Source organism: Shewanella sp. 4_MG-2023 (assembly GCF_030548015.1).
Lineage (GTDB): Bacteria > Pseudomonadota > Gammaproteobacteria > Enterobacterales > Shewanellaceae > Shewanella.
In genome coordinates this window covers 1-57,671 of sequence record NZ_JAUORL010000007.1, presented here as the reverse complement: position 1 = coordinate 57,671, position 57,671 = coordinate 1, and the positions used below count along the sequence as shown (strand labels likewise).

Genomic DNA, 57,671 nt, shown 5'->3' with positions numbered 1-57,671 from the left:
TGAGTACGGCTCAGTTGCCAGTTGATTACTCTTCATAACAATAATAAAAGTAAGGACACATAGAACATGTACCAGAATAAACAAGCTATCGCATTAGGAACTCTAGTATTTATGACCTTCACAGGGGTCATCATATTGATCTTAGCCTTGTGGGCTTGGCCAAAATACAACGTCTACAAAATGGAACTCAATGGACAGGCAGCGTTAAAAGAAGCCCAATGGTCAAAACAGATCCTTATTGAAGAATCCAAAGCCAGAGAACAAGCAGCTTTAATGCAAGCTAAAGCGAGAGTCACACTTGCCGAAGCAGAAGGTAAGGCGCTAATTGTTCGAGCAAAATCTGAGGGCGCAGCTGATATCGAACTTGCCAAGGCTGCAGCAGAAGCCAACAAGATCATTGGTGAATCATTAAAAGATAATGAAGCTTACTTACGTTATATCTGGATAAAAGGCTTACAAGACGGCAGTGGCGAGCGGATTTATATTCCTACCGAAGCGGGAATGCCAATTTTAGAAGCTGGCAAAGCTGGAAGCTAAATAATTTGCTGTAATTTCAGTGTTCAATATACTCAAGAGAAAACAAAAAAGAGGATTATTAATCCTCTTTTTTAGGTTTAGATGCTAGCCCAAGTCTGAGCTAGTACAGTTAATTAGCCTTCGGCGCTAAAGCCTCTGAATTTTTACTACCATTTGCTGTTACTGGAGGCATATTACTTTGCTTAATTGCGCTGCGAGTTGTATCAGTTAAGAAGTTTTCACCACTCACTAAGTCATTTAACGTGCCAGATTTTGAGTCTACCAACCCAAGCTCTTGCAGCATTGAGTCTACCAGTGGTGCATTGGCACGATAATTAAGCGCTGCCGAGGTAATTTGCTCCGCCATACCTGACGTTCCTGTTGCTACGCTAGCATCGTTACCAGGCCCAGCACCATGGTAGCCTTGAAGAATCTTAATACCATCTATATTTTCTAAAGGTTTAACGGCATTAGCCACGATTTCAGGCAGCACTTTTAATATCGCGAGGGCTTTTTGCAGCTCAATTTGCTCATCTTTCAAGGTGTTTTCAGCTTCATACAAAGCTTGTTTACCAGCAGCTTCTACAGCAAACACTTTTTCATCTGCTTCTGCTCGCAGTTTCTTTGAATCTGAATCTGCTCTTGCTTCAGTTAATATCGCAATGGCTCTATCTTCAGCAGCTTGTTTCTCTGCCGCAGCTTGAACTGTCACCCCGACAGCTTCTCGCTCAGCTTCTTTCTTAGCGTCAATCACTTCAATTTCTTTACGACGGTTTGCTTCAGCAACCTGTCTTGCAGTAATAACCGCTTCTTCTTTTTCCACTTTGTCTTTTTCAGCACCTGCAGCTTTGGTTCTTGCTGCTGACTCTTCTTCTGACTTCACTGCGACAGCAATTTGCTTATCTTGTTCAGACACTTCAATGTCGCGCTGTTGTTGAATTTGCGCCTGAGCAAGAGCCCTTTTCTTATCAATTTGACGAGTTTCAATGTCTTTTGATTTCTCAATTTCAGCGGCTTCAATGGCTTGTTCTTTTGCAATTTCAGCTTCACGCTCTTCACGCTCATTACTCTCACGGGTTTTGGCAATTTCAGCTTTTTGATCCGCACGTTTAAAAGCAATTATTTGCTCTTGGTTTAGACGTGCTTCCTCTTCTTCTTTCTTAATTTCTAGAGATTGGCGCTCAGCTTCTAAGTTTCTGCGCTGGATTTTTACGCGGTTTTCTTGTTCAATATCATTGGTTTCTTTACGTTTTTCTTCAATGATTTTAGCCAGTCTTGCGCGACCTTCAGCATCAAAGGCATTATTTTCATTAAAGAATTGCAGGTCAGTTTGGTCAAATCCTGTTAGTGATACTGACTCCAGTTCTAAACCATTTTTCTCTAGATCATTAGCAACACTTTGTTGTACTTTTTGCACAAAGTCAGTTCGTTGTTCATGCATTTCGGTCATGGTCATTTCAGCAGCAACAGCGCGTAATACATCAACGAACTTTGACTCCATTAGCTTCTTAAGCTCTTCCACACGCATGGTTCTTGTACCCAGCGTTTGCGCTGCCATAGAAATGCCTTCTTGGCTTGGGGCCACACGCAAATAAAAATCTGCTTTAACGTCCACTCGCATTCTGTCTTTGGTGATCAACGCATCTTTTTGGGTTTTCTCGACTTCAATACGTAAGGTATTCATATTGACTGGAATGGTTTCATGCAACACAGGTAGGCAAATAGTACCGCCGTCTTTTACGACTTTTTCGCCACCAAAACCGGTACGTACAAAGGCAATTTCTTTTGAGGCGCGAATGTATAATTTAGCGAAGATTAATCCGATGGTGATAAAAGCAAGGACTGCTATACCGGCCATGATTAAGATAAACATGGTATTTGAACTTGAAGATATTTCTAGGGCGTCCATTTCTATTCCTTTAATAATTACAAATGATGGTTCTATCCGTGATTTAATTTTTGAAGCTTATTGATATTTCAGTGTTGAAACTTATTGCTTAAAACGGCTCAAGCCTAGCGACTAGCCAAATACTGCCAGACTTACGTAGCAATACGACCTGTTCATTTTGACTAAAGCTTTCTTCTGCGAATTCTGGCGCCACCATCACATAATGTTTCTGAGAATGTTGATCTACCAGTACCGCTTCTGCAGGACTATTTAGTTTGGCGGTGCCGACTGTAATTTTGGCTGACAGACCACTAAAACTGTCTGTAGATACCGCTAGTGACTCATTTTTAGGGAGAATTCTTGCCAAAGGTCGCCCAAGTATTGAGGTACTAAAAAGACTCGCGATCAGCACTATAGGCGTACTGATTATTGGGGAGGTTAAGTGGCCAGCATAAACGTAGCTCAAGAAATTTAAACTGTAGCCTAGGAGCGTAAAGCTGGTTAACAACAGCACTAACCAAATAAGTAATGGCAACTTATTAAGGCAAAGCCAACCCAGTAACGGCGTTAACCCTGTTTGAGCAACATCAATGCCTGCATCAAAATCTAAATCGATTGGGGATATGTGATCTAACAGGCTGGAAATACTGAAACCAATGACTAAGCCAACTCCCTCTAAAACAGCTAGGGTCAGCACTAAAGTCAATGCTATCGCATAGGGTGTATTGGCATTGATTAATAAAAATTCGAGCATAACTGTATTCCTTTACAGCAAACACCAAGCATCTAAATAGCGAATAGATGGTGTTAAATGAGGGTTTAAAGTCGTTTTGCATTAAAACGCTATTAACTCTCCAAAATTCAAGATTAACAACAATATCAGAACAAAAGTATCAGAACAAAAGTATTTGTAAACAGTCACCTAATTGATTTATCACTCAAGTGAATCTGCAAGTGCTAGCTAAAGCGGTCAAATTGCCCTTTGCAGAGAATTTGACGCCTATTAACAACAGCGCTAGCTTTCTTCACACAAGGCTTTACCCGCAGCGTAGCAGCTTGGCTGGCGTGGACACACGGCGCCGCGAGAGCAAATCACCCGAGCATCATTGTCTATGCCGCGCTCAATCCAATTGATATTCAGAATTTTAGCCACACTGGTTAAATCAGCTTTGATGTGTTTTGGAATGGCCACCAAACCGCCATTATCAACACAGGCTTTCTTTAAATCGGCGGTAATGGATTTTGCATCCTTGCCTTGGGCTTCAATGGCAGGGTTGAGATCAATGCCCGCACATAGCACATGTGGATTGCCTGCAGAATCATCAACTTTGATTGATTCGCAACAGTAAATTCGCGGCTCGTTACCGACATTTAAAATCGAGATCTGCGCCGAGGTGCCATCAGTGCTAGGTTCATTAATTTTTCTAAACACTGCCCAGTGATGACATGGATCTTCAACAATGCGCATATTGCCCCACGGCAGTGGAATACCATTGCCACGATAAACCGCTTTTAGCTTTCCTGGCGCATAGGCATCAAAGTAATGCCAGTGTGGATAAGGTGACACTACCGTCATGCGGCGCATTGCCACTGATGCTGACACTTGCAGTTGTTTATGTACCGCAATTTCATAGCCATGACGGTCGAGTAATTGTCTAAATGGCACCTTGGGACATAATAAAGCGCCAGCAAAAAAGCTCGATTCAAAATCACGCCATGCATGCAAAATATCTTGAGCATTAAGGGTATTTGATTGCATTGAGCTGTCATCATCAATTTCTACCCGACGCCCTGAGGTCATCACACTTTTAAGGCCATCTTTATTGTGTAAAACACAATGGCCAATATGCACCGCCAAGTCATATTTTAATCGCGGTACATTGGCTTTCAGGGCTTTATTAATATAAATCGTCGCTGGCGGCTCAAAAAATGAGGTGGTTAATCGGGCTGAACTTGCGCCAGTTTCATCGATCACTTCTGTGGGGATTTCATCAATCCACTTGATTTTAAGCCCCATACTTTTAGCGATATTAAGCATTTCTTCAGCCGCTAGAGGCAGTTGTTTTTTACCAATATCTTCAGCGGCTCGTTCTAAATCTGGGAAGTGATTTTGATGATGCTCTTGATGGGCGCGAATAAGTAACTGGGCAAATTGCCTGCCTGATGTACCTGTTTGCGATAACATTTCTGGAATGGCAATTTGCAATATATCATTTGAAAACAAGAAACTAGGCTCAAGCGGCATGCCGCTAACACCGCCATGACGGCCTTTTTCAGGGGTGATTGACTGCTCTTCTGGCATGTCATCTAAAAACCATTCCACATCTTTTTGAAACACGGTTGCGATCACGGCCAGCATTCCTGCACTGGGGACACGTTTACCGCGCTCTATCATCGAAAGGTACGACACTGACGGCGCCGAGCTGGAATCCACTCGAATACATCGAGCGGATAAATCTTCCATGGTCAGGTGATTGCGTTTACGTAAATTACGAATCTTAGTGCCAAGGAAATGTGACTTTCTCATCAAGCTTTGATCATTGCGCATTTTGTAAAATTCACAGTGTAAAATTTTTATTGTGAAATTGTAGTGAAAAATACACTAGACTACAAATTAAGCAATCGGGAAACAGTGTTTGTTTTAACAAAACCCGTTTAAGCCAGTAAATGTTAAACCAGTACGCAGGGCATTAATTGCTGAAAACAACCAGCAAGTGCCGACATCAAACGAAGAGGATAAGGTTATGATTATGACTACTATGAACCACAACACAGCCGCTCACGACCTTAACAGCTTCATTGAAGAACAAATTGTGGCCACCAGCACTAATGCAGATAAAATCACCAACGCGAAAATATTTTTAGATAATAACTTTCCATTGGCTAGCGGGACTCATGCCGATGTAAGTAGCTACGTGATTTACTACACTCATCTGCTAGCATTTATGAAAGATGGCAGCCAATGTGGATTGCAAAATCCTTGTCAATTTGTGGCGTTAACTGGTCATAAAAGCGACCCAACATCTATCGTGTTAAAAAATAACGATACCCATGTTGAAGTGAGCTTTGACCGAAACGGTGAACTGGGTGCTAACGACCCAGCGCATATTGAAGATATTCAAGTGGCACTGCCGATTAAGAATTTACCGACACCTTACAAGCAATGGGTAAGCATGCTGCATTCACGTTGTTTACCAACTGAAGGTAACTGCAAAGTGTTTACCGCCAAAGATGGCAGTGACTACGCTATGCATCAGCGTTAATTGTTACTCTCTATATCGCTTAAGATAGCAAAAATAGCCCATTAAAAAAGTCCAAGCTGTATTCATACAGCTTGGACTTTTTTATTTCTGGCATTTGTACTAAAACTAAACTCAAGCTTTAAGCCAGATTCAAGCCACACCGAGTTTAGAGCTATGCCAGAGTTAAGTAAACCCTAAAACTCTTGGTTCATCTTTGCTAAGCAGCTTTGTAAAACCTGTAGATGTTCTGGGTCGATATTGCGGCTCAAGTCAGCCACTAAATCTAAATGTAATTGATTATGCTGGCGATGAATCACTTGCCCGGCTTCTGTTAACACCACCACTATCGAACGTCTATCATCGGGGTGAGCGCAGCGTTCAATTAGCTGAGCTTGGACTAATTTATCCACCTGAACAGTTAAGGTGCCAGTGGTTATCGCCAGCTTTTGCGCCAACTCCTTCATGCGTAAAGGACCATGATTGCCCAACACTTCAATGGTATGGGTTTGCGCCAGTGAATAGCCGGTTTCCTTTACCACCGATTGCTCCCAAGAAGCCATCTTGTCGTAAAATTCAGTTAGTAAGTGATTTAGGTTTTGTAGATTTTTCATTATTTAACAGGATGAACCTCAAGGGTGAGATGATTAATTTTATCAAAATTCGCCAATAATTGTTTGTATTCAGCAATGCTTTTATCAACATGAGACTCAAGAATGATAGCCGCCGAGTAATGATCGCCACTGATTTTCCATATATGCATATCTTTGATGCTGGCAAAGGGCTGTAATGCTTGTGTTATCGCCTGACGATAATGCTGATCAATATTTTCATCCAGTAACACTGGGCTAGTTTGCTTTAATAGCCCTAAGGTCCACTTACAAATCACCACAGCGCCCACCATACCCATTACCGCATCAAGCCAGTTCCAGCCATAAAACTTACCAAAAATAAGCGCCACAATAGCCAGTACTGAGGTCAATGCATCGGCTAACACATGTAAATATGCCGCCCTTAAGTTGTGATCGTGATGCGGCTTATGTTGGTGATCATGCTGATGTTCTGCTTGCGCGGTTTCATCGCGGGAATGGTTATGTGAGTGCTGATGTGAATGATGATGTGAATGATGATGTGAGTGGCTATCGGAATGAGCATGCCCGTGGGAATGATCATGGCCATGATGATGATCGCCAAGCAAGAACATGCTGACAACATTTACCGCCAAACCAATAAAGGCCACCATAATCGCTTCATTAAATTGAATATTTTGCGGGTTAAACAGACGGTGAATCGACTCTGCCATCATCAATAACGCCACTACCCCAAGCACTATCGCACTGGTGTAACCACCTAATACACTGACCTTGCCAGTACCAAAGGAAAATTTATCACTGCCAGCATGTTTTCTAGCATAGCGATAAGTAAATAAGGTGATATAAAACGCCGCAGCATGTGTGCCCATGTGCCAACCATCGGCTAGTAATGCCATTGAACCGTACATCGTACCGGCGACAATTTCTACCACCATAGCGGTAACGGTTAAGATCAACACATACAAGGTGCGCTTCTCACCTGTATTGTGCAACGAACTAAATTGATGATGATGTTGATTTAAAAATTTCAAAAGCCACCTTTGTTTGACAATCAAACTATTTGTCATAAATAGTATTTTGACCATCAAGCAATGTCAATATACTCGTGAACAATAAAGCTGTGATTTTAGCGGCGATTAACAACAGGTAGCCGTTGAAATGCAGCATAATTAAAAACTTTCAGTTCAATTTAATCGTGCCATGGCAATCTAGTTGTTACACTCAAGCATCGACGCTGCGGGCAGACTTGGTGACGGCTGTCACAAGAGTTCGCCATAAACCGCTGCAACATTTAATTTCAGAGATCATCAAAGCCTCATGACAACTGCTTTTTCTTCGCGCTTTAAACTGTGGCTATTTATTGTTGTTGGCTTAGTTTGCTTAACGCCTGTTATCTCTTCTCCTGTTGCCTTGCTAATGGGTTTCACCCTTGCCAGTATTGGCATGGTGCCAAGCCATATTGACTTAAATAAGCTCACTAAAAAGTTATTAGCCTATTCAATTGTTGGTTTAGGTTTTGGAATTAATTTACCTGAAGCGCTTGCTGCCAGTAGTCATAATCTTGGCTTAATCGTCGGCTCTATTTTTTTTACACTCATGCTCGGCATTGGTTTAACCCGATTAATGAAATTAGAAGTTAAGACGGGCCATTTAATCAGTTGCGGCACAGCGATTTGTGGCGGTAGCGCGATAGCCGCAGTCGCGCCTGCTATTAATGCTAAGAACGATCAAATTGCGGTTTCACTGGCATGTATTTTCCTACTCAACTCTGCTGCATTATTTTTATTTCCCACCATTGGCCATGCGTTATCACTTAGCCAATATGATTTTGGTGTTTGGAGTGCGATTGCCATTCACGATACTTCATCTGTGGTTGGCGCCGCCTCTGCTTATGGTGATGAAGCCCTTAAAACCGCCACTACCATTAAACTGGCTAGAGCGCTTTGGATCATTCCTATCGCGTTATTGAGTGCAATAATTTTTGACGGTGATAAATCAAAAATATCTATCCCGTATTTTATTGGCTTTTATTGCTTAGCCATTCTTATTGCTTACTTTATTCCACAAGGCCAGCCCGTTTATAACGTGCTGTTTAGCGTATCCAAGCAGTTGCTTATTGTGTGTTTGTTTTTAATTGGCGCTGGTATCACGGTCAGTAAAATGCGCGCTAATGGGCCAAAACCGTTAATGTTGGGGATCATATTATGGCTGGCGATTGGCAGTACATCACTTGGGTATATTTTATTGACGGGAGATTAACTTGAGTAGCTGTTGCGGCAATGTCTGCGCGAAATGCTGTTAAAGGTCTTGTTGGTTATTCTGCTGCTTAATAACCTCTGACTGTTCTTGCTGAATATCAGGTTTAGCTAACGCCAGTGCAATCAGGCCACTAAATGCTAGTAGCTCAATCACAGCGCGGGTTAAACCCGTTGTTTGCACCGAGGCAACAATGGCAATAATGCACAGGCAAACTATCGCGCAGGCTTTAATGATTTTTGAATTTAGCAGCCGAAACATAATAATGAGATAACAACCTTTCTGAATATGAAAGGTTATTATCGGAACTGTCAGTGTAAGCCGCCAATATCTATTTTTACTATGTTATACAATTAACGCGACGGTTTACTGGTATGACGCTTGTTAACGCTACTGGCCATTAACCAATGACTGGCAATTGAAAACACACAATAAGCACTAAAATAATAAAAGCCTATTTCAAAGTGGGCAGTGGTTGTCAATAGTTCGCCCATACCGGCAGAAGCATTGCCCGCCATATAAACTATGATTAGCGCCACCACAAATACATCTGCCATTGACCACTTTCCAATCGCACCAATGAATCTCATTAATCCATATTGCAACGGCTTAAATATTGGCAGATTGACCATCAACATAGTCAGTAACTTAATCGCCGGAAAAACGATACTGAATAAACCCACTAATGCTGCAACTAATATATTATTGGATTGATATAACTCATTGACGGTATCAACAATACTGCGGGTTTTATAAAAAACCTCTACCTCTCCTTCAATATTATCAAAGCCGAGCATACTCACCGCCATATCCAGCATACTGCGGGCATTACTGCGGTTATCTTCAGATAAGCTTTCGGTAAACATGGTCACGCCGGCTTCAACTAACTCCGACTTTTCGATGGAGCCTTGGATGGTCAAAATGGGTTGAGTCACCCCGGGAATTAATAGCGCCAGCGACAGGATTATCACAACAATGCTCAGTAGCGACTTCATCTACAACTCCATGGTATTGAGATTGGTATTGGCTAATAAAAAGGGCTTGGGTCCACAGCTAATGACCGTGGCGATACACCGCGGTCAATATTGAGGTTACATTTGCGTAAATCAACTAAGGTGACTTCGGTATAGCGCTGATGCTTTTGTGAATAAAAGCATTTTACCACTGGATGTAACGCATCTCTGCCTGTTGACTCCCATACAATGCCCACACGTTCATCAGACAATTGCACCAACGAGCCCACAGGGTAAATACCGACACAGCGGATAAATTCGTACACCAAAGTTTGATCAAGATGGAACGGGGTCAAACTCATTAAAATTTTAAATGCAGCAGCTGGGCTCATGGCTTCTTTGTAGCAGCGGGTCGCGGTAAGTGCATCATAAATATCCACAATACAACTCATACGCCCATGTTGCGGGATCTCGTCGCCTTTAAGGCCTTTGGGGTAACCTTTGCCATCAAGCTTTTCATGGTGCATCAAACACACATCTTTACTCACCTGAGATATCTCTTGGGTATCACTCATGATGTCGATGGCATACACCTGATGCATCTTAATCAGTTCAAACTCTTCTGCCGTTAATTTTCCTGGCTTGTTGAGTATTTTGTTATCCACTTGCACCTTGCCAATATCATGCAAGATCCCACCCACAGCAAGCTCTTTAAGCAGTGAGGCATCAAGACCTAGGTGCTTACCAAAGGTCACTAGCAAAAATGCCACGTTAACTGAATGCTCAAGCAAATAAGCGTCTTTGGTTCTTAATGCTGATACACACCTAAGTGCATCGGCATCATCCATCACCGACTCAAGCATCTTGTCGGCAACATCTTCAAAAGGAGCCACCTCGACAGCCTTGCCTTGATAGGTTTCAGACAAGACTTTACGCACTAATGTTTTTGCTTCAGTGAGGATTTTTTTAGCTTGAGTTTGTTTATATTCTCGGGTGTTGGTTATCTTTTTTACCAGTGGGGAATTGGGCTTTTTCTTTAAACCGCAGCCATCAGCTGAACGCTCAACATCAACCCATACGGTTTTAATACCGGCTTTGGCAAGCTTTACCATGGCGTCTTTATGCTTGATCTGCCCAGCATTACTAATCGCCACTTTGCTATCATTGCGATCAATCGCCACCACAAACATCCCCAGACTTAAGCGCTCTACCGGAATACGGATAATGTCTTGGGACTCAGGTAATACCGTCATTGATGGGGACCTCTCCTAAAAACCTTAATATCATGTAAATAATTGCTAACATGTTGAGTTTTATGCGCCCGACATGTAATTATTTAAAATGCATTTTATCCTTTTTAAGCAAAATTAACTAAAATAAATATAGCAAAGTGTAAGCTCATGTAAAAATAACGCAGCCAATGATAAGTAAGTTTAAAAACAGCCTAGTAACTGATGATATAAGCCATTATGATCACAGCATCGATGCCTGAAGATTGACAGTTTTTGAACCCTTAACTAACTTAAGGCATAATTCATATAAATCCTTTTACGCTTTTTCATTTCAATTATTTGAGATATTGACTCTGGAGTCTGCATTGGCTGGTCATATTTTTTTTGAGCACTTTAACGAGTTAATCAAAAAGTTACACGCTATGAAGTTGGCTCACGTCAAAGAGCCGATTGTGCAGGTCTCAGTAGAAGCTAAATCCTTGCCGTTATTATCTTGGTTAGGGGCGCAAACTCAATATCCACGCATATATTGGCATGCCCGTGACAAACAAGAAGAAGTGGCCGCTGTAGGCGCCTGCAAAGACTTCAAGCAAGAACAAGAAATTAATGACGAGCTACTGGCATCGATTTACCAATCCCAGCGTGGAAAAAGCAGTAATCAAGATATTCGCTACTACGGCGGCGTCGCCTTTGACCGCACCGTAGAATGCTGGCCTGAATTTGGCCGCACTCGCTTTGTACTGCCTCGCATAGAACTGCGCCGTCATGACAACATCATCAAAATTTTAGTAAATTTAAATTTTGAAGATAATAGTCAAGATGATGAGTGTAATGCGGCCATTGAAGCCATCAATCAGCTCAAACCAGCCAAACCATTGTCACCACCTAATAAACTGCCTTTAATGGGCCGCAGTGACTTGCCAAATTACCCACGCTGGAAAGAATTGGTTGAGCAAGTGACTAACCCTAAATTTAATGCCACCACCCCTAAAGTGGTGCTATCGCGCCAAACTCAGTTAGAAATTAATGATGTGGTCGATCCTTGGATGGTATTAGCCTGCTGGCAAGGGCGCAACCCCAACAGCTTTCAATTTGGGTTTCAATTTAGCCCTGAGCGCACCTTTATTTCATGCTCGCCTGAGCGTTTATACTTACGCCGCCAAAAAGAGTTATTTACCGAAGCCCTTGCCGGAACGACTGTGCGTGGTTTAAACCAAGAAGAAGATGATTTTCTTGCCAATCAGCTACTAGAAGACAGTAAAAACAGCAATGAAAACCAACTGGTTAGGCAGCAAATTGTTGATGTACTCACGCCATTAAGCCATTACGTTGGTGCGGATGAGTCTGCCAAAATTTTTAAATTAACTCATATTCAGCACTTACATCGCTCTATTCGCGCTGAATTAAAAGCCGGTGTTAATGACTTTCAATTACTTCAAGGTTTACACCCAACCCCTGCCGTGGGCGGCTTACCGCGAGAATCAGCATTAAACTTTATCCGTCAACGTGAAGGCTATAATCGCGGCTGGTATGCGGGCGCATGTGGTTATTTAAATAAGTACGAGAGTGAGTTTTCTGTGGCCATTCGCTGCGCCTTAATTGAACCAGGGCGAATTAATCTGTTTGCTGGCGCGGGGATTGTTGCCGGTTCAGATCCACTGGCTGAATGGCAAGAATTAGAAAATAAACTCACCACTATTTTGTCCATTTTAGTTGAGCTGTAACCCAACTAAATAATCAACCAATTAAACAATCACTTAAAAGTCTTTCTGCACATAAATGTGCCGCTGACGGCTGGGTTTTAGTCACAAATAGCGCATTTGCGCTCCCTTGCTAGTTGCATCTTATTTTTTGCTCACTATAATGCGTCCTCCTTGGCGAAAATGACACCACTCAATAAACTCTTTGAGCAAGTTAAAGTCAGCTAAAATATATAATCAGCAACGCCAAGTACATACATATACGGGTTCCCTCACCCCGTCTAACCCAATAAAAAAGGCCATAACATGTTAATGCTCTCTCAGGCGCAATGTCGCCGTGCACTGATGTTTCTTGTCAGTTTTCATATCATCATTATTTGCGCAAGCAACTATTTGGTACAACTCCCGTTTCAGATTTTTGGTTACCACACCACTTGGGGTGCGTTTAGCTTTCCCTTTGTCTATTTAGCCACAGATTTAACCGTCAGAATATTTGGCCAACAAGCGGCTCGCAGTATTATTTTCAAAGCCATGTTACCTGCATTGGTGATCTCCTATGTCATGGGAGTGATTTTCCATCAAGGGGTTTTCCAAGGCGCTGATTCATTAGCCCAGTGGAATCAATTTGTGTTCCGTATCGCCCTTGCCAGTTTTGTGGCTTACTTAGTCGGACAGTTAATGGATATCACTGTTTTTGCTAAATTGCGTAAAGCTAAAGCCTGGTGGGTAGCCCCTGCCGCATCGACTCTATTTGGTAACTTGGTTGATACTGTCGTGTTTTTCAGTATTGCATTTTACGCCTCTTCAGACCCATTTATGGCAAATCACTGGCCTGAAATAGCCACTGTCGATTACGCCTTTAAACTTATGGTTAGCTTAGGGTTATTTTTACCTGCATATGGGGTATTACTGAAAGTGCTCACCGATAGGTTGGTTTTATCTGATACAACCCGCACCTCGACTGCGCTCTAATGTTACTAAATCACCGCGAGTCACTGCTGACAAAGCACACTTTCTAGTGAGTTTTTAAGCTATGCCGCATTATTAACTGGTACGATGAGTTAATATGCGGCCATATTTTTGCTGTTGTCAGCTCAATATCAGCCGTTCTGATATTGAGGCGGCATGGCCCAACCAAAAGTAAACCTTACATGCTAACTATCCAAATTGAAGCTCATACTGAGCTAAGTGCTGAGGTGGCTAATAGTATTGCCGCTATCAGTGCCCGCATTAACGAACTCGATCGCGCTCAAACTGTCGAATCATTACATAGCAAATTAGACAATCAAGCTTGTTTGATTTTATTAGCTTATGTTGAAGGTGAACTTGCTGGGTTTAAAATAGGATATCAGCTCGATAATCAGCGTTTTTACAGCTGGCTTGGCGGAGTTGATGCTGATTTCAGGCAACTTGGTTTAGCAAAATCTATGCTCGAGTACCAAGAAAAGTGGGCGACAGAGCAAGGTTATCAACGCCTTGAAGTTAAAACTCGCAACCAATTTAACGCCATGCTGACGATGTTGGTTACTAACCAATACCACATTACGCAGGTTGAATCAGCCACTGACTCGGCAGATAACAAGTTGTTTTTGCATAAAGAATTAGCTTAACAACCAAGATAGACAGTGTCGATTTGAACGATAAAAGTTAGTCGACTGCCCCAAAGAGCTTGCAGAGCATTTGTAAAGGGTTTGTAAAGTTGAAAATAATTTCACCAACAAGTTGCAAATCTAAATGATAATGATTACTATTTATATGCGTTCCAAAACTCAGTTCTTATTAATAGCTTCATCTCCTATTAATACCCTCTGAGTCTGCAAGCACGACATTGCTCATACACTCTTAGTGGCCAGGCTCATCACCTGGCTTTTTTTTATCTGCGATTGACTCAATTACACTATTATTCCCAAACCAAGAAACTAACGCAGACTATCTAGTCGTCACTGCTTATAACAATCCATATTCAATGTCATATGCAACTAACGCTATAAGCAGCTAATACGATAAACAGCTAAGCGTCAGTATCTACGCGGCTATTATCTTCAAAATGCAGTCCATCATAGGGATTATTTTCCTGTTCTTCTTTCGCCTTATGATAAAGCCCGATAGTAAATACCGTACCTTTACCTAAGGTCGACTTCACCTCAATGGTGCCACCAATGCGCTTAATAATGCCGTAACTGAGCGATAAGCCTAAGCCTGTACCGTCTTTACGGGTAGTGTAAAAAGGGTCGAAGATACGGCTTAAGCGCTCAGGTTTAATCCCCATGCCTTCGTCTTCCACTTCAATTTTTACCCCGACAACCTCGTCATTTTCAAGCCAATCATTGGCTCTGACCCAAATTCGGCCTTTATTTTCAATGGCGTGGGCAGCGTTAACCACTAGGTTAATGAGCACTTGTAAGATTTGCGGCTGATTCACTTGTACCGTGCATTGGGTATTAATATCTTTGATGAGTTCGACTTCTTGCTTTTCAATCGAGTGCCTAACCAGTACTAACATTTCTTCGATCATCGGTTGCACTGGGTGCATTTCAAGCGGCGCATTAAACTCACCGGGGCGACTGTACTGCAACAAGCTGCGAATAATGGTGCTTATTCTACCTACCTGCTGAATAACCAGTTCAATTTCTTCTTCAACAGCAACAGCCTTACTGCCAAGCTCATACTTCATTAGTTCCATATTGCCTAAAATTACCGCGGTAGGATTATTAATTTCATGGGCAATACCGGCTGTAAGCTCCCCTAAGGCGGTTAACTTTTCATTGGTGACCAGTTGATGTCTTGTTTCATTTAGCAAGGCCACGTTACGTTGCAGCTCTTCGGTTTTATCTTGCAAGCTACGGGTACGTTGCTCCACTTTCACTTCAAGCTGCTCTGCCGCTAGCTGAATTTGGTTATTACGCCGCTGCAGTAAGTCCAGCATGTGGTCAAATTGCTCAGCCAAATTAGATAGCTCATTATCATGCTCTAATCCCAGCTCGCCGATACGTAAGTCTCGGCCTGACTGCACCGCTTTTACCACATGATGAATGCGCTCAATGGGCTCAAGTAAGCTATTAGCCCCTCGATAAACCAAGAAACCAGACACCAACAACACCAGCATTAAAATGGTGCCAAGCTCGAGGATATTGAGAATATAGGTGTGTATAAAAGGCGACTCAGAAAAACCTGAATAAATCATCCCAATACGTTTACCACGAATATCTTTAAGGGGTGAGTAGCCTGAAATAAACCAGTCATTTAATACAAAGGCACGGTCAACCCACGACTCCCCTTCAACCAAGACTCTCTGGCGCACATCTTCTGACACTAAGGTGCCTAATGCCCTCGATTGGCTCGCTGTTTCATGGGTCGAAAATAGATCCATAGGCACATTGGTACTAATGCGGGCATTATCAAGAAAAATAGTCACAGTACCAATTGAGCGCTCAGGCAAGGTGCCCTCGTCGTACACCAAGTCTCGAATATGATCGACTATAACCGTGTTGCGATTAAATAAAATCCCACCATCGAGATACCAATTCACTTGGCCATTTTCATTTAATATGGGCAATAAACTCCGGCTTAACATGCCACGTGTTTCTTCACTTTTGGTGGGCTCTTGCGCCCTTAAAGTAGCCGATATAGGAATGCGGGCGATACTGGCTAAATCGGGGTCGAGACGAGCCAAACGCTTGGCTGATAACACCATCAAACCAGACAAGGGTTGTTGCTGTTGGATTTTGGGTAACATTATCCGCAAATCGGGATCGGCCGCGGCTTGCTCAACTTTGATTAGCCTTAATATATCAAGTTGTAAAAACTGCTTTTGTTGTTCCAGGTATTGATTAATTTTGTCTATCTGGGATGAGTCGCCCTGCTTGATTTGCTGGAAGGCATTCTGAAAGTCCCATGATTGACTCACATTGAGCAATTGAATTTCTTGTTGTCGCTGAACCTCTTCAAGGGTATTGGTGGCCACAGTCAAATCAGCCTTAACCTTCATAAACAACTGTTTACCGGTATAACTGATATTCCAGTAAATGGTAATGAACACTAGGCTTATCAGGGTCAGTAAGATGGGCAGCAATGTCAGGATTAAAATCCGATAACGCACTTTGGCCTGCATTTGCTGCCAGCTGACTCCAAATATTTGACTAAATACCGACACGATTTACGCTTCCTTATCCGGTTCAGCATCAAACCATTCTTTATATTTTCGATCTAAGGTTTTTCGAGACACCCCTAAATCGCGGGCAGCCGCCGATTTATTGCCATTATTGGCATCGACAACACTCATGACGTGTTGTTTTTCCACTTCTTTTAGTGGCCAACTTAGTGGGTAACCGGCTTGAGTCATCGCTTCTGTTTCTGGCGCTTTTTTCCAATACTCTGCAGGCGGCTTACCCAATAAAATACAGCGCTCAATCATATTACGCAGTTCACGAATATTCCCTGGCCACTCATGTTGTTGCAGTACCTGTATATCTTCATGGCTCCAAATCACCTCTTTAACCCCTAACTCGCGGGCTAGTTGCCAAGTAAAATGATGGGTTAATTCAATCACATCCTCAGGACGTGTGCGTAAAGGAGGGATCAAGATATTGAGTACATTGAGTCGATAATATAAATCACTTCTGAAGTTACCAGCAGCTACCTCTTCTGATAACAAGCGGTTTGTTGCCGCCACCACTCTGACATCAATGGCGACTTCTTTTTCACTGCCCACGGGCCTGATAGATTTTTGCTCTAAAACCCTCAATAGTGCCGTTTGCATTTTCATTGGCATTTCACCAATTTCATCTAAGAAAATCGTTCCGCCTGACGCAAAACTAAATAAGCCTTCACGGGCGCCTTTCGCGCCAGTAAAGGCACCTGCGGTATGGCCAAAAAGTTCACTACTCAGCAACTCGGGGGCAATGGCGCCACAGTTAACTGGGACAAATGCGCCAGTGCGGCCACTTAGCTGGTGTAATTGCCTTGCCACCAGCTCTTTACCAGTACCTGACTCACCTTCGATGAGCACCACGGCATTTGTTGGCGCAACGCGTTCAATGACTTGTTTCACTTCCATCATGGCATCGCTGTTGCCAATCATGGTGGTTGAGTGGCCAGTTGAAAGCTCACGACGAAGCATGAAGTTTTCACGCTTTAATAACCTTCGTTCAATACAACGGTCAACCGAAGTCATCATTTGCTCGAGATGAAACGGCTTCATAATGAAGTCTGAAGCGCCCGCTCTTAAGGCTTTAATCGCCACATCCATATCGGCATAGCCAGTCATAAAGATAATATCCGATTGGCGGTCAGGTTCATTTAGCGCCTCATGCCAATCGATACCAGAGCGATCAGGCAAGCGAATATCGACAATTAATAAATCAAAATGGCCACGGCTACGCAGCTTTTCTGCCTCGCCAATGGTGGAGGCAGTTTCTACTAAAGCGAATTTTTTTGACAACGCCTTTTTGAGAAAGCTACGCATTCCAGGCTCATCATCCACAATCAATACCGAAACAGCAGTTGGTAACGATTTTTCGTTTGAGTCATTGGTGTTCATATGAGGGCCTACTTTGGACATTTTGACTATATTTAAGCTTATCGTATCACTAAAAATCTATTGCTGGGTCAGTTTGCCCACCAGAATTAGCTTACTGGGACAATATGTCTGTAAAAACATAATTCGCACGCGATCTAGATCACAATTTTAAATTTAGTCGTGATCCAAATTTTCAGAAACGCCCTTGGCATATTATTTGCTGTATCTATTTGTAACTAAGATAAGTTAATGTAAATGTTGTTTTTTTAACCATAAATATGATGTTTTAATGATTATCTCTTCAAGGAATTAAAAATGTTTAGTCTAAAATCAGCTTTAACGGCAACATTCAGTGTCGCATTATTAACTAGCACCATGATGAGCGCGACAGTAAATGCTGAAGAAATTATTAAGCTTGCGACCACCACCAGCACTGATAATTCAGGTCTTTTACGCGCTATTTTGCCGACATTTGAAGCTGAATCTGGTTATAAGGTACAGGTTATCGCCACAGGTACTGGTAAAGCACTAAAACTGGCCAGTCAAGGTGATGTAGACGTGGTAATGACCCATGCACCTGCTGCTGAAGCTAAGTTTGTTAAAGACGGTTATGGCACTAATCCTCGCGGGATCATGGAAAACGATTTTGTGGTTTTAGGCCCAATTGCTGATCCCGCTAAACTAGCAACAAGCGATGATGTCGTTGAAGCGTTTCAAAAAATCGCAGCATCGGGCAACAGTTTTATCTCACGCGGTGATAATTCTGGCACCAATATGAAAGAGCTCGCAATTTGGAAACAAGCTTCAGTATCACCGGAATTTTCAGGCTATACTTCAATTGGCCAAGGTATGGGTAAAACGTTACTGATGGCCAATGAGAAACAAGCCTATACACTGACAGATCGTGGAACGTTTGTTGCTTACAAAGCTAAATTAGATTTGGCAATTACATTCGAAGGCGGCGCCGATTTAGCAAACCCTTATCAAATTATCCTAATTAACGCAGAAAAATACCCTGAATTGAATCATCAAGGTGCTAAGGCATTAAGCGATTGGTTTATTAGCCCAGCGGCTCAGCAGATGATTAATGACTTTAAAGTTCAGGGAGAGCAATTATTTAAGGCAACATATAAGTAATGAATGAAGGCTGGTTAGCCCTACTGCAGCAAGCATTTAGCTTGCTGCTTTCGTTAGACCCTGATGTATGGTCTATCATAAGTGTATCTTTTTCCGTCTCTTTTGCGGCGCTGCTCATCACCTTGATCCCATCAATTGTGTTGGGCTTTTTGCTGGCATCTTACCAATTTCCTGGTCGCTGGTTTGTCACCAATATTGTGCAAACCTTACAATCAATCCCCACAGTTGTGATCGGCTTACTGGCTTATTTGCTGCTCACCAGAAATGGGCCAATGGGCGACTTACGCTGGTTGTTTACCCAACAAGGAATGATCTTAGGACAAATGATGATTTGTGCCCCGGTACTTATCGCATTATCCCAAGCGGCATTTAGTAGTGTAGACCGCCGTGCATGGGAAACCTCCCGCACCCTTGGCGCATCGTGGCAGCGTGCTATTTGGACCGTATGTCGCGAACTTCGCGTACCGTTATTATTGGCCATTATTGCTGCTTTTAGCCGAATTTTGACTGAAGTGGGTTGCTCAATGATGGTGGGGGGCAATATTTTACACCACACCCGTAATATTCCCACCGCCATTGCCTTAGAAACCAGTAAAGGCGACTTTGCCCAAGCTATCGCACTAGGATTAGTGCTGCTGATTTTAGCGATTGTGATTAATTTTGCCATCGGCTCACTGCGTGGCAAAGCCATGCCAAGGAGTCAGTAATCATGGTTAAAGTGACCGCGAAAAACATTCAGGTGCAATTTAAAGCAAGAAAGTTGTTTGCTTTTGACAGCCTGAGTTTTTGTGAAGGCGATGTCATATACCTGCAAGGGGACAATGGCAGTGGTAAATCCACCCTTATGAAACTATTAGCGGGGATCGTAAAACCGTCATTAGGTAAGGTAACAGCTGAAGGATTTGCCGCGCCAAAATGGTGGCAACCAAGTACCTTACTAGGCAAAGCGGTTTATCTTCACCAACATGCCTACCTGTTTGATGGTAATGTGGACTACAACTTGCGCTACGCCTTACCAAAGGACAAGTTTAGCGCCGAGCAGCTTCAACAGCGTATTCGTCAAGCTATTGATATGGCGCAGCTGGGGGCATTATTACACAGTAATGCCACTGATTTATCTGGCGGTGAACGCCAACGATTAGCGCTAGCCAGAGCTTGGATAAGCCAACCCAAACTGTTAATGCTAGACGAGCCAATATCTAATATGGATAAGCAATCGCAAAAACTGGTTTTAGCGATGATTAACCAATTAAAACAAGAAGGCACAGGTCTAATTATTAGTAGTCATCAAACCTGCGGCTTAACAGCCTTGTGCAAAAAGCATTGGCATATTGCTGACAACAACGTTGTGGCCAGCAATCATATCCCTAGCGTTGAACAATCACAGGAGTTTCAATATGTCAGTGCAAATTGATGCCGTTATTTTAGCCGGCGGCATGGCCAGAAGAATGGGCGGCATAGATAAAGGCTTAGTTGAGCTCAATAATAAGCCAATGATCAGCCACACCATTGAGCGAGTTCAACCACAAGTGAATCGCATCATCATTAATGCCAATAGAAGCCAGCAACAATATGCTGAGCTAGGTTTTGAGGTTATCAGTGACAATGACAGTGGTTATTTAGGGCCACTCGCAGGCATGGTCACCGCGATGGCGCACACTGATGCCGAGTTATTATTAGTGGTGCCTTGTGATAGCCCAATGCTACCAACAGATTTATGTGAGCGCATGTATGCCTCGTTAAAAGAAGCCGATGCTGATATCGCGGTAGCCAGCGATGGCGAACATCACCAACCTGTGGTGATGTTATTAAAACCTGAATTAAAACAATCGATGCAGGCCTTTTTAGATGCCGGCGATCGAAAAATATTTTTATGGTATGAAAAGCAAAAACACGTTGTAACCAGCTTTGCCGATCAACCTAATGCATTTGTTAATGTGAACACACTTGAACAAAAACTTGTCATCGAGAATGCCAAGTAAGTTGTGGCAACACAGTAACAAGCCAACAATGAGGTCTTTATGAGTATACCGTTTTCCAATCCGCTGAGTATTCCTGTTCTTGGATTCTGTGCCTATAGCGGCACCGGTAAAACCACCTTGTTAAAACAACTTATTCCCGAATTAAATCGTCGTGGGTTACGTTTAGCAGTAATTAAACACGCACACCATAATTTTGATGTGGATATTCCGGGAAAAGACAGTTACGAAATGCGTAAAGCAGGTGCTAAGCAAATGCTGGTTGCCTCCCATATTCGCTGGGCATTAATGACTGAAGATGCGGTTGATGGTGACCCACAATTACCGCACTTACTAAAGCAAATTGAAACGGACAAAGTGGATATCGTGCTTGTTGAGGGCTTTAAAAAGCTGCAACTGCCTAAAATTGAGCTGCACCGCGCCGCCCACGGCAAGCCACTGATCCATACCCATGATGAAAACATTGTCGCTATCGCGTGTTGTGACGACACCGAAACACCGGCCGAGTTAACCCGACTCGATTTAAATAACGTAGGCCAAATTGCCGACTTTGTAATTGAATACAGCCAAAAGTGGCAAACGCCTGAAGTGGCTTTACCGATCCCAACCGTTGCAACACCTGTAAGCGATGAGCAGAAATTTTTATCAGTTGCCCAAGGCTTAGAGCAACTCATGACCATGGTGACGCCGCTTACCGCTAGTGAGCAAGTCACCATCGATGACGCAGCAAATCGAGTACTAGCTAGCGATGCGATTTCACCTGTTAACGTGCCCCAGCAAACCAATTCAGCAATGGATGGTTATGCTTTTGCTTATAGTACTGATAACAGCCCAAGCAACCCAGTTGCGCCATTAAAATTGATGGGTGAAGTGCTTGCTGGGCACCAATATCCAGGCACATTAAACCCCGGTGAAGCCGTACGCATTATGACAGGCGCAACCGTGCCAACTGGCGCTGACACTGTCGAAGCACGTGAATTGGTGGTTGAACAAGATGGCCAAGTGCAATTACAAGGCAAAGTGGATGCGGGTCAGCATGTCAGACTTGCAGGTGAAGATATTGCCAAAGATGCCTTAGCATTAGCAAAAGGTCATCGCTTACAAGCCGCTGAACAAGGCTTATTAGCCTCATTGGGTTTAGCCTCTGCAGATGTTGTTAAACAACCGGTTGTGGCTGTGTTTTCCACTGGCGATGAAGTGAGTCAACCGGGCGAGCCGTTAAAAGCCAACTGTATTTACGACTCTAATCGCTACACCATTAAATCAATGGCGCAAAAGTTAGGCTGTAAAGTCATTGACTTAGGCATTATTGAAGATAGCGAAGCATCATTAACGGCTGCGCTACAACAAGCCAGTGTTGATGCCGATATTGTGATCAGCTCCGGTGGAGTTTCTGTCGGAAATGCTGACTACATCAAAACAGTATTGGCTAAAATTGGTAAAATAAACTTCTGGCGCATTAATATGCGTCCAGGTCGACCATTAGCCTTTGGCCAAGTCAACGACAGTTTGTTCTTTGGCTTACCGGGTAATCCCGTGGCGGTAATGGTGTCGTTTTTACAATTTGTGCAACCTGCAATTCGTAAACTGGCTGGCGAAAGTAATTGGCAGCCACAATATTTACCAGCAATAACAGATAGCATCTTAAAAAGCCGCACAGGTCGAACAGAGTTTGTGCGCGGTGTTTACTCGTTAAGCAATGATGGACGGTTACATGTGACCTCAACAGGGGCACAGGGTTCAGGGATGTTGAACTCCATGGTTAAGGCAAATTGTCTGGTTATTATCGGTGAAGCCGAAGATGCCGTCATGCCTGGCCAGCAAGTCTTCATTCAGCCTTTTGCTGAACTGTTATAACTAACCATAAGATGTACTAATTCATGAGTTTGATCGTCGACAGTTTTAATCGAAAAGTAGAGTACTTACGTTTATCGGTCACTGACCGCTGTGATTTTCGCTGTGTATATTGCATGAGCGAAGATCCAAGCTTTCTGCCTAGAGAGCAAGTACTTACCTTAGAAGAACTCGCATGGATTGCACAAGCCTTTACCGAACTCGGAGTAAAGAAAATCCGCTTAACTGGCGGCGAACCTTTAGTAAGAACCGATTGCGATAAGCTTATTGAGTTATTAGGTAAATTGCCTGGTTTAGATGATTTATCGATGACCACCAATGGCTCACGCTTAAGTAAACTTGCTCAGCCCATGCATGATGCTGGTTTAAAGCGCTTGAACATCAGCTTAGATACCCTCAACCCTGAGCTATTCACTGAAATGACTCGCAACGGTAAAGTTGAACGAGTCATTGCTGGTATTGATGCCGCTAAAGCCGCAGGCTTTAAGCATATCAAAATCAATGCCGTGATTTTACGTGGCAAAAACGATCATGAAATCTTAGATTTAATCGACTTTTGCCGTGATCGTGAACTAGACATCACCTTTATTGAAGAGATGCCACTAGGGGTTATTGATGAGCGTAAACGCAGTCGTCATTGTTCTAGCGAAGAAGTCAGAGCCCTTATTGAAGCCCGCTATCCGTTAGTGCCGTCAAGCAAACGCACTGGTGGGCCAGCACGTTATTTCAAAATGGCAGATCACAGTATTCATATTGGCTTTATCTCGCCCCACAGTAATAGCTTTTGCCATGAATGTAACCGCGTCAGAGTGACAGTCGAAGGCCGTTTATTGCTGTGTTTAGGTAATGAAAACTCGGTTGATTTAAAAGCGATTGTTAGAGCGCATCCAGGTAATATTGATAAGCTAAAACAAGCGATTTTGGATGGCATTCAACAAAAACCCAAAGAGCACTACTTTGGCACAGATGATGACGTGCAAATTCTGCGATTTATGAACACCACTGGCGGTTAAGCCATTTTTACTTACGCAAAACAACCGCCTTTATTAACTAGCCTTAGCAGATAACCACCAAGGGTTACCCACTAAGGCTAGCTTTGATATACACTAAGACTAACAACCACTAGCACGTTAGTTTATGGCCTTATCTCGAAAAAAATGGAATAACATCCTGATCATTGCCTGCGTTTTCATGGTGGCAGTGCTAACCTTTATCGACTCAAAAACCAATCAAATGCCCGATGATGCCCAAGCATTATTTGATGAAACTAACCAGTTAACCCAATTGCAATTCGATGATATTTGGCTTAATAAAGGCGCTAACGGCTGGGTCTGCTCTGCAAGTGTTTTAAACTGTAGAACTTTAGCCGAGGCTTGGAGCCAATTAGCAATCTCCCCCACCAGCATAAGTGATGCAGAGCGCCAACAGTTACCGGCAGCGCAATCGTTAGTGATTGCGATAAATCACACCCCACAAGGACAACTTTGGCAATATTACCCCCAGTATGGGTTATTGCAGTCAGCCGCCGATAATTGGTACCAAATCCCGCCAAGCTTACGTACTGAACTCATCCCTATCATTGCCAGCCAAACACAAGAATAATAGAGAGCCCTATGCCTGAATTACCGGAAGTTGAAGTCACTCGCCAAGGAATATCACCCTACCTCGTCGATCAAACCGTTCGCGACCTTATTATTCGTAATGGTTCGTTACGTTGGCCTGTGCCTGACATTTGCCGCAATATTATCGGCCAAACTATCCGAAATGTACGTCGCCGCGCTAAGTACTTACTGATAGATACTGACGCGGGGATCACCATAGTCCATCTAGGTATGTCTGGGAGTCTGCGAATTTTACCAGCCAACACCCCAGCAGAAAGACATGACCACATTGATTTGGCGTTAGAAAATGGCCGCATTCTGAGGTTCAATGACCCAAGGCGCTTTGGTGCATGGCTATGGTATGAATTACCTGAAGAAGCACATCCATTACTATCAAAATTAGGCCCAGAGCCACTGTGTGAAGACTTTAATCCAGTGCAACTACACAATGCCCTCGCCAATAAGAAAAAGGCCATCAAACTGTGTTTAATGGACAATCACATTGTGGTCGGTGTGGGGAACATTTATGCCAATGAAGCCTTGTTTGCCGCAGGTATTCATCCTCAAGCAGCTGCTGGCTCAATTGATATTGAACGCTTAACAATTCTGGTTGCTGAAGTGAAACAGATTTTAGCCCAAGCCATTAAACAAGGCGGCACCACCTTAAAAGATTTTACCAATGCCGATGGTAAACCCGGTTACTTCGCCCAAAAGTTACATGTTTATGGCCGTGGCGGCGAAAACTGCACTGAATGCGGCAATCTATTAAGTGAAATACGTTTAGGTCAACGCACCACGGTATTTTGTGGGCTATGTCAGACATAAGATTGTTAAGGGTAAAATAGGGCAGAACAAGCCTTACTCCAGGTTGAAAGTATTTAGCGGCAATAAATCAAAAAGCCTCGATAGCATAGCTATTAAGGCTTTTTATTGAACAAATTAAAACAATAAATTTAATAACTTAATTAAAATTTATACTGGTAACGAGTATATAAAGTGCCATCTACTTCACTGTCTTCCACTTCAAACTCTGATTGCGATACGCTACCACCAAAGGTCATCATGCCGCTTAATAATGGCATACGATAAGACAGCTCTAGCATGAGTAAATCTTCTTTCGGTGGCTGCGGCGCCCAGCCATGACTTGGACTTTCGCCATCTTTATTTAATTGGGCATAACGTAAAATAGTGGTAAATGCATGGCTATTTGAAAACTGGCCAATTAACCCCAGTGCATACACCTGAGCATCACTGTCGTAGGTGCTGCCAATAGCGCGACCATAATTTCGAGATCCACTTTTATAGGTGCTGTGCTCATAGAAGCAATTAAAGGCATTCGGGTCTTCACCGCAAAACACCATAGTATCTGTATATTCAAAAAATAGCTTATATTGCTGCGAGGCAAAACTAAAGCGGGTGTCTACACCATACATTTTAGCGCAGTCGACTATTTGCCACGGTTCACCTTTTGAGTCTTCGCAGGTGCGCTCAAGAAAAAGTCCCACAGGCACATCCCAAAAAGTATCTGAATAGCGTACATCAAAGCCCGCCATTTGATTGCCGTAATTTGAGCAACCACTACCCGTATCATTGCGACAATCACGCTGGCCAGTAATCGACTTCCAGGCGGAGTCCCAATCGCACTCTTGACCTTCACCACAAAACTGCGCCGTCCAAGAAAGGCCGATTTCTAATTGCCTTAATGGCTTTATTGAGCCGCGCACATTCCACAATAACGCATTGGGGGCATAACGATCTTCATCCATCATGCTTACTCCACCAGTGAGGTTCCACGCGCCCAGCCACGAAAGCCATGGGGTTTCAAACGCCTCAGCATTGTTGCGACTCACCATCAGTGATGGCATAGGTCGGGCATTATTGGATTTGTGTAATCCCGAATCAAAACCAGGCCCCCACCACTGCTCAAAGCTGCCTGCAGTGACAATCCAGTTACCCAATACTACCGCCATATAAGAGTCGTCTAAGCGAAATTCTTTATCATCTTGGGGATCGTAGTTAGCTGAAGCAGACACTTTATAAGCGAAGCGCTCGCCCATATATTCATAAGAGGCTTTGAGTTCAGCTTTTTCACGATAATCAGAGCCAAAGTGTTGAAACCTTGCTTCATCGGTCGCAGCAGTTGCTGTAATACTGGTGTTCCCTTTATTGCCAACAGCATTTTGATAATAAAAGTTCACTCGAGCAAACGCATCGACTAATGCGGGCTTCATTAATGAAGGTTCTGCTGAAGATAAATCCTTTCCAATACCCGACCACATCAGTGGAAATGTATTGATAGGTACCGTGATCACACCAGCATCTGCCAGCGCCTGAATATCTGCCCGTAGGTAAATATCTGAGGTATCAACCCAAGGCGCAGCCGAAAGTGCCGAACTTAAGCATAAACTGCCAAAGCCAAGCCCTAAAAAGCGCATTGTGAATGAACGGTGTTTAAATAGCGACTGCGATGATTTCATTATAGGCTTATGTTTTGATGTGATGAATAACGGCATTTTCAGGCGATTACTTCGTCTGCAGTAATTTAATTGAAGCAATTTTTTGCAGCAAAGAAGCGGCAACATCCTGATGGACAAATTGACTAACGTCACCGCCATGCAGGGCAACTTCTTTTACCAAGGTAGAAGAGATAAATGAGTTTTCTTCCGCAGGGGTCAAAAAGACACTTTCTAAATCTGGACTTAAACGACGATTCATATTGGCTAATTGAAATTCATATTCAAAATCTGACACAGCTCGCAGGCCACGCACTAATACACTCGCCTGTTGCTCTTTAGCAAAATCAACTAATAAGCCAGTAAAGCCAACCACTTCGACATTGTCTAAATGGGCGGTCACTAAATTAACTTGCTCTACACGCTCTTCAAGGGTGAACATCGGCTGTTTGGATGGGTTTGAGGCAATGCCGATAATGACGTGACCAAATAATTTTGCAGCACGCTCAATTAAATCAGCATGGCCATTGGTAACCGGATCAAAAGTACCTGGGTAAATTGCGCGTCTATGCATTTGAAAATTCACTGTGTAGAGTAATGCCAGCTAGTTTATCAGTATCAAATACTCGCATCAAAGTTTGATTTGATACAGGTCGTGTTTTGGCATATTTTCCACTAAAATCTTATTCGCCCCAAACTATAAAGTGCTAAAATAAGCCTAACCTCAGTTGATATCACCAGCCCCCCATGTCTATTAGTTGTTCGCTTATCATCACCACATATAATTGGCCTGAAGCACTGAACAAGTCTTTAGAAAGCTGCTTATTACAAACCGTATTACCCACTGAAGTGATTATTGCTGATGATGGTTCTAAACAAGAAACCAAAGATCTAATAGCGTTTTACCAAGCCAAGCAACTGCCCTTTAATTTAATCCATTGTTGGCAAGAAGATTTAGGCTTTCGAGCGGCTCAGAGTCGTAATAATGCCATCCAAGCGTCATCGGCAGACTATATCATTTGCATCGATGGCGATATTATTTTGCATCCTCGCTTTGTTGAAGATCACCTGAGTAATGCGAAAAAGAACCAAGTCATCGCCGGTAAGCGTGTCAGGCTACCTCAAAAGTTTAGCCAAAAGATAATCACGTCTAACAAACCCATCTCGCCATTATCAGCGTTATTTGCTGCACAAAGCGGCCATAAAAATGCCATCCGCTCTAATGTGTTAAGTCACTATTTGAGTATAAGTAATAGGAATGCAGACAGCGTGTTTAGTTGTAACTTTAGCTTTTGGCGCCAAGATGCGATAAACGTCAATGGCTTTAATTGTGACTTTGTAGGTTGGGGCGCTGAAGATAAGGAGTTTTGTATTCGCCTCATCAATGACGGAGCATCAAAAAAGCAGTTAAAGCACTTAGCAGTATGTTACCACCTGTACCATCCAGAGCTGTCTCGAAAAATGGAACAGGCAAATCAACAAATTTATGATGACGCCATTTCAAAGAAATTAACTTATTGTCAAAATGGCATCAAAAAACATACTCAAAGCTAAAGCAGGCTTGGCAATTTGGGGAGCTTGCTTCGATTAAATCTTACCTTAATCTCAAAGCATAGTTTTTGCCAAATACGTTTTAGCGGATGTTTCTTAGTGGTGTTTCGGTTACCCAAAGTACAGATTTCACTGTCAAAGTCAGCTTCCTGAACAGGAAAAGGCCTCACGACAAAACAATTTAGGCCCTTTTCAAACCAAAACTGAATATCGATATCCACAGGTCTTGCAATAGGCATTGCCGTTGCAAGTAGCTTTTTAGCCCCAGCTATCGACACAAATTGACCACGGGTAGAAGAAGGCAGTTTTAAGCAGGTCGATAATGAAAAGCCGTCATCAAGCTCAAGGGTATCAATAACCGCTTTTTGTTTACTGCCGTGACATAATTTAATGTAGTCCCACTGAGCTGATAAATGACTAACGCTTTTTAATAATGATAATAAGTCAGGGCTTAAAATTGAGTCATCTTCTAAAATAAGCGCAAAGTCCAATTGCTGATCAAGCATCATATTCCAGCAATTTACATGGCTCAAATAGCAGCCAATTTCCCCTACATTCAGCACTTTGTCATATTTTGCTAAATTACTTGGCTGATCAAATACTGCAGTAATTTCAGCTTCAGTCAGTTCTTTACCATATACCGCAGGCACTCGCTCAAACTCAATATTGAGTTGCTCAAGTTGTTGTTGCATAAAAGCCATTCTTTCAGTGCTTTTATCGAGATTGATTACAAATACTTTAAACTTCATAATACTTCTTAATTCAGCCTTTTATGCAGATTGATTTTATTAGCCATTTTAACAGTTTCCCCAATAATAAAGCGTTAGACGACGGTCAACTTTATCGCCATTGACCTCGCTGATACAACGGGCATAGCGAACCTACTTTCCGAGCATAAACTCAACCAAATGAGCCACTTACCAGCACTGGCCAGGGTTCGTTATTATGTTGATAACCCACTAGCATACGCAGACAGTAACTTAGTGGGCCACTTGACCATTCAGAGAGGGGGTCGTCACGTAAACACCATAAATCTTTAATTAAGTCATCACCAGATAAACAGTTCCCGTTTTGAGGTTAATGCGTAGCATCATAAACCATTAAGTGTCAACAACGGGCTAATATGATTGAAACTATTTATTAAAAGCAAACACGCTTAAAGGTGCAGATTGCGCTTTAGGAGCTAGCATAGACTTAATTAATATTAGCGATTGTTTTCTAGCAACCACAAACCTACGTATTTGTTAAAGCTCACCTGCGCATAGGTCATAGCAATAATAAAACCAACACTACCATCGAGAAAACCACGCCGTAAAAAGTAAATATGAAAAAATGTCCACATCCCCCTTAGTAAGGCTAAGGTTAGTCCATGGGATTTTTTTCCTTTACGAAAATATTTCTTCCAACCAAGCCAAGCATATTGCGCGGCTTTATTCAGCCCATGACCGTAATCACGATGGGTATAATGTGATAGCAGTCCTTTTAGCTTACCGATATTGCCAACCTTTAACCCTAGCTCATTAGAGTGCTTTCCCGACAATTGGCCTACTGACTTTACAGATTATAATATTTTAATAAAGCCGCACTCATTGACCCAAATGAGAGGCAAATTTAAAAAAACTTCCAATAGCCAAGCTTTCTGCGCATTTTAAAGTTGCGTAAAATATTCAGAGGTTTAGGCTTTAAATCCTCAATGCCACTCTCAATCAAGTTATCCGTGGCAGCGAGAACTCGCTCACTAGAGCAACCATCTCGATTTGGATGGATGTTATTACAATATCTATCAATCTCAGCCATCAACTCTGGTGGCCTTGCAAGTACTCTAGTTAAAGCAGGCTGAATATCCTCCAGTTGGGTGACATTGACTAAATGAGTTCGCTGTGTATGATTATTAAAGGTAACAACGGGCTTCCTTTGCAGCAAAAACATAATCATTATTGAAGAGGTATCGCACAGCATCACATCAGCAGCATTTAGCAGAGGCAATACATTATCTGTTTCAACGAAGGTTAGATTTTCATTTTCTAACGTTTTATAGCGATCAACTACCTCTTTATTCATTTTAGGATGAAACTGCACTAACAATCGCCACCTTCCCTGTAAAGATATAGCCTTTATTTCCTCAAATATAATTGGCGCACAAGAGAGGTTGCGAGAAAAAGTTGAGCAAAATAGAATGGTTGGGCGATCATCACCTTCGATGCGATATGGGTTAACAAGAGCATTGGTAAACATTGGATCTAAAGTTGGCCAACCTGTTTCAGCAACTCTAAATGTGCCAAATTTTTCAGCTAATTGAATAAATGGCAACGTTGTTTCCGGACCTTGAGTACAATAAAGATCAAAGCAATCACGGATCTCAAAATGATTTAAACGCCCTTTACGGTTTATTTTACCTGCCGCAAAACCATGAAATACTCCAACTTTGATACCAGGAATAAAACTGGGTACGACATTTCCAGGAACAAATACTGCGCCTGGCCGCCAAGCTTTCACATCATCAATAGACAGTAATCGCGTTTCAGTAGGTTTTAAGAATGTAGCATCGACTTCTTTCCCTTCTAAAAACCAACATACTTCATCGCCACGAGCTAGAATAACCTGTTGCAACGGCCTTAAAATAGCATATGAATAATTTTGCGATATATAAAATAAATAACGCTTATTAACTCGACCCACAACTACGCTCCTCACAAAAACGCTTAATTATCATCCAACAATACAAATAGTAAGCACCTATTAAAAATTATAACATGGAGGTTCCATTCCCAAAAAATAATCTCCCCGTGTTATTATTGCTTAACTATATTTACTTTAATACGATTGAATTATGATGAAACTCCCTATCAGTGTCTTTATTATTACCAAGAATGAAGAGAAACATATCGAGAAAACGCTTCAGAGTGTTGCCTCTTTAGATGAGGTTATTTTAGTAGATTCTGGCAGCACTGATTCTACTCTCGATATAGCGAAACGTTACGGAGCAAAAGTCTATTCCCATTCATGGCTTGGCTACGCAAAACAAAAACAATACGCCATGTCATTATGTTCCCATGAGTGGGTTCTTAATTTGGATGGTGATGAAGCCATAAACTCTAGTTTAATCGACGCGCTCAAAGCAATTATGGAGCATGATAAAGCAGATAGTGTACGTTTTTGGCGTAATGACATTTTTATAGACAAACCACTATCATCCTGGACAAAAAAACCCAACAATCATCGATTTTATAAACGCTCAAAGTCTTTCTTTGACGACTCACGTTTAGTACATGAAAGTGCTACTGTTAACGGTAAAGAGATTTTTATTAATGAAACCTTTGATCACTTTGGTTACAGCACCATTGCAGCCATTACCAATAAACATAACACCTACTCAAGCTTAAAAGCCGATGAAAAATTCGCTAAGGGCAAGAAGTTTTCAAATTTAAAGTTAATTACCATTATTCCTCTCGTATTTATAAAAGAGTACTTTTTTAGGCGAAAAATATTTTCTGGGAAACGTGGTTTTATTCTTGCTGTGATGAAGGCTTATTATGCCTTTTCAAAAGAGGCCAAATTATATGAAAATTACCAAACAAAACAAAAAACTAACCTGTAAACTTATGTAAATTAAGCAGACTTAGTATTTAAAAGCCAATTAGATACCTTTTAACTAATTGGCTTTTAGTATTAAAATTTTTAACGAAGGCATTTCGACCCATCGACCGAGTGAACTAACCTATCAAATGTCTTAATAACGCGCTCTACCCCAATAAGAACCATCAAATCTGACCCCTTTGCCCTTTTCCCCCAAGCAATGCTGCTATCAGGAAATTGCTGCTTAATCACTTGATCATACACGCTGACGACCGAGTCTAAACTGCTATAAGGCCCTGTTCTGCCTGGATTTGAATGGGCGTATAAGCCAATCACTGGCGTACCTTGAGTCACCGCCATATGGGCGGGGCCGGTATCTGGCGCAATAACCAGACTGGCTCTTTTCAATAATGCTAATAATTGCGTTAGGCTGGTTTTTCCAATCATATTATCGATATGGCTGTGGCTGTGCTTAATGATATTAGCCGCTAAATCGACCTCAAGCTGGCTTGGGCCGCCACAAAGTATCACTCGATAACCTTTTTCGACCGCATGATCTGCCACTGCAGCGTAACGCTCTGGCAGCCAATTACGCTCAGCTTTACTGGCTGCGGGGCAAATCACTAATACTTTTTCATCATCTGTGATGACTTGTTTGGCGAACTCGGTATCGGTTTCAGGTACCGGAATATTCCAGCTTGGGGTTAAATCTGTAACGCCAATGGCTTTGGAAAAGCCCATAAACCCTTCTAACACATGGGGCGTTGCCAATGGCTCCACCCTATGATTAGTCACCAACCACTGACCTTCTTTAGCTCTGGCTTTATCAAAGCCCACTCTAACTTTTGCTGAAATCATCAATGATGCGATGGTCGCTCTCAGCGCCACTTGCATGTGTAGTAAAACATCAAAGCGTTGACCAGCGAGGGCTTTTCTCAATTGGCCATAACTGCGCCAACCTTGGGATTTATCAAAGATCACAAACTGAATACCGGGCATATGTTTAACCAATTGATATTCAACTTTACCAATCACCCAAGTAATGGCTAAATCAGGATATTGACGCTGAATCGCTTGCACCATGGCTACCGCATGACACACATCTCCAATCGCGGATAAACGAAGTAAACATAAGGATTGTATCGATGAAAAGTCTGCTTTCATGGGTTACCACTAACGATATAAAGGGAATTAAGTACAAGTATTCGATCTTAATGTAGAATATTGTTTTTAGCCACCGACAAATCGACGCTTTTACTAATTGGCCTATGCAATTTGAATCAACAGATACTGGGATCATTGCTTGGTGCGAGCCACTCGCGCAGCAATTAACTCCCGCACAATTCCAAGCTGACTATTGGCAGCAACAAAATGCCATTATAGGCCAGTCAAAAGGTCGCTATATCACCTGGTTTGTGGAAAATAACCACCAGCGCTGGGTATTACGCCATTATTGGCGTGGTGGCTTTATGGCAAAATTCAGCCGTGATGCTTATGTTTTTACTGGTATGTCTCGCACTAGAGCCATTGCTGAACTGGCGTTATTAGAAAAGTTGTTTGATGAAGGCTTTCCAGTACCTAGACCCATTGCCGCCAATGTTGAACACTTTGGCATCTGGTATCGCGCCGATTTGATTATTGAGCTGATTGATGGCGCGAAAGATTTGGTGGCCTATTTATCCACAGCAGCCATGAGCGATATTCAATGGCAGCAACTGGGCGGCCTCATTGCTAAATTTCATAATCGTGGCGTATATCATGCCGACCTTAACGCAAAAAATATCTTACTGGCCGAAGCGCAATTTTACCTTATCGATTTTGACCGTGGGGTAATAAAAACACCCGCCAAGCAATGGCAGCAAGCAAATTTAAACCGATTACTGCGCTCGTTTAATAAAGAGCAAGCGAAACTGCCAACATTAAATTTCAATGAATCAAATTGGCAGCAGTTACTTTACGGTTACCAACAAGCCATTAATTAACTGAATTTAGCGATTAGCTGATTAACTGAGTAAAGCGCAATTGCTGCTCAACTATTTCAAACTGCTTTTGCAATGCGCCGCGATTTTGAGACACCACCGCTAAGCTCGCTTTGGCGGCGCTATTGTGCAATTCGACGTTAGCAAATAGCTTTAATAGCATGTCAGCCAGCTCATCGGCATTATTCACCACAGTTAAGCCACCAGCTTGCTCAAGTAAATGGGTGATTTCAGCAAAATTCCAATGGTGCGGGCCAACACTTACTGGCAAGCCCATTGCTGCAGGCTCTAAAGGGTTATGCCCGCCACTTTCAATCAGTGTGCCGCCAATAAAGGCAACATCTGCAGCCCCATACAACATCAACAGTTCACCCATGGTATCGCCCAGCAGCACTTGGGTGTGCTGATCGACCGCCTCATTCATACTGCGCCTAGCTAAATTCAACCCTTGTTGAGTGGTCGACACAGCGGCAACATTAAATTGTTCAGGGTGTCTTGGCGCCATAATCAGCAGCGCATCAGGATATTGCTCCAACACTTTTTTATGGGCTTGCAACATCATATCAAACTCACCAGGATGAACACTGCCAGCAGCCCATACAGGGGCTTGGCTTCGGTTCCAATCAGCTCTTAAGGTTTTAGCTTGTTGGTATTTGCTGTCATCAATCTGTATGTCAAACTTTAAACTGCCGCAAACATGCAATGACTGAGTGTTGGCCCCTAACGCCGCAAAGCGGGCAGATTCAGCCTCGGTTTGCACTGCAATCGCATCAAGCGCCGTTAACATGGGTAAACTTAGCCCCATTTGCTTATGGTATTTATCGGCAGATTTTTGCGATAAGCGCGCATTAGCTAACACCAAGCGAGTATTATTCTTCTTGGCAAAATGAAGCAGGTTTGGCCACAATTCAGTTTCCATAATCACGCAAAGTTGCGGATTAACCTGCTTAACAAAGCGACTAATACAAAGGTTAATATCAAACGGAAGGTAACAATGCTGCACACTATCGCCAAAAGCCTTTTTAACCTCAGCAGATCCCGTAGGGCTTGTGGTGGTAACCGTAAATGACAGTTGTGGGTACTGTTTCATTAAGCGTTTTATTAACGGTATTGCTGCTAAGGTTTCCCCCATCGACACACTATGAATAAGTACATCAGTTTGCTTTAAGCGCATTAATCCAAAACGCTCGCCCCAGCGGCCGCGATAATCAGGGCTTTTAAACGCACGAAAAGCCAAATATGCCACGATGAGAGGGGATAACAGCAAGAGTAAAACAGAATATACGCCACGAGTCATGAAAACTACTTGATCAATTTTGCTTGTCAGATATCCACAATGTTAACATAATCTAAATTCATAGGGATATGAGCTTAGTCGTACCTAGTTAAGAAATGATTTCTTCATGAGCCTCTTATAATTGGAACTGATATGAAAACCCGCGATAAGATAGTTTTTGCCAGCCTTGAACTTTTTAACGAACATGGTGAACGTAATATCACCACCAATCACATTGCGGCTCATTTAAATATCAGTCCTGGAAACCTGTATTACCATTTCCGCAATAAAGAAGACATTATCAATTCTATCTTCACCATGTATGAATCTAATCTTGAAAATGGTTCAAAGCCTTATGAAGACGTATCAATTGACGTTGAATTATTATTGGGCTATTTCGATGCGATGTTTTATACCATGTGGCAATACCGATTTATGTACGCCAACCTAGCCGATATTTTAAGTCGAGATGAAGCCTTAAAGCAGCGCTATACTCTGGCACAAAAAAGCGTATTAGCACGCTCAAGTAACGTCCTTAAACAACTTAAACAAGATGGTTTTTTAAACGTTGAAGACGATAACATCGTCGAACTTGCAGATACCATGAAGATGATCGTTAGCTATTGGATTAGCTATCAACTGACCCAATCGGGTGCATCAAAAATCACCAAACCTGCAATTTACAAAGGTTTATTACGGGTGGTTATGCTGTTTAAAGCGTATTCAACGCCAATTTCTCAACCTACCTTTGCACGACTTGAGCAGCACTACCGCGAGTTAGTCTCTCAAGACGCCTGCCCAGAGCTTTAATTCAGGTAAATTAAACCGCCCTTACAATCCCATTGCTGGCAACTATAATAATAGCGTTGGCAAAAGGGATTGGCAGTATTTTAATCATAAAATACCGTTTTACTGCCACTTATTAATACTTCCCCAGTTAATGAAAGTTGATTAGTTTTATTTATCCGAAATCACCCCAAGCCCTAATCAATTTTATGTAACCACTGCGCTTAAAAAAAACGCTGTGGCCTTATAAAAATTAAGGGTAGAATGCCGACAACTCCCGATCAGAAATCAGCGCATGTTTGACTTAAACAGCCAAAGGTTGCGATTAACATAATAACCATTATTAGGAGAAATCAGGTGGCCTCTACCTCATTTTACGACCGCATAAATCAACAACTTGTCGATGTTAAAGCTGAAGGCTTATACAAGAGTGAACGTGTCATTGCGTCTGCCCAGCAAACCTCTATCAATGTAAATAGCGAAGAAGTGATTAACTTCTGTGCTAATAACTACTTAGGCTTGGCAAATCACCCTGAATTAATTAATGCTGCTAAGAATGGTTTATCAAGCCACGGCTTTGGTATGGCATCGGTTCGTTTTATTTGTGGCACCCAAGATATTCATAAGCAATTAGAAAATAGCTTAAGTGAATTTTTAGGAATGGAAGATACCATTCTTTACTCTTCATGTTTTGATGCCAATGCGGGTTTATTTGAAACTCTGCTAGATGCGAACGACGCTATCGTCTCTGATGCGCTAAACCATGCCTCTATTATTGATGGTGTGCGTTTATGTAAAGCTAAGCGTTTCCGTTATGCCAACAACGATATGGCCGATCTTGAAACCCAGCTGATTGCCGCGCAAGCTGCGGGCGCACGAAACATTCTTATCGCCACTGATGGCGTGTTCTCAATGGATGGTGTGATTGCCAACTTACAAGGTGTGTGTGATTTAGCCGATAAATACGATGCACTCGTCATGGTTGATGACTCTCACGCTGTGGGTTTTGTTGGTGAAAATGGCCGTGGCACCCACGAGTTTTGCCAAGTAATGGATCGCGTCGATATTATTACCGGTACTTTAGGTAAAGCCTTAGGCGGCGCTTCAGGTGGTTTCACTTCTGCTAAAAAAGAAGTGGTTGACTGGTTACGTCAGCGCTCTCGCCCTTACTTATTTTCAAACTCTTTAGCGCCTTCAATCGTGAGTGCATCAATCCATGTGTTAGAAATGCTAAAAACGGGTCACGATTTACGTGAAGCCGTATGGGAAAACAGCCGTTACTTCCGTGAAAAAATGACAGCAGCAGGCTTTACTTTAGCAGGTGCTGATCACGCCATTATCCCGGTAATGATTGGTGATGCTAAATTGGCAGGTGATTTTTCAAACCGCCTACTCGCTGAAAACATCTACGTGGTTGGTTTCTCATTCCCGGTGGTGCCAAAAGGCCAAGCCCGCATTCGCACCCAAATGTCAGCGGCGCACACTAAAGCGCAAATTGATAAAGCAATCGAAGCCTTTACCCGTATTGGTAAAGAAATGGGCATTATTTAGGACTCACTACACATGAAAGCACTAAGTAAATTAAAGCCTGAACAAGGCATTTGGATGGTTGATGCGCCTAAGCCAACAATGGGCCATAACGATCTATTAATTAAAATTCGTAAAACTGCCATTTGTGGTACCGATGTACATATCTACAACTGGGACGAATGGTCACAAAATACCATTCCTGTGCCTATGGTTGTTGGACACGAATATGTCGGTGAAGTGGTCGATATGGGTCAAGAAGTTCGCGGCTTTACTGTCGGCGATCGCGTTTCTGGTGAAGGCCATATTACCTGTGGCCATTGCCGCAACTGTCGCGGTGGTCGCACGCATTTATGCCGTAACACTTCAGGTGTCGGGGTAAACCGTGAAGGTGCCTTTGCTGAGTACTTAGTGATCCCTGCATTTAATGCCTTTAAAATCCCTAACGATATTTCAGATGACCTCGCATCTATCTTTGATCCATTTGGTAATGCAGTACACACCGCATTATCGTTTGATGTGGTCGGTGAAGATGTGCTAATTACCGGTGCAGGCCCTATCGGGATTATGGCAGCGGCAGTATGTAAGCACGTTGGCGCCCGCCATGTGGTTATCACTGATGTTAATGAGTACCGCCTTGATCTTGCTCGTAAAATGGGCGCGACTCGCGCAGTAAACGTTGCGAAAGAAGACTTAAAAGATGTAATGATTGAGTTAGGCATGACTGAAGGTTTTGATGTTGGCTTGGAAATGTCAGGCGTACCATCGGCATTTCATTCAATGCTCGATACCATGAATCACGGCGGCAAAATTGCCATGCTAGGTATTCCTGGCGGTGAAATGGCCATTGATTGGAGTAAAGTCATCTTTAAAGGCTTAATCTTAAAAGGCATTTATGGACGCGAAATGTTTGAAACTTGGTATAAAATGGCCAGTTTGATTCAATCAGGGTTAGATTTGTCGCCAATTATCACCCATCATTTCAGTGTTGATGACTTCCAACAAGGCTTTGATGCAATGCGCTCTGGTCAATCAGGCAAAGTGATATTGAATTGGGATTAATCGCCATATAGCGGATTTATTCTCATCTAAAAAGGGGTTGTATACGTACAATCCCTTGTCACATACTAAAGGCTCTATTGTCGTTTTTACTATCGTCATTTTTTAAAGGATTAACCATGTCAGCGTTTAAGCATTTATCGATTAACGAACTCATTCACATGCAAGAAGATGCCAGTGATGTGCAAATCGTCGATATACGCGATGCCGCCAGCTTTGCCGCAGGTAACATTAAAAATTCAGTGCATCTTACCAATGAAAACATCGCCCACTTTATGGCCGATGCCGATATGGATAAGCCATTAGTCGTGGTGTGCTATCACGGCGTGAGCAGTCAAGGCGCTGCGGGTTACCTTATTGAACAAGGTTTCGATGATGTTTATAGTCTTGATGGTGGATACACAGCTTGGAGTTTAGCTCACGTATGATAGAAATCGGCCAATTACCTAACGCTCGCGCAGCACAGGCATTCATAGACTATTTAAAAGGTCTTGATATTGAATGCCATCCCGTTGTGATTGAAACCGGGGTATCTTTGGTCGTTGAGCAACCATCTCAGGCACAACAAGCCAAATACGAGTTTGAACAGTTTAGACAAAACCCATACCAGAAGAAGTATTTACAAGCCTCTTGGGATAATGGCACCACCCAAACCAAATTAGATTATGGCTCCTCCAGTTTAGGGCTTATCCAGCAGTTTATTACTGGCGCAGGGCCACTAACCCTGATTACCTTCTTTGTTTGTGTGCTGGTATACGCCGGCATGAACCTTGGCTTTGCCAATGGCATTTTTAGCCAGTTATCCTTTTTTGGCGCTGTGCCCCAAAGTGACATTAGCCAAATATGGCGAGTGTTTACCCCCAGCTTGATGCATTTTTCATTAATGCATATCGCCTTTAACTTATTATGGTGGTGGTATCTAGGTGGCAAGATTGAAACCAAACTCGGTAGCAAGCCACTGATCATATTACTTGTCGTTGCAGGTAGTTTACCCAGTATTGTGCAATACATGATGACAGGGCCTAACTTTGGCGGCTTATCAGGCGTGGTATACGCCGTTGTTGGCTACACCTGGATAATGGGGCAACGCCAACCCCAATCAGGTATTGGTATTCCCAACAGTTACATGGGCTTTATGCTTGTTTGGCTGGTACTGGGCTTTACCGATTTACTCGGTATGCCCATCGCCAATGGTGCTCATATCGGCGGATTATTGATTGGTTTGGCTCAAGGCGCTTTTGATAGCCGTAAATCAGCCGCTAAATAACCACTAACACATCCCCAGCACTTCTGTGACCAGCTTTTTAATACCCACATTAGCCTCAGCTATGGACGTCGCCAACATATAGGCTGGGGTGGTTACCAGCCGATTTTGCTTATCAATAACGATATCAGCGCAAGTACTCTCTAAATGCTCACCACCCATTTCATTAAACGCCTGTGCGGTACCACTGTCATTACCAATGGTGCCTTGGGGGGCGTTATTAAAAATTCGCGGCAACATAATGGGTGCGATACACATAAAGCCCATTGGTTTGTTGGCGAGCACAAACTCTTGAATAAAACTTTCCACCTGTGGCTGCAGCACGCAATCACTACCTGCAACGGCAAAATCACACAAGTTTTTAGCAGCGCCAAAACCACCCGGGACAATTAAGCCATCAAATTGATCAATATTTAGCGCATTAATATCACTGATTTCACCACGGGCAATGCGCGCCGACTCCTCTAATACATTTCGCTGCGCATCCACATCAACTTCACCGGTTAAATGATTGACTACATGCAATTGATTAATATTTGGCGCAAAACAATGATAGCTCGCCCCTGCCTGAGATAAAGCTAATAAGGTTAAAACCGACTCTTGAATTTCTGCGCCGTCGAACACCCCATTTCCACTGAGTAAAACCGCAATATTTTTCATTACTGATCCCTTGCCATTGTATTAATTTAACCTTTTTTCAACAAATCTATTGATCTGTTCAAAAAACATGCTAACTTAGATTTCCTCAAATCTCCTCATGGTTTAAAACTGAACTAAGAATTCAGTTAATTCAAGGAAGAATATTAAAAAGTCCACAAATTGGGAATATATTTTAAAACTATAATTCAACTCACAAAAATTATATTTACTACAACAAATCAAAGGCTTAACTGTTTTACTTCCTGTCGTAGTTAAAACACACCTAAATGATTAATTAATTCACTCACAGACTTATCCACAGCCTGGGATAAAATTTGCCGTGGCCGAAAAGCCCTGTATGTGGCATTCTAGAGCCATCTCAGAATACTGAATATGAAGCCAAACTATGCCAACAATCCCCAATAACCCACTCGTCCTTGTGGATGGTTCCTCTTACCTTTACCGTGCTTATTATGCCCCACCTCATTTAACTAATTCTAAAGGTGAAGCTACGGGTGCTGTTTATGGTGTAGTCAACATGCTACGCAGCTTAATGAGCCGCTATAATCCAAGTCATATTGCGGTAATTTTCGACGCTAAAGGCAAAACTTTCCGTAATGATATGTATAGCGAATACAAAGCTCAGCGCCCACCAATGCCTGATGATTTACGTACCCAAATTGCCCCATTGCATGCCATTATTAAAGCATTAGGCTTACCATTAATCAGTATTGAAGGTGTTGAAGCCGATGACGTTATTGGCACCATCGCGCTCAAAGCTAGTCAAGAAGGTCGAGCAACCTTAATCAGCACTGGTGATAAAGACATGGCGCAACTTGTAGATGAACATGTCACCTTAATTAACACCATGACCGATACCATTATGGGCCCAGAAGAAGTCACCGCTAAGTTTGGTGTCGGCCCAGAGTTGATCATCGACTTGCTCGCCATGATGGGCGATAAAGCCGATAACATTCCAGGTCTGCCCGGTGTTGGTGAAAAAACCGCATTAGCAATGCTAACGGGGGTTGGCGGCGTCGATAAACTTATCGCCAATCCTGAGAGCGTGTTAGATGTGACTTTCCGCGGCTCTAAAACCATGCCAAAGAAAATTGCCGAAAATAAAGACATGCTGCAGCTGTCATACGATCTTGCCACCATCAAAACCGATGTGGAGTGGGATAATGACTGGGATAAATTAGCCACCAAACCACAAAACCGCGATGAATTAGTTAAGCTTTATGGTGAAATGGAATTCAAGCGCTGGTTAGCAGAAGTATTGGATAATAAATCAGGCTTTAATACATCAAGCAAGTCTAACACCACAGAGGAAATCACGCCTGTCGCTGCGGCCATTGAAGTTGAATATGACACCATATTAACCGAAGCGCAGTTAACCCTTTGGATTGAAAAGCTATCAAAAGCTAAATTAATTGCCATCGACACCGAAACCACCAGCCTAAACTACATGGAAGCAAAGCTGGTCGGTATTTCATTTGCAATAGAAGCAGGTAAAGCGGCTTATTTGCCGTTAGCCCATGATTACTTAGACGCACCACAGCAACTTGCTATGGAGTACGCACTTGAGCAATTAAGACCGATTTTAGAAAATGACCAACTTGAAAAAGTCGGCCAAAACCTAAAATACGATATCAGTATCTTTGCCAATGCAGGCATCAGCCTTAAAGGTGTTCGCTTTGATACCATGCTTGAGTCCTACGTGTTTAACTCTGTCGCCTCTCGTCATGATATGGACGGATTAGCCCTTAAGTATCTTGGTCATAAAAATATTAGCTTTGAAGAAATTGCCGGCAAAGGCGCAAAACAGTTAACCTTCAACCAAATTAATTTGGATGTAGCTGCGCCCTATGCAGCAGAAGATGCCGACATCACCCTGCGTTTACATCAGCACCTATGGCCAAGAATAGAGAAAGAGCCAACACTCAGCTCAGTATTTAATGAACTTGAATTACCGCTAATCCAAGTATTATCAAATATCGAACGTCAAGGCGTACTCATTGACAGCATGCTGCTCAGTCAACAAAGTGATGAACTTGCACAGAAGATTGACGATCTTGAAACTAAGGCTTATGACATCGCCGGTGAGAAGTTTAACCTCGGCTCTCCAAAGCAATTACAGGCATTATTTTTTGATAAACTTGGCTATCCGGTCATCAAAAAGACCCCAAAAGGTGCCCCGTCAACCGCAGAAGATGTACTGGTTGAATTAGCCCTAGATTACCCGCTTCCTAAAATTATTTTGCAGCACCGCAGTCTGTCAAAATTAAAGAGCACCTATACCGACAAATTGCCATTAATGGTTAATCCTGTTACCGGGCGCGTGCATACCAGCTATCATCAAGCCAATGCCGCCACAGGACGTTTATCATCAAGCGAGCCAAATCTGCAAAATATCCCTATCAGAACCGAAGAAGGTCGCCGCATTAGGCAAGCTTTTATCGCCGCTGAAGGCCGTAAAGTATTGGCTGCCGATTACTCGCAAATTGAATTACGCATCATGGCGCATCTTTCACAAGATAAAGGCTTATTGACAGCATTTGCTGAAAATAAAGATATTCATAAAGCCACCGCAGCAGAAGTATTTGGGGTGCATTTTGAAGAAGTGACTACCGAGCAACGCCGCCGAGCTAAAGCGGTTAACTTCGGTTTAATCTATGGCATGTCAGCGTTTGGCTTGGCCAAGCAGCTAGATATCCCACGTAAAGAAGCTCAAACCTACATTGATACTTACTTCGCCCGCTATCCTGGCGTATTGAAGTACATGGAAGACACCCGCGCGTTAGCCGCTGATGTTGGCTATGTCGAAACCCTTTACGGCAGACGACTGTACTTACCTGATATTAAAGACAGAAACGCCATGCGCCGTCAGGCGGCTGAGCGCGCAGCGATTAATGCGCCAATGCAAGGCACTGCCGCTGATATCATCAAAAAAGCGATGATAAAGATCGCCGCTTGGATTGAGAACGACACTCAAGGTGAGATCACCATGATGATGCAGGTGCACGATGAATTGGTTTTCGAAGTGGATGCAGATAAAGCAGAAGCCTTGAAGAGCAAGGTCTGTGAACTGATGGCCGAAGCGGCCTCCATTGATGTGATGCTATTAGCTGAAGCAGGACTTGGAAACAATTGGGATGAGGCGCACTAGGGTTTAACGACTCACATATACACCTAAACAGATGATGAAACGGATGCGGCTAAACAGATAGTCATTGCCGAATACAAAATACCTGTAATGAAAAATTTACAGGTATTTTTTTTACCTGCTTGTTTACCACTTAGTCTTTTGCACAAAAAACGCTGATAAACCCAGCATAAATTGTGTTGCTGCTCACAATATTGTTCATTTTAACGAAAAACAGTTTTTCATTTAAAGGCTAATACCGTATTATCTTCGCTGTAGGGTACAGAGGTTAAGATGTTCCATCTTTCAGACCTTTTTATTTCACTAGAAATAGTGACAAGCCGAATTATGGCGCTCCAGCATCTATATATGCTGGAGCTTTTTTTTGCCCAAAATAAATTTTAGAGCAAATACTTTAACTACATTTAAGAAACAGGTATTATGAGCTTATTGAGCGTCATCAATGAGTAGATGGCACTTGAGTCTTGTTGAATTTAGCTTCTCCCCAAAAGAGCTAATTTTTTTAACCGATAGCTATTTAGTTATCGGTTTTTTTTTGCCATTATTCGAAACTCGACTTTTAAATGCAAAAAAGGCTACTAAGTACAAAGTCTTAATAGCCTTTTTAAACTGAAGCAAGAATTAGTTATTCTTATTCAGCCTGCTCTTGCGATGCTTGCTCCGCTTCAGTGAGCCAGCTTGGGTTACACCACTCATTTAAAATGCCTAGCACTTTAGGTTTACCAGTCCCTTTAGTAGAAGAGAAAGGTTCAACTTTAACCCAATCCCCATACTCAGCTAACTCTTTACGCACCGCATTAACTGTCTTCATTTTGACGTTTTGCGCGAGCTTATCAGACTTAGTAAGCAAAGCTAACACTGGGATTTCACTCAGCACAGCCCACTCAATCATTTGCAAATCGAGATCTTTAAGCGGATGGCGAATATCCATTAACACCACAACACCGCTTAAACAGGCGCGCTCTTGTAAATATTCACCTAAAGCTTTTTGCCATTTATTTTTTAATGCTAAAGGCACCTTAGCAAAACCATAGCCAGGCAAATCAACTAGACGACGGTTTTCTTCAAGTTCAAAAACATTAATAAGTTGAGTACGACCGGGGGTTTTACTGGTTCTTGCTAAGCCTTTTTGATCCGTTAATGCATTCAAGGCGCTTGACTTACCTGCATTAGAGCGGCCAGCAAACGCTATTTCTACTCCGGCATCACCAGGTAAGTACTCATTTAAGTGTGCAATGTCTGGCGCACTAATTAAAAACTTGGTTTTTCGAAAATCTATACGCGTTTCTGACACGATTTACTCCAATAATTTTTAGGTAATACCTTAATTATGTAAGATTTGCTTACTTTTCCACATTTTCGTGTAAAATATTACCCGGATCACAGTTTGTAGATTTTACCACGCTTGCAGGTCACCCTAGTAAGCTCAGGACAATAAATTAAACAAGAAGTTGGAACGCCATGAAAAAGTTAGCTCTTGCGCTGTCTGTATTTGCCGCTATATCAACCCCTGCAATCGCTGAAGGTAATGTGGAAGCGGGTAAAACTAAATCAGTTATGTGTTCAGCCTGTCACGGTGTTGACGGTAACAGCATTGCTCCTATTTGGCCTAAACTGGCCGGACAGCACGCATCTTATCTAGAAAAGCAATTACATGATTTCCAAGCGGCGGCTAAAAGCGGCGGCAAAGAAGGTCGTAATGATCCTACCATGATAGGCATGTCAATATCCTTATCTGAACAAGATATTAAGGATGTTTCTGCATATTATGCTAGCCAAACATTAAATGTAGCCGATGTGGCGAGTATTCCTGCTGAAGGCGAAGCCCTTTATAAAGGCGGCGATATGGATCGTGGTATCACTTCATGCATGGCATGTCATGGACCAGATGGTAAAGGCGCAGAGCTTGCAGGCTTCCCATCAATTGGTGGTCAACATGCTGATTATGTCAAAATCCAGCTAAATAAATTCCGCGATACAAATCGTAACAACGATCTCAATGGCATGATGCAAGATGTTGCTAAAAAGCTAACTGACAGTGATATCCAAGCATTATCTCAATATATTTCAAGCCTTAAGTAAATTTTACTGCTCGCGCTGACAACGACAAAAAGGGTGACAATTCACCCTTTTTTACAACCTCAAGTTTACGTTTACGTAAACTTGAGGTTATTGAGGCTTGACAGAGATCACTCTTTTAGGGTTAAATAGCCCCGTACCGAAATGAACCCAACTGTCAGAACAAAAATATCAATTCTATCTCACAGATTTCGGCTACGTTTACATTTAAGATATAAGAATAATATTTACCAATAACAATAATATAAATAAGACCACTCACTAAAAATAATAAGAGTAGTGATTTCAGCTTGAAGTCCAGGTCATATAGAATTTGTAAGGATTAGACCGAATGGTCGACACGCTTAAATAGCACTCCCTTACGCAACAGAGATAAAACCCCATAAGGACACTACTTTAAGGATTAAAGTAGCGGCAAAGGAAGCTAATTGCTTAGGATGCACTTGCGGAGGCTTGATATCACTGGACGGTACTTTAAACATGGATTGTTTACTAATGTCATTGAAGACAACTAGGAAATTGATGTGTCATTGAAGACCATCTACGGAAGCTGTGGTCAGGACGGCAACAGGATTTAAATAAAGTGTCATTGAAGACCGATAACAACTAAAAAAGCATGGAAAGCGCTAAAAACAAGAAGGATACTGACCGGGATAGTCACATAGCAAGTACGGATACTTGGAATCAGAATATAGTGTGATAAGCACTGTTTTACGAGGTGGCAGTTTACTGCCACCTTTTTTTATTTCCGCTTTTTGTAATCACTTTCATAATCAACCTAAATCTGCTATTGATTGATATATATCTTTGTTTTTGTTCAGGTGCCTGCTTACTTCAATGATAAAATGTCCCTTGTGCCGTTATCGTGCTGAATTTTTTCTACAAGATAAAAAAAGAGCCTTTTACCGCTGCGATCAATGCGGCCTTGTTTTCGCTAACCCCCAATCCCACCTTATGCCGGCAGCGCAATTACAGCGTTATGGCCGAGCCAATAAAGCCAGCAAGCAAAAGCAACTAATTCAATTTATCAAACCCTTGCTGTCACAGATAAGCGCCCAGCAAAGTGGTTCATTGACAGGGCTCAATTTTGGCAGGGTGCTAGACAAAGCCAGCCTCGACAAAATTGAACACGCGGGTCACCGCCTTTATCAGTACGACCCATTTGTTAAAGCCGATCAACAACTTTTCAATCAGCAATACGATTTCATTTGCTGCTATCGGGTACTAGAGCATTTCCAGCAACCAGGTAAAGAATGGCAATTACTGTCAAAATTGCTAAAACCTGGTGGATGGTTAGCAATAAGTACGTCTTTAATGACTGATTTAAATCACTTTTCTAAATGGCATTTCAAGAATAACCCCACTCACGTTAGCTTTTATCAGCAACAAACTTTCGAGTATTTGGCACAACACAGCGAATTTACGCTATTATTTGCAGCAAAAGAGCTCGTATTGATGCAAAAAACATCAAAGTCTGATATAAAGCGCATCCTTATTTAGTGCAAGGTGGATATGAATCCGTCTAGCCAAATTTTACAACCTAATGAGATCACCAATGGCTCGTAGTAAAAAATCGCGCAAGGGCGGCGAAAATGGCCCTAAACAAGCACCAAGAGTCAAAAAGTCTGAGCGCAAAGTCATCGGCGGCAAGAAGAATGATTCTGGTCGTAAATCAGGTAGCCGTCATAACGAAGCCCTGATTGAAAAAGAATCACCACATGTGAAAACGCAAAAAAATAATGACCCTCGTCATGGTAGCAAGAAGCCTGTTGCGTTATCGTTTGCACCAGCTAAAGAAGCAACTGTTGCTGCTAGTGCAAAAGTGAAACAGCCTAAACTGACTGACGAGCAAAAATTATTAAAGCTTGAAGAAGATCCAAGGTTTAATGACTTGCTTGATTTGCTAGAAGAAGGCAAAGACTTAGCCGCTGACGATCAGAAATGGTTAGATAGCCAATTATCTAAAATTGAATCGCTGATGGAAAAATTAGGCATTTCGGATGCTGAAGAATTACCAGCACCAGCCGCTCCGAGTAAAAAAGCCGCTTCAGATGATGATTTATATGAGCGCTTTGAAACAGGCGCGGATGTATTAAAAGACTACCAGTCTTAATCATTACTACTTTTAAATGGCATATCTATTTCAGATATGCCATTTTTCTATTTATTCTAAACTAAGCCTTATTCAAGCCTAACATCACTTTAAGGATAAACTGTGTCTAGCATTGTTATTGTTGTCGCTGTCATCATTGTATTACTTTTAGCTTCTTACGCCGGATACTTGCTATTACAAGTCAAGAAACAACAACAGGCATCACTAGCAGCCAGTAAGCAGCGCACAATAGAAGCCAGAGCCAAAAAACAACAAGTATTAGATGATATCAAGTATATCGCAGCAGCCATGTTAGAAGAGCGCTGTGAGCCTTCTGAAGGGGTAATGCGAATCGCTAAGTTATTTGATACCTTATCCATGTCTGAAGCAATGGCCGTTGAATTCCCGCATATCTTCGAGCATTACGCCTGTATTAAAGATCATCCCATAAAAGATGCACGCAGCGCTTTACCTAAACAGCAGCGAATGAAATTGGACTTAGCCAGAATGAAATCTGAAGCAAAGTTAGAACAAAGCTTGCTTGAAGACGCTAAGAAGTTGAAACAGTTTCATTTCATGCATTAATAACCGACAGTTTTTAACAAATCCCTTAGTTATAAGACAGATAACAGCCTCAACATGGATATTGAGGCTGTGAGCTATGCCACAAATCTACCTAAATGCTAACTTTTCCTGCAAAAATGCACCTAATTGCTAATGAGAAATTTCAAATTTACAACGTAGATCAAGGTTATTTGTTAAAGATACTTGCATACTTCGTACATTGCTAATTTACCCGGAGGACACGCCTTGAAGCAGCCCACACAAATAAGTTGGGATCAGTCAATGATCGAAAAGTATAACTACAGTGGTCCACGCTATACGTCGTATCCAACGGCTTTAGAATTTGACGATACTTTTACTGAGCAAAATCTACTTTCAGCGATTGAAACCAGTAAAAGTGACAAACTGTCTTTATACATCCACATCCCATTTTGTGCCAAGCTTTGTTATTACTGCGGATGTAATAAAGTCATTACTCGTCATGCACATAAAGCTGACCAGTACATTGAATACCTTGCAAGTGAAATTGTTAAGCGTGCCCCGTTATTCAAAAATTACACTGTGACCCAAATGCATTGGGGTGGCGGTACACCTACATTCTTAAACCCAGAGCAAATCTTAACCTTATCAAAGCTGATTAAAAGTCATTTTAATTTTGCTGATGTTGGCGAATTCTCTATTGAAGTAGACCCTCGTGAAATCGAATTAACCATGCTTGATACATTAAAAGAAGCTGGCTTTAACCGTATTTCTATTGGTGTACAAGATTTCAATAAAAAGGTACAAGTTGCCGTAAACCGCGAACAAGATGAGCAGTTTATTTTTGACTTAATGGCTAAAGCAAAAGACATGGGCTTTGTATCGACCAACGCAGATTTAATCTACGGTCTACCGCACCAAACCCCTGAAACCTTTGCAGAAACCATTAAGCGTGTGATTGAGTTATCACCGGATCGTTTGTCTATCTTTAACTATGCGCACTTACCATCTCGTTTTGCCGCTCAGCGTAAGATTAAAGATGAAGATATGGCTTCGCCACAGCAAAAGCTAGATATGTTGCATCAAACCATTGAATCATTAACCGGTGCAGGTTATCAGTTCATTGGTATGGATCACTTCGCTAAGCCAGATGATGAGCTTTCAAAGCTTCAAAATGCCGGTAAGCTTCATCGTAACTTCCAAGGTTATACCACTCAGGAAGAATGTGACCTATTAGGTTTAGGTGTGTCTTCAATTAGCCAAATTGGCGATTGTTATGCCCAAAACCAAAAAGATATCCGTCCATACTACGAGTCGATTGACGAAAAAGGTCACGCATTATGGAAAGGCTGTAGCTTAAATCGTGACGATGAAATTCGTCGTGTAGTGATTAAACAAATGATTTGTCACTTCGACCTCGATTTAGCCAAAATTGAACAGCAATTTGATATTAATTTTGAAGAGTACTTTGTTGAAGATTTAAAACTGCTACAAACCTTCATTGATGATAAATTAGTTGATATCACAGACCGTAAGCTTACCATTAGCCCTACCGGTCGTCTGTTGATCCGCAATATCTGTATGTGTTTTGACGTTTACTATCGTCAAAAAGCACGTCAGCAACAGTTCTCGCGAGTGATTTAGTTTTTACTATCACGCAATAAAAAACCGCTGATTATCAGCGGTTTTTTTATGTTTATTTTCAGCTAAACAGGTAGGAGCTAACTATAACTTTGACGCGTATAGCGCCTTGCGTTCACTGCCTGATAAAAAGGCCATTTCAACACCATTACGTTGCACTTGCATCAGCTGAGCATCAGTTAAACCCAGTTCTGACTTAGCGATACGATATTCATGCTTGATATCAATCGCGCTCACACCAGGATCATCGGTATTAAGACCAATTAATACTCCAGCATCCAGAAACTGAGTAAATGGATGAGCATCATAATCAGCCACAGTTGAAGTATGTAAATTACTTGTCGGGCATGACTCGATTCCAATAGAGTGCTTAACTAAATATTCCATCAACTTAGGGTCGTGAATAGCATTTACACCATGTCCAATTCGAGTAGCACCCAACTCTTGCATTGCTTGCCACATGCTCTCGCTACCGGCCGCCTCACCGGCGTGGGCTGTGATCTGTAAGCCAGCATCTCTCACTCGCTTAAAGTGTTCATTGAATAGCTCACCAGGGAAACCTAGTTCATCGCCAGCTAGATCCATTGCCACCAAGCTATCTCGATGCGCTAACAAGCCATCAAGCTCTAAGCGGCACTTCTCCTGCCCAAATGAACGAGACATAATGCCAATTAAGTTAACCTTAACATCATAATCTTTCATGCCAGCTTTGACGCCATCAATAACGGCCTCAACCACGCCTTCAATCGGTAAGTTATGACTCATTGCCATGTAATATGGGCTAAAACGCAGTTCAGTGTAATCAAGCCCTGATACTGCCGCGTCTTCAACATTTTCATATGCTACGCGTTTTACAGCATCTAGATCAGCTAATACGCCCACCATCCAATCCAGCTTAGTCAGGAATGCCACTAAACTATTTTCTTTGCCTTGAATTTGAACAAAGGGAGCCAACTCTGCAATTGAGTTAGCAGGCAGTTGAATACCATGCTGATGGCCAAGCTCCCAAATCGTTTTGACCCGCACGTTGCCATCTAAATGACGATGCAAATCAACCAGCGGAATGGATGTATTGATCATTTTTGCCCCCTATTAAATTTTTGAGCTAAATGTGTTTTTTATTTTATGAACACCCAGCAAGCAAAGTTTAACACGCATCGACAAAAAAACGACCTTAGCAGCAACTAAATTATGCAATCAGTAACAATTATGTCGATGAATTTCACTAGCGAGCATATGATTGAATTGCTATGTTGTGGCTTAGTTAGCTAAATTTGTTATTTACCAACGTTTAAAGGAATTTCCCATGCGAAAGCTCATACTGCCAGCATTAATCATGCTTGCCATATCTGGCTGTAAAATGACTTCAGGTTCTAAAGCTCAATATTATTTAGGCGTTCCCGAAAAAACTGAAACCCCAACTCAGGTAAAAGAAACGGCTACAGCGGCAGTAGTAGAAAATATGAGCCTGAAATCAATTATTGATAACGCTTGGCAAGTAGACTTGGATTACTCGCCGACATTGGCCTATTCATTAGGCGATAAGTCAAAGGCCGATAAATTAGCTGATTTATCACCAGAATCCTTAGCCCAAAAGAATCTACGTCAGAAAAAGCTACTGGCATCATTAAAGCAAATTGATCCGGCCACCCTGTCAAAAACCGACAAAATTAATGCACAGTTATTAGCGTACCAACTGCAAAACAGTGTTGATATGTACAACTTTAAAGATCATTACTTACCGATAACGGCCGAAAGTGGTTTTCATGCTTACATCGCCTCAATCGCTAATGGGCGCTTTAATAGCGTTGAAGATTATCAAGATTATTTAGCAAAACTTAATGCCTTACCCACTTATTTTGCCCAGCAAACATTTTGGCTAAAACAGGGCTTAAGCAGTGGTATTACCCCAGCAAAAGTAACCTTAACCGGTTTTGAGCAAAGTATTAGTGCCTATATTGTCCCTGTTGAAGACAGCGGTTATTACAAACCCTTCACTCAATTTCCCGATCACTTTAGCGAGTCTGAAAAACGGCAATTAACCCAGCAAGGTCGAGATACTGTTGAGCAAAAAGTGCTACCGCTGTATCAAGATTTTTTCGATTTTATGACTGAAGAATATATTCCTAATGCCCGTATTGCGATTGCCGCAAAAGAGCTACCTAATGGCGAGGCTTTTTACCAAAACCGCGTGGCCTATTACACCACCTTAGCCATGACAACCGATGAAGTTCATCAACTGGGTTTATCAGAGGTCGCCCGAATCAAAGCAGAAATGGAACAAGTCATCAAAGAGGTAAAATTTGAAGGCAGCTTTGCTGAATTTCTGCATTTCTTACGCACAGATCCACAGTTTTACCCAAAGACAGCTGAAGAGTTATTAAAAGAAGCTGCTTATATCGCTAAAAAAGCAGATGCTGCTTTGCCTAAACTTTTCGCCACCTTACCTAGAACCCCTTATGGCATTAAACCAGTACCGGCTGAAATCGCCCCTAAATACACTACGGGACGTTACTCTGGCTCAAACCGTGATGATGATCCAGGCTACTACTGGGTCAATACATACGCCCTCGATAAACGTCCGCTATATGAAATGGAAGCATTAACCTTGCATGAAGCAGTACCTGGGCATCATTTACAGATCTCGCTAAATAAAGAGCTAACAGACTTACCCGACTTTAGACGCTTGAGTTATATCTCGGCATTTGGCGAAGGTTGGGGATTGTACTCAGAGTATCTAGGGTTAGAAGCGGGCTTTTACCAAGACCCATACAGTAATTTTGGCCGCTTAACCTATGAAATGTGGCGGGCAGCACGTCTTGTGGTCGATACTGGTATGCACGCAAAAGGCTGGAGCCGTGAGCAGGCCATAGAGTTTATGGCCAGTAACACCGCATTATCACTACACAATGTCACCACCGAAATTGACCGTTATATTTCGTGGCCAGGACAAGCACTGTCATATAAAGTTGGTGAATTAACCATAAAGCGTTTACGTAACAAAGCTGAAGTTGCATTAGGTGAAGACTTTAACATCCGTTTATTTCATGATGCATTGCTAGAAAATGGTTCAGTTACCATGGCGATCCTAGAACAAATGGTTGACGAGTTCATTAGCGAGCAGCAACGAGCAAACTAATAATAGACACTCATTAGAGAGCTAAATTGCCATTTAGCTCTCTATAACCACCTTCCCCATCAGTATCACTGTTTGCTACACTGCCAAGGTTTACATCCAGCCAAACCCTAGTCCTATTTCTTAAAGCTTAAGGTGATCGATTTGTCTTTTTCGTCAGAGCAACAACTTAATAATGATGAGCAGCAACAATTTTGGCAAGCGGTAACGCAAGCCAAACTACGTCAAGACAATGCCGATATTGCCTATGCTTTTATTCGAAATCCAACCACCAACAAAGCAATTGTCATCAGTAGTGGCAGGGTTGAATGCTATTTAAAATATAAAGAGCTGATGTTCAATATATATCAGCAAGGCTATAGCGTTTATATTCTCGATCATCGCGGTCAAGGCTTGTCATCACGCAGTCAAAAAAATAATCACCAGGGTCACATTGATAAATTTCAGACTTATATCGATGACTTTCATGTTTTTATCAAGCAAATTGTTCAGCCCCAAGCACATGATGCTCTATATCTTGTGGGCCACTCAATGGGGGGAACCATAGGTACTTTGTATATGGGCCAATATCCAAGCACATTTAATGCTGCGGTGTTTTCAGCCCCCATGTATGGCATCAACTTGCCAATGAATAAAGGCTTTATTCGCTCTTTAGCCAAGCTGCTAAATACTTATACTGCAGACAAAGAGCCCAACTATGTTATTGGTGGTAAAAACTATAATGCAACCAGCTTTGCTGACAATGAGCTAACCCATAGCCAAAATCGTTATCAAGCCTCTATCGCGCTGTTTGAGCAGAATCCACAAATTCAGTTAGGCTCGCCCACAAACAACTGGCTATTAGAAGCTATAACAGCAGCTGATAACGCAACCCAAGTGGCCGCAACGAGTATCAAGCCCATTCTTATTTTGCAAGCGACTGAAGACACCATTGTGGATAATGCAGCCCAAGATAGAGCGGAAAATAACTTATGCCAGCTACAAAGGATACACAGCAGTCGGCATGAGATATTTATGGAAGTAGATGAGGTACGTAACCAAGCACTGACAAGTATGTTCGCTTTTCTTGAGCAATACTAATTAGCAGCTATTAATAGCAATTATACTAGCGCCATTGATATTAGTGCCATTAACACTTTAGAAACCCTGATGGCTGTCTGAAGTTTGGGAAGTCCAGTTAACTTATAACTTAAACTAACTAAATGGTACTTTCCAAACCACGCTCAGGTTAATTTCTGATTCTAATAAGTGTTTAATGTCTTGTTGGGATAGCGGCCTACTAATTACAAAGCCTTGAAACAAATTACTATTAAGATCGCTCAGTAAACTCAACTGCTGACGATCTTCAATGTGCTTTACTACGACAGGATAATTTAACTGTTTGGTCATATTAATAAGTGAGCGGAATATCTTTCGCGCCTCTTTTGAACTAACAATATCATTAATATAGCCAGTAGCCAGCTTAACCTGAGCAAAATGAATACCATTAAAGCGATGTAACGGACATAAACCTGATCCAAAATCATCGATAGCGACTCTGACACCGGCCCGCTGTAGTTTTAAAATTTTATTTTTTGCAGTGATAGGATTAATAGAAAAGATATCTTCCGACAACTCCAATTGGATTAAATTAAAATTAACGCCTCTTTCTGCAATCTTGTTAAGAATAACATCAACAAACATATCTTGATGAAAATGCCTAGAAGAGACATTAATTGAAAAGCACGGGCAATTTAAATTCGCAGCTTGTAAGCTCTTTATAAATAAGCAAACCTGACTTAACATCCATAATTCAAGTTCAAAAATCGTGTTAGAAAGCTCAGCAACTGGAATAAATTGCTTCGGGCGAATAAAACCTAACTGAGGATGATGCCAACGCATCAATACTTCAACACTTTCGGTATTGCCATGTATATCTACTACAGGCTGATAAACCAAGGATATCTGGCCAGCCTTAATCGCTAACTTTAAGTCCCGTTGTAATTTCAAGGGTTCATTGTGGCTAGCATCCAACAGTAAACTATGTAGCACACAGCTATTGGTCTTACTTTCAATAGCTTTGCATAAAGCTTTATCTGCACGAGAAAGTAACTGACTCGGTTCTAAAGATTCTTGGCCATCAAAAACCACCATTCCAATTTGAGTAAAAACTGAAACATCTTGTCCAGATATGCTGAAACTACGGCCAACCACTTGGCGAACTTCACTTGCTAACGCTAACGCACGTTTATTGGCATGCTCTAAATTATTACCTAAATTTTTTGCTGCAATAACAAATTCATCATCTCCCAGACGACTTAACAAACAGCTATTTGAAAAACTCCCAGCAAGCCTTGCTGAAATCTGCATAAGTAATCGATCAGTGAGTTGCTCACCTAACGCTTCATTTACTAACTTAATGTTGCTTAGATTAATGACTAGCAAGCTGCAATGTTGATTACTTTTACGCGCATAAGCTTGAAGGTCAAACAATTCGTTAGCTAACGCTTCCCGATCAATAATATCTGACACCCCAACATGACTTTGCCTTTCTACAGTAATCTGTTGGTTTTCAAGTTCAGAAGAAACATCGTTTATCGAACCTATGACTCTTATTGGCTTACCCAGTTCATCCCACTGGATAATTTGACCTCTATCTAACACCCAAATGTAATCATTCGCCTTAGTTAGCATCCGATGAACACTTTCGTAATTGCGAGTTTTACCTTGCAGATAATTATTAAGTGCTGCTACCACTGCTTTTTTATCATCTGGATGTAACAAAGCTTCCCAGGCTTCATAGGAGCTAGCGATATCATCGGATTGATAACCTAATATTTCTTTCCAGTGATCTGATAAGAAGACGCCATTGGATATAGTATCCCAGTCCCAAATACCGTGTTGATCTGCATTAATAGAATATAACCAACGCTGCTCAGCATTAGTCAGTCGTTGATTGCTTTCGGCTAAATGTAGCCCTACTTGAACCAATGACTTATTGAGCCAATATAACTCATCGACAAAGGTAGTCACCTTAGTCGAACCCCCTTTAGCATTGACAATATTTTGCGCATTTTTAGTTAAAGTTCTAATAGGCTTAATTAGTACCAAATATAACCCTAAGCAAAAAAGTAGCACAATTATGCCACCAATTGCCCAAATATAAATAAAGCGTTTTTGGAGGCTGTCTGCAGCCTCAGCCATCAATGAGGAGATATTGTACTCAACATAAATCACATCTACCGCGCTAGAATAACTATATTTATCTGAGGCATTGATAGGATAATATGCTTGTATAGAGCCACGCTCTAAATTGGTTTGAATCAGTGGGCGTTTATTGCTTACCGCTTGTTGATGGATGTCATTGATGTAACCATCAATAACATTAGTAGCATTACTGTCACGCCATATGACATGATTAGCGAAGCGAATTTGGCTAGAAGCATCTAAAATGACATAAACCATCATATTGCTATCTATAGCAGTAAGAGAAACCTCTTGTTCAATTCTTGAAGTGTCTTGATTAGCTAACGCTGACTCAATGACATGCGTCATCCGATACAATTCTTTCTCAATGTGCTTAGATTCATTAGCCGTCAGTTGAGAATGCAACTCTTCTCTTTCATAGTAAAACTCCCCGCTGACTAATAGAAAGAACAGGGCGCTTATAAAAAAAGGCACTAAGAATGATAGTGAAAATAAAGGTCGCTTTGACAAGGCTACACCGTTGATTGCTAATAAAATATTTGACGCATTAATAACATACTAAAGACGACAGAGATCAACAACAGCTAATCGAAAATATGCCATCAATAAACTTCAGCAACGTAAAAACTTCTGCACAGTAGCACCCTTGGCAAAACACACTTTGCTTGGCGCGACTTAGTGGACTAGCCTTACTATGATCTATTGTTCACTGACATAGCATTATTCAGTCCGTTAGCCCTAAAGATAACCCCTGCTTTTACATGGGTACTGCCCACACTTGCCTTATGTAATAATATTCAGCAGCTAATGACTCAGCAATCAACATCAGGAATTGTTGTCTTTTACCCCAACTACGAAAAAAACCCTGACTGTTAAGTCAGGCCTTTATCGACTCTCTTACGAGAGATATTAGGCGCTTGGCAATGACCTACTTTCACATGGGCATTCGTCCACACTCATCGCTCACGCTGATATGTTGCAGCTAATAACTCAAGTTATCAGCATTAGGTATTGTTGTTTTTCCCCCAATACGAAAAAAGCCCTGACTGTTAAGTCAGGGCTTTATCGACTCTCTTACGAGAGATATTAGGCGCTTGGCGATGTTCAGCTGCGGATAAATCCTTCGCGTTCCATGTCTGTATAAAACCTTGCTTTATAATCACAGACATTACACCCTACTTTCACATGGGCATTCGTCCACACTCACCGCTCACGCTGAGATGTTGCAGCTAATGACTCAAGTTATCAGCGT

Annotated in this window: 52 protein-coding genes; 31 read left to right on the top strand and 21 right to left on the bottom strand. The window is 42.0% G+C overall.

The annotated features are described in order from the left end of the window. Window positions 1–66 precede the first annotated feature (66 nt). Window positions 67–537 (top strand): hypothetical protein, encoded by a 471-nt coding sequence (locus Q4546_RS05595; RefSeq protein WP_102475976.1) that lies wholly within the window; start codon window positions 67–69, stop codon window positions 535–537. A 109-nt stretch (window positions 538–646) separates the two neighbouring features. On the opposite strand, the gene Q4546_RS05590 is transcribed toward Q4546_RS05595, so the two are convergent. The 3 genes from Q4546_RS05590 to Q4546_RS05580 all read right to left on the bottom strand — a co-directional run bounded on the left by Q4546_RS05590 (window position 647) and on the right by Q4546_RS05580 (window position 4,952). Continuing rightward, window positions 647–2,425 carry a flotillin family protein gene (locus Q4546_RS05590; RefSeq protein ID WP_303445854.1) on the bottom strand — a complete coding sequence of 593 codons (1,779 nt, stop codon included), beginning with the start codon at window positions 2,423–2,425 and terminating at the stop codon, window positions 647–649. An 88-nt stretch (window positions 2,426–2,513) separates the two neighbouring features. Next, complete coding sequence (locus tag Q4546_RS05585) at window positions 2,514–3,158, bottom strand: OB-fold-containig protein (RefSeq protein ID WP_102475978.1); 645 nt, start codon at window positions 3,156–3,158, stop codon at window positions 2,514–2,516. Window positions 3,159–3,419: 261 nt separating this feature from the next. Further along, complete coding sequence (locus Q4546_RS05580; RefSeq protein WP_102475979.1) at window positions 3,420–4,952, bottom strand: DUF3612 domain-containing protein; 1,533 nt, start codon at window positions 4,950–4,952, stop codon at window positions 3,420–3,422. A 202-nt stretch (window positions 4,953–5,154) separates the two neighbouring features. Between Q4546_RS05580 and Q4546_RS05575 the strand changes: the two genes are divergently transcribed. Continuing rightward, window positions 5,155–5,667 carry a malate synthase gene (locus Q4546_RS05575; protein ID WP_241901072.1) on the top strand — a complete coding sequence of 171 codons (513 nt, stop codon included), beginning with the start codon at window positions 5,155–5,157 and terminating at the stop codon, window positions 5,665–5,667. A 173-nt stretch (window positions 5,668–5,840) separates the two neighbouring features. Here the strand turns inward: Q4546_RS05575 and Q4546_RS05570 are convergent, their stop codons facing one another. Both Q4546_RS05570 and dmeF read right to left on the bottom strand, forming a co-directional pair. Beyond that, window positions 5,841–6,257, bottom strand: coding sequence for a MarR family winged helix-turn-helix transcriptional regulator (locus Q4546_RS05570; protein WP_102439355.1), 417 nt, complete (start codon window positions 6,255–6,257; stop codon window positions 5,841–5,843). Beyond that, entirely contained in the window at window positions 6,257–7,267 is a 1,011-nt protein-coding gene (gene dmeF / locus Q4546_RS05565; protein WP_303445853.1) for a CDF family Co(II)/Ni(II) efflux transporter DmeF, read from the bottom strand. The genes Q4546_RS05570 and dmeF overlap by 1 nt, the downstream gene beginning before the upstream one ends. Before the next feature lie 286 nt (window positions 7,268–7,553). Between dmeF and Q4546_RS05560 the strand changes: the two genes are divergently transcribed. After that, window positions 7,554–8,495 (top strand): YeiH family protein, encoded by a 942-nt coding sequence (locus Q4546_RS05560; protein WP_102475981.1) that lies wholly within the window; start codon window positions 7,554–7,556, stop codon window positions 8,493–8,495. A gap of 39 nt (window positions 8,496–8,534) precedes the next feature. Here Q4546_RS05560 and Q4546_RS05555 read toward each other — a convergent pair whose 3' ends face one another. The 3 genes from Q4546_RS05555 to Q4546_RS05545 all read right to left on the bottom strand — a co-directional run bounded on the left by Q4546_RS05555 (window position 8,535) and on the right by Q4546_RS05545 (window position 10,698). Continuing rightward, on the bottom strand, window positions 8,535–8,753 hold the full coding sequence (locus tag Q4546_RS05555) for a hypothetical protein (RefSeq protein WP_102439350.1): 219 nt from the start codon (window positions 8,751–8,753) through the stop codon (window positions 8,535–8,537). A gap of 92 nt (window positions 8,754–8,845) precedes the next feature. Next, a complete protein-coding gene (locus Q4546_RS05550; protein WP_102520420.1) occupies window positions 8,846–9,487 on the bottom strand; it encodes a paraquat-inducible protein A in 642 nt (213 codons plus the stop codon). A gap of 32 nt (window positions 9,488–9,519) precedes the next feature. Beyond that, window positions 9,520–10,698: an HD-GYP domain-containing protein gene (locus Q4546_RS05545; RefSeq protein WP_102439348.1), complete on the bottom strand. Its 1,179-nt coding sequence runs from the start codon at window positions 10,696–10,698 to the stop codon at window positions 9,520–9,522. Window positions 10,699–11,099: 401 nt separating this feature from the next. On the opposite strand from Q4546_RS05545, the gene Q4546_RS05540 reads away from it, so the two are divergent. From Q4546_RS05540 to Q4546_RS05530, 3 genes are all read left to right on the top strand, one after another. Continuing rightward, the gene (locus tag Q4546_RS05540) at window positions 11,100–12,401 is read left to right on the top strand and encodes an isochorismate synthase MenF (RefSeq protein ID WP_102439440.1); all 1,302 of its coding nucleotides are present in this window, start codon (window positions 11,100–11,102) and stop codon (window positions 12,399–12,401) included. 282 nt (window positions 12,402–12,683) lie between these two features. Beyond that, window positions 12,684–13,349, top strand: coding sequence for a 7-cyano-7-deazaguanine/7-aminomethyl-7-deazaguanine transporter (locus Q4546_RS05535; protein ID WP_102475983.1), 666 nt, complete (start codon window positions 12,684–12,686; stop codon window positions 13,347–13,349). Window positions 13,350–13,528: 179 nt separating this feature from the next. Continuing rightward, window positions 13,529–13,987, top strand: a complete 459-nt coding sequence (locus Q4546_RS05530; protein ID WP_303445852.1) for a GNAT family N-acetyltransferase — start codon at window positions 13,529–13,531, stop codon at window positions 13,985–13,987. 401 nt (window positions 13,988–14,388) lie between these two features. Here Q4546_RS05530 and Q4546_RS05525 read toward each other — a convergent pair whose 3' ends face one another. Together Q4546_RS05525 and Q4546_RS05520 are read right to left on the bottom strand one after the other, a co-directional pair. Further along, complete coding sequence (locus Q4546_RS05525) at window positions 14,389–16,530, bottom strand: cache domain-containing protein (RefSeq protein ID WP_102475985.1); 2,142 nt, start codon at window positions 16,528–16,530, stop codon at window positions 14,389–14,391. A gap of 3 nt (window positions 16,531–16,533) precedes the next feature. After that, window positions 16,534–17,916: a sigma-54 dependent transcriptional regulator gene (locus tag Q4546_RS05520; RefSeq protein WP_102439343.1), complete on the bottom strand. Its 1,383-nt coding sequence runs from the start codon at window positions 17,914–17,916 to the stop codon at window positions 16,534–16,536. 354 nt (window positions 17,917–18,270) lie between these two features. Here Q4546_RS05520 and Q4546_RS05515 point away from each other — a divergent pair, with 354 nt between their 5' ends. The 8 genes from Q4546_RS05515 (at window position 18,271) to mutM (ending at window position 25,291) form a co-directional block, all read left to right on the top strand. Then, window positions 18,271–19,032 carry a substrate-binding domain-containing protein gene (locus Q4546_RS05515; RefSeq protein ID WP_303445905.1) on the top strand — a complete coding sequence of 254 codons (762 nt, stop codon included), beginning with the start codon at window positions 18,271–18,273 and terminating at the stop codon, window positions 19,030–19,032. After that, window positions 19,032–19,739, top strand: coding sequence for an ABC transporter permease (locus Q4546_RS05510; protein ID WP_076542090.1), 708 nt, complete (start codon window positions 19,032–19,034; stop codon window positions 19,737–19,739). The genes Q4546_RS05515 and Q4546_RS05510 overlap by 1 nt, the downstream gene beginning before the upstream one ends. Before the next feature lie 2 nt (window positions 19,740–19,741). Then, a complete protein-coding gene (locus Q4546_RS05505) occupies window positions 19,742–20,446 on the top strand; it encodes an energy-coupling factor ABC transporter ATP-binding protein (protein ID WP_102475987.1) in 705 nt (234 codons plus the stop codon). After that, window positions 20,430–21,014, top strand: coding sequence for a molybdenum cofactor guanylyltransferase MobA (gene mobA / locus Q4546_RS05500; RefSeq protein WP_102475988.1), 585 nt, complete (start codon window positions 20,430–20,432; stop codon window positions 21,012–21,014). The genes Q4546_RS05505 and mobA overlap by 17 nt, the downstream gene beginning before the upstream one ends. A gap of 39 nt (window positions 21,015–21,053) precedes the next feature. Continuing rightward, on the top strand, window positions 21,054–22,868 hold the full coding sequence (locus Q4546_RS05495; RefSeq protein WP_102475989.1) for a bifunctional molybdopterin-guanine dinucleotide biosynthesis adaptor protein MobB/molybdopterin molybdotransferase MoeA: 1,815 nt from the start codon (window positions 21,054–21,056) through the stop codon (window positions 22,866–22,868). A gap of 23 nt (window positions 22,869–22,891) precedes the next feature. Next, entirely contained in the window at window positions 22,892–23,878 is a 987-nt protein-coding gene (gene moaA, locus Q4546_RS05490; protein WP_102439337.1) for a GTP 3',8-cyclase MoaA, read from the top strand. A gap of 124 nt (window positions 23,879–24,002) precedes the next feature. Beyond that, the gene (locus Q4546_RS05485) at window positions 24,003–24,467 is read left to right on the top strand and encodes a hypothetical protein (RefSeq protein ID WP_102475990.1); all 465 of its coding nucleotides are present in this window, start codon (window positions 24,003–24,005) and stop codon (window positions 24,465–24,467) included. A gap of 11 nt (window positions 24,468–24,478) precedes the next feature. After that, window positions 24,479–25,291: a bifunctional DNA-formamidopyrimidine glycosylase/DNA-(apurinic or apyrimidinic site) lyase gene (gene mutM, locus Q4546_RS05480; RefSeq protein WP_303445851.1), complete on the top strand. Its 813-nt coding sequence runs from the start codon at window positions 24,479–24,481 to the stop codon at window positions 25,289–25,291. Between the two features lie 140 nt (window positions 25,292–25,431). Here the strand turns inward: mutM and Q4546_RS05475 are convergent, their stop codons facing one another. Next, window positions 25,432–26,901 (bottom strand): capsule assembly Wzi family protein, encoded by a 1,470-nt coding sequence (locus Q4546_RS05475; protein ID WP_102476014.1) that lies wholly within the window; start codon window positions 26,899–26,901, stop codon window positions 25,432–25,434. An 88-nt stretch (window positions 26,902–26,989) separates the two neighbouring features. Next, window positions 26,990–27,493: a pantetheine-phosphate adenylyltransferase gene (gene coaD / locus Q4546_RS05470; RefSeq protein WP_303445850.1), complete on the bottom strand. Its 504-nt coding sequence runs from the start codon at window positions 27,491–27,493 to the stop codon at window positions 26,990–26,992. 173 nt (window positions 27,494–27,666) lie between these two features. Between coaD and Q4546_RS05465 the strand changes: the two genes are divergently transcribed. Further along, complete coding sequence (locus Q4546_RS05465; RefSeq protein ID WP_303445849.1) at window positions 27,667–28,473, top strand: glycosyltransferase family 2 protein; 807 nt, start codon at window positions 27,667–27,669, stop codon at window positions 28,471–28,473. Here Q4546_RS05465 and Q4546_RS05460 read toward each other — a convergent pair. After that, window positions 28,470–29,219: a glycosyltransferase family 25 protein gene (locus Q4546_RS05460; protein WP_303445848.1), complete on the bottom strand. Its 750-nt coding sequence runs from the start codon at window positions 29,217–29,219 to the stop codon at window positions 28,470–28,472. The genes Q4546_RS05465 and Q4546_RS05460 overlap by 4 nt on opposite strands. Window positions 29,220–29,312: 93 nt before the next feature. Between Q4546_RS05460 and Q4546_RS05455 the strand changes: the two genes are divergently transcribed. Further along, window positions 29,313–29,510: a GDP-mannose 4,6-dehydratase gene (locus Q4546_RS05455; protein ID WP_303445904.1), complete on the top strand. Its 198-nt coding sequence runs from the start codon at window positions 29,313–29,315 to the stop codon at window positions 29,508–29,510. A gap of 164 nt (window positions 29,511–29,674) precedes the next feature. On the opposite strand, the gene Q4546_RS05450 is transcribed toward Q4546_RS05455, so the two are convergent. After that, window positions 29,675–30,010: a hypothetical protein gene (locus tag Q4546_RS05450; protein WP_241901073.1), complete on the bottom strand. Its 336-nt coding sequence runs from the start codon at window positions 30,008–30,010 to the stop codon at window positions 29,675–29,677. A 71-nt stretch (window positions 30,011–30,081) separates the two neighbouring features. Continuing rightward, complete coding sequence (locus tag Q4546_RS05445; protein WP_102475994.1) at window positions 30,082–31,149, bottom strand: CDP-glycerol glycerophosphotransferase family protein; 1,068 nt, start codon at window positions 31,147–31,149, stop codon at window positions 30,082–30,084. A 151-nt stretch (window positions 31,150–31,300) separates the two neighbouring features. Between Q4546_RS05445 and Q4546_RS05440 the strand changes: the two genes are divergently transcribed. Next, window positions 31,301–32,068, top strand: coding sequence for a glycosyltransferase family 2 protein (locus Q4546_RS05440; protein ID WP_303445847.1), 768 nt, complete (start codon window positions 31,301–31,303; stop codon window positions 32,066–32,068). A gap of 80 nt (window positions 32,069–32,148) precedes the next feature. Here the strand turns inward: Q4546_RS05440 and Q4546_RS05435 are convergent, their stop codons facing one another. After that, window positions 32,149–33,210, bottom strand: coding sequence for a glycosyltransferase family 9 protein (locus Q4546_RS05435; protein WP_303445846.1), 1,062 nt, complete (start codon window positions 33,208–33,210; stop codon window positions 32,149–32,151). Between the two features lie 104 nt (window positions 33,211–33,314). Between Q4546_RS05435 and Q4546_RS05430 the strand changes: the two genes are divergently transcribed. Beyond that, complete coding sequence (locus tag Q4546_RS05430; protein WP_303445845.1) at window positions 33,315–34,028, top strand: 3-deoxy-D-manno-octulosonic acid kinase; 714 nt, start codon at window positions 33,315–33,317, stop codon at window positions 34,026–34,028. Between the two features lie 13 nt (window positions 34,029–34,041). Here the strand turns inward: Q4546_RS05430 and waaA are convergent, their stop codons facing one another. Further along, window positions 34,042–35,322 carry a lipid IV(A) 3-deoxy-D-manno-octulosonic acid transferase gene (gene waaA, locus Q4546_RS05425; RefSeq protein ID WP_303445844.1) on the bottom strand — a complete coding sequence of 427 codons (1,281 nt, stop codon included), beginning with the start codon at window positions 35,320–35,322 and terminating at the stop codon, window positions 34,042–34,044. A 132-nt stretch (window positions 35,323–35,454) separates the two neighbouring features. Between waaA and Q4546_RS05420 the strand changes: the two genes are divergently transcribed. The 5 genes from Q4546_RS05420 to glpG all read left to right on the top strand — a co-directional run bounded on the left by Q4546_RS05420 (window position 35,455) and on the right by glpG (window position 39,940). After that, window positions 35,455–36,111, top strand: coding sequence for a TetR/AcrR family transcriptional regulator (locus Q4546_RS05420; protein WP_102435876.1), 657 nt, complete (start codon window positions 35,455–35,457; stop codon window positions 36,109–36,111). 333 nt (window positions 36,112–36,444) lie between these two features. After that, the gene (locus Q4546_RS05415) at window positions 36,445–37,638 is read left to right on the top strand and encodes a glycine C-acetyltransferase (RefSeq protein WP_102475999.1); all 1,194 of its coding nucleotides are present in this window, start codon (window positions 36,445–36,447) and stop codon (window positions 37,636–37,638) included. 12 nt (window positions 37,639–37,650) lie between these two features. Next, on the top strand, window positions 37,651–38,676 hold the full coding sequence (gene tdh / locus Q4546_RS05410) for an L-threonine 3-dehydrogenase (protein ID WP_102435880.1): 1,026 nt from the start codon (window positions 37,651–37,653) through the stop codon (window positions 38,674–38,676). A gap of 116 nt (window positions 38,677–38,792) precedes the next feature. Continuing rightward, complete coding sequence (gene glpE, locus Q4546_RS05405) at window positions 38,793–39,101, top strand: thiosulfate sulfurtransferase GlpE (protein WP_102435882.1); 309 nt, start codon at window positions 38,793–38,795, stop codon at window positions 39,099–39,101. Continuing rightward, entirely contained in the window at window positions 39,098–39,940 is an 843-nt protein-coding gene (gene glpG, locus Q4546_RS05400; RefSeq protein WP_102435884.1) for a rhomboid family intramembrane serine protease GlpG, read from the top strand. Before glpE ends, glpG begins: the two co-directional genes overlap by 4 nt. A gap of 3 nt (window positions 39,941–39,943) precedes the next feature. Here glpG and elbB read toward each other — a convergent pair whose 3' ends face one another. Next, entirely contained in the window at window positions 39,944–40,597 is a 654-nt protein-coding gene (gene elbB / locus Q4546_RS05395; protein WP_102435885.1) for an isoprenoid biosynthesis glyoxalase ElbB, read from the bottom strand. Window positions 40,598–40,982: 385 nt separating this feature from the next. Here elbB and polA point away from each other — a divergent pair, with 385 nt between their 5' ends. Then, a complete protein-coding gene (polA, locus tag Q4546_RS05390) occupies window positions 40,983–43,745 on the top strand; it encodes a DNA polymerase I (protein WP_102435887.1) in 2,763 nt (920 codons plus the stop codon). 628 nt (window positions 43,746–44,373) lie between these two features. Here the strand turns inward: polA and yihA are convergent. Continuing rightward, window positions 44,374–45,036 (bottom strand): ribosome biogenesis GTP-binding protein YihA/YsxC, encoded by a 663-nt coding sequence (yihA, locus tag Q4546_RS05385; RefSeq protein WP_102476002.1) that lies wholly within the window; start codon window positions 45,034–45,036, stop codon window positions 44,374–44,376. A 167-nt stretch (window positions 45,037–45,203) separates the two neighbouring features. On the opposite strand from yihA, the gene Q4546_RS05380 reads away from it, so the two are divergent. The 5 genes from Q4546_RS05380 to hemN all read left to right on the top strand — a co-directional run bounded on the left by Q4546_RS05380 (window position 45,204) and on the right by hemN (window position 50,100). Continuing rightward, window positions 45,204–45,824 carry a cytochrome c gene (locus Q4546_RS05380; protein ID WP_102435891.1) on the top strand — a complete coding sequence of 207 codons (621 nt, stop codon included), beginning with the start codon at window positions 45,204–45,206 and terminating at the stop codon, window positions 45,822–45,824. Window positions 45,825–46,658: 834 nt separating this feature from the next. Beyond that, a complete protein-coding gene (locus tag Q4546_RS05375) occupies window positions 46,659–47,321 on the top strand; it encodes a methyltransferase domain-containing protein (RefSeq protein WP_102436160.1) in 663 nt (220 codons plus the stop codon). 55 nt (window positions 47,322–47,376) lie between these two features. Next, the gene (gene yihI / locus Q4546_RS05370; RefSeq protein ID WP_303445843.1) at window positions 47,377–47,934 is read left to right on the top strand and encodes a Der GTPase-activating protein YihI; all 558 of its coding nucleotides are present in this window, start codon (window positions 47,377–47,379) and stop codon (window positions 47,932–47,934) included. Window positions 47,935–48,036: 102 nt separating this feature from the next. After that, entirely contained in the window at window positions 48,037–48,498 is a 462-nt protein-coding gene (locus tag Q4546_RS05365) for a DUF2489 domain-containing protein (protein WP_102436162.1), read from the top strand. Between the two features lie 225 nt (window positions 48,499–48,723). After that, window positions 48,724–50,100, top strand: a complete 1,377-nt coding sequence (hemN, locus tag Q4546_RS05360; protein WP_076542040.1) for an oxygen-independent coproporphyrinogen III oxidase — start codon at window positions 48,724–48,726, stop codon at window positions 50,098–50,100. An 81-nt stretch (window positions 50,101–50,181) separates the two neighbouring features. Here hemN and add read toward each other — a convergent pair whose 3' ends face one another. Then, the gene (gene add, locus Q4546_RS05355; protein WP_303445842.1) at window positions 50,182–51,177 is read right to left on the bottom strand and encodes an adenosine deaminase; all 996 of its coding nucleotides are present in this window, start codon (window positions 51,175–51,177) and stop codon (window positions 50,182–50,184) included. Between the two features lie 226 nt (window positions 51,178–51,403). Between add and Q4546_RS05350 the strand changes: the two genes are divergently transcribed. Further along, window positions 51,404–53,236, top strand: coding sequence for a DUF885 family protein (locus Q4546_RS05350; protein ID WP_102436166.1), 1,833 nt, complete (start codon window positions 51,404–51,406; stop codon window positions 53,234–53,236). A gap of 132 nt (window positions 53,237–53,368) precedes the next feature. Further along, window positions 53,369–54,313: an alpha/beta fold hydrolase gene (locus tag Q4546_RS05345; RefSeq protein WP_102436168.1), complete on the top strand. Its 945-nt coding sequence runs from the start codon at window positions 53,369–53,371 to the stop codon at window positions 54,311–54,313. A 114-nt stretch (window positions 54,314–54,427) separates the two neighbouring features. Here the strand turns inward: Q4546_RS05345 and Q4546_RS05340 are convergent, their stop codons facing one another. Continuing rightward, window positions 54,428–56,824, bottom strand: coding sequence for a bifunctional diguanylate cyclase/phosphodiesterase (locus Q4546_RS05340; protein ID WP_303445841.1), 2,397 nt, complete (start codon window positions 56,822–56,824; stop codon window positions 54,428–54,430). Window positions 56,825–57,671 lie beyond the last annotated feature (847 nt).

What these genes read in the sequence shown, in the direction of transcription:
- Q4546_RS05595 (WP_102475976.1), top strand. Translation starts at nt 67, where the DNA reads ATGTACCAGAATAAACAAGCTATCGCATTAGGAACTCTAGTATTTATG.
- Q4546_RS05590 (WP_303445854.1), bottom strand. Translation starts at nt 2,425, where the DNA reads ATGGACGCCCTAGAAATATCTTCAAGTTCAAATACCATGTTTATCTTA.
- Q4546_RS05585 (WP_102475978.1), bottom strand. Translation starts at nt 3,158, where the DNA reads ATGCTCGAATTTTTATTAATCAATGCCAATACACCCTATGCGATAGCA.
- Q4546_RS05580 (WP_102475979.1), bottom strand. Translation starts at nt 4,952, where the DNA reads ATGCGCAATGATCAAAGCTTGATGAGAAAGTCACATTTCCTTGGCACT.
- Q4546_RS05575 (WP_241901072.1), top strand. Translation starts at nt 5,155, where the DNA reads ATGACTACTATGAACCACAACACAGCCGCTCACGACCTTAACAGCTTC.
- Q4546_RS05570 (WP_102439355.1), bottom strand. Translation starts at nt 6,257, where the DNA reads ATGAAAAATCTACAAAACCTAAATCACTTACTAACTGAATTTTACGAC.
- Q4546_RS05560 (WP_102475981.1), top strand. Translation starts at nt 7,554, where the DNA reads ATGACAACTGCTTTTTCTTCGCGCTTTAAACTGTGGCTATTTATTGTT.
- Q4546_RS05555 (WP_102439350.1), bottom strand. Translation starts at nt 8,753, where the DNA reads ATGTTTCGGCTGCTAAATTCAAAAATCATTAAAGCCTGCGCGATAGTT.
- Q4546_RS05550 (WP_102520420.1), bottom strand. Translation starts at nt 9,487, where the DNA reads ATGAAGTCGCTACTGAGCATTGTTGTGATAATCCTGTCGCTGGCGCTA.
- Q4546_RS05545 (WP_102439348.1), bottom strand. Translation starts at nt 10,698, where the DNA reads ATGACGGTATTACCTGAGTCCCAAGACATTATCCGTATTCCGGTAGAG.
- Q4546_RS05540 (WP_102439440.1), top strand. Translation starts at nt 11,100, where the DNA reads ATGAAGTTGGCTCACGTCAAAGAGCCGATTGTGCAGGTCTCAGTAGAA.
- Q4546_RS05535 (WP_102475983.1), top strand. Translation starts at nt 12,684, where the DNA reads ATGTTAATGCTCTCTCAGGCGCAATGTCGCCGTGCACTGATGTTTCTT.
- Q4546_RS05530 (WP_303445852.1), top strand. Translation starts at nt 13,529, where the DNA reads ATGCTAACTATCCAAATTGAAGCTCATACTGAGCTAAGTGCTGAGGTG.
- Q4546_RS05520 (WP_102439343.1), bottom strand. Translation starts at nt 17,916, where the DNA reads ATGAACACCAATGACTCAAACGAAAAATCGTTACCAACTGCTGTTTCG.
- Q4546_RS05515 (WP_303445905.1), top strand. Translation starts at nt 18,271, where the DNA reads ATGATGAGCGCGACAGTAAATGCTGAAGAAATTATTAAGCTTGCGACC.
- Q4546_RS05510 (WP_076542090.1), top strand. Translation starts at nt 19,032, where the DNA reads ATGAATGAAGGCTGGTTAGCCCTACTGCAGCAAGCATTTAGCTTGCTG.
- Q4546_RS05505 (WP_102475987.1), top strand. Translation starts at nt 19,742, where the DNA reads ATGGTTAAAGTGACCGCGAAAAACATTCAGGTGCAATTTAAAGCAAGA.
- mobA (WP_102475988.1), top strand. Translation starts at nt 20,430, where the DNA reads ATGTCAGTGCAAATTGATGCCGTTATTTTAGCCGGCGGCATGGCCAGA.
- Q4546_RS05495 (WP_102475989.1), top strand. Translation starts at nt 21,054, where the DNA reads ATGAGTATACCGTTTTCCAATCCGCTGAGTATTCCTGTTCTTGGATTC.
- moaA (WP_102439337.1), top strand. Translation starts at nt 22,892, where the DNA reads ATGAGTTTGATCGTCGACAGTTTTAATCGAAAAGTAGAGTACTTACGT.
- Q4546_RS05485 (WP_102475990.1), top strand. Translation starts at nt 24,003, where the DNA reads ATGGCCTTATCTCGAAAAAAATGGAATAACATCCTGATCATTGCCTGC.
- mutM (WP_303445851.1), top strand. Translation starts at nt 24,479, where the DNA reads ATGCCTGAATTACCGGAAGTTGAAGTCACTCGCCAAGGAATATCACCC.
- Q4546_RS05475 (WP_102476014.1), bottom strand. Translation starts at nt 26,901, where the DNA reads ATGCGCTTTTTAGGGCTTGGCTTTGGCAGTTTATGCTTAAGTTCGGCA.
- coaD (WP_303445850.1), bottom strand. Translation starts at nt 27,493, where the DNA reads ATGCATAGACGCGCAATTTACCCAGGTACTTTTGATCCGGTTACCAAT.
- Q4546_RS05465 (WP_303445849.1), top strand. Translation starts at nt 27,667, where the DNA reads ATGTCTATTAGTTGTTCGCTTATCATCACCACATATAATTGGCCTGAA.
- Q4546_RS05460 (WP_303445848.1), bottom strand. Translation starts at nt 29,219, where the DNA reads ATGAAGTTTAAAGTATTTGTAATCAATCTCGATAAAAGCACTGAAAGA.
- Q4546_RS05440 (WP_303445847.1), top strand. Translation starts at nt 31,301, where the DNA reads ATGATGAAACTCCCTATCAGTGTCTTTATTATTACCAAGAATGAAGAG.
- Q4546_RS05435 (WP_303445846.1), bottom strand. Translation starts at nt 33,210, where the DNA reads ATGAAAGCAGACTTTTCATCGATACAATCCTTATGTTTACTTCGTTTA.
- Q4546_RS05430 (WP_303445845.1), top strand. Translation starts at nt 33,315, where the DNA reads ATGCAATTTGAATCAACAGATACTGGGATCATTGCTTGGTGCGAGCCA.
- waaA (WP_303445844.1), bottom strand. Translation starts at nt 35,322, where the DNA reads ATGACTCGTGGCGTATATTCTGTTTTACTCTTGCTGTTATCCCCTCTC.
- Q4546_RS05420 (WP_102435876.1), top strand. Translation starts at nt 35,455, where the DNA reads ATGAAAACCCGCGATAAGATAGTTTTTGCCAGCCTTGAACTTTTTAAC.
- tdh (WP_102435880.1), top strand. Translation starts at nt 37,651, where the DNA reads ATGAAAGCACTAAGTAAATTAAAGCCTGAACAAGGCATTTGGATGGTT.
- glpE (WP_102435882.1), top strand. Translation starts at nt 38,793, where the DNA reads ATGTCAGCGTTTAAGCATTTATCGATTAACGAACTCATTCACATGCAA.
- glpG (WP_102435884.1), top strand. Translation starts at nt 39,098, where the DNA reads ATGATAGAAATCGGCCAATTACCTAACGCTCGCGCAGCACAGGCATTC.
- elbB (WP_102435885.1), bottom strand. Translation starts at nt 40,597, where the DNA reads ATGAAAAATATTGCGGTTTTACTCAGTGGAAATGGGGTGTTCGACGGC.
- polA (WP_102435887.1), top strand. Translation starts at nt 40,983, where the DNA reads ATGCCAACAATCCCCAATAACCCACTCGTCCTTGTGGATGGTTCCTCT.
- Q4546_RS05380 (WP_102435891.1), top strand. Translation starts at nt 45,204, where the DNA reads ATGAAAAAGTTAGCTCTTGCGCTGTCTGTATTTGCCGCTATATCAACC.
- Q4546_RS05375 (WP_102436160.1), top strand. Translation starts at nt 46,659, where the DNA reads ATGATAAAATGTCCCTTGTGCCGTTATCGTGCTGAATTTTTTCTACAA.
- yihI (WP_303445843.1), top strand. Translation starts at nt 47,377, where the DNA reads ATGGCTCGTAGTAAAAAATCGCGCAAGGGCGGCGAAAATGGCCCTAAA.
- add (WP_303445842.1), bottom strand. Translation starts at nt 51,177, where the DNA reads ATGATCAATACATCCATTCCGCTGGTTGATTTGCATCGTCATTTAGAT.
- Q4546_RS05350 (WP_102436166.1), top strand. Translation starts at nt 51,404, where the DNA reads ATGCGAAAGCTCATACTGCCAGCATTAATCATGCTTGCCATATCTGGC.